Raw genomic sequence first — 57,542 nt, 5'->3', positions numbered from 1 at the left:
ATGGCTTTCGACGCGCTGGCCGGGCATGCCAGCAAACAGGAACGGCAGGAGATCTTGCGCCGCCACCGCACCAGCCTGCTGGGCATAGGCATCCTCACCGGCTATCTGGGCGCCGCGCCGAGCATCCTGTGGGCCTCGGGCGTGGTGTTTGCCGCTGCGTTCTTCGTCCTGGTGCCGCTGGCCATCTGGGGCTACACCCTGATCTTTGCGTTCTCGTCGCTCTGGTTCACGCACTATGGACTGGCGGCACTGCAAAGCCTGCGCGCCGAAGCGAACGACGCGACCCCGGCAGCATGACCCCGGCCTTCGGCCTGATCATCGTCGGCGATGAAATCCTCTCGGGCAAGCGCTCTGACCAGCACCTGCCGAAGGTGATCGAACTGCTGTCGGCCCGTGGCCTGTCGCTGGCCTATGCCAACTATGTCGGCGACCACCCGGAGCGCATCACGGCCTGCTTGCAGCGGGCCTTCGCCTCGGACGACATGGTGTTTTGCTGCGGCGGCATCGGCGCCACGCCCGACGACCATACACGGCAATGCGCGGCGCGTGCGCTGGACTGCGAACTGGTGCTGCACCCCGAGGCCGAGGCATCGATCCGCGAGCGCATGCAAGACATCGCGCGCGAGCAAGGGATGGCCCCGGACCCGGAGCGCCCCGACAACGTCCACCGGCTCAACATGGGGCGGTTTCCGGCGGGCGCCGCCATCATTCCCAACCCGTACAACAAGATTCCCGGATTCAGTTGCACCGGGGCCGGGGGCGCAATGGTGCACTTCGTGCCCGGCTTTCCGGTGATGGCCTGGCCGATGATCGAATGGGCGCTGGAGCAGCATTGCGCAGCGTTTTTCCACCGCAGCCCGCATACCGAGCAGTCGGTGATCGTCTTCGGAGCGCTCGAAGCTGCGCTGACGCCACTGATGGAACGCATCGAAAAAATGCACCCGGCGGTGCGGGTATTCAGTCTGCCCAGCGTCGATCATCCGCGATACGGGCGGCATATCGAATTGGGCGTCAAAGGGCCAAGCCCCTTGGTTCCCGCCGCCTGGCAGGACTTGAAAATCGGACTGCACGCATTTGGCGCAAACTGCGGCCCCGAATTGGTGCGCAGGCCGTGACGCCCGCAGGCCGGCGCCCAACTGCACCGCACAGGTGCTTTGCGGCAGGGGCCGCACCGGCCCGTCGTCCGGCCCGCTCATTCATGGTGCAGCGGCTGCACCCGGCTGGCACGCAAACTGCTTTTGTTCGGCCAGTTTTTTCAACAAGCGCTTTACCCTGGAGAACCTGATGGCCAAGACCGTTGCAGACGTGATGAAGATGGTGAAGGACAACGAAGTCAAGTTCGTCGACTTCCGTTTCACCGATACCCGAGGCAAGGAGCAGCATGTGACGGTGCCCGTGTCCCACTTCGATGAAGACAAGTTCAGCGCCGGCCACGCCTTCGACGGCTCGTCGGTGGCTGGCTGGAAGGGCATCGAAGCCTCGGACATGCAACTGATGCCCGACCCCCAGACCGCCAACCTCGACCCCTTCTATGAAGAAACCACGCTGTTCCTGCAATGCGACGTGATCGAGCCCGGTGACGGCAAGGCCTATGACCGCGACCCCCGCTCCATCGCCAAGCGCGCCGAAGCCTACCTGAAAGCCTCCGGCCTGGGCGATACCGCCTACTTCGGCCCCGAGCCGGAATTCTTCATCTTCGACGGCGTGCGCTGGGCGAACGAGCCTGGCAAGGTCATGTTCGAGATCGAAGAGTACGAAGCGCCCTGGAACTCCGGCGCCCGGCTCGAAGGCGGCAACCGTGGACACCGTCCCGGCGTCAAGGGCGGCTACTTTCCGGTGCCGCCGGTGGACAGCACGCAAGACATGCGCGCTGAAATGGCGCTGATCCTCGAAACCCTGGGCATTCCGGTCGAAGTGTTCCACCACGAAGTAGCCGGCGCCGGGCAAAACGAAATCGGCACCAAGTTCAGCACCCTGGTCCAGCGCGCCGACTGGACGCAGGTGCTCAAATACGTGGTCTGGAACGTCGCCAACGCCTACGGCAAGACCGCCACCTTCATGCCCAAGCCCTACGCCGGCGACAACGGCTCCGGCATGCATGTGCACCAGTCGATCTGGAAGGATGGCAAGAACCTGTTCTCCGGCGACGGCTATGCCGGCCTGTCGGACTTTGCGCTGTACTACATCGGCGGCATCATCCGGCATGCCCGTGCGCTGAACGCGATCACCAACCCCGGCACCAACTCGTACAAGCGCCTGGTGCCCGGCTTCGAAGCGCCGGTCAAACTGGCCTACTCGTCCCGCAACCGCTCGGCCTCGATCCGCATTCCTTACGTTGCCAACCCCAAAGGCCGGCGTATCGAAGCGCGCTTCCCCGACCCATCGGCCAACCCCTACCTGGCCTTCTCGGCCCTGATGATGGCCGGTCTCGACGGCGTGGAAAACAAGATCCACCCCGGCGAAGCCGCCAGCAAGGACCTGTACCACCTGCCGCCCGAAGAAGACAAACTGGTGCCGACCGTATGCCACAGCCTGGACCAGGCGCTGGACTACCTGGACAAGGACCGCGGCTTCCTGACCCAGGGCGGCGTGTTCACCGACTCCATGCTCGACGCCTACATCGAGCTCAAAATGGGCGAAGTCACGCGCTTTCGCATGGCGCCGCACCCGGTCGAATATGACATGTATTACTCGCTGTAACCGGCGATGGCGATATGCAAAGGCGGCGCAAGCCGCCTTTGCCGCCTGATTCCCCCATCCCGCAACACTGAGCCGTTGCCGGATTGGAGATGTGGGGGTGATTGATGGATACTCCCCCCTCTGCCCTGCATGCCAGCGCACGAGGAAACCGAATGGAAAAAACGCTCATCCCCCTGCTACTCGTCAGTGCCATGCTCCCCGCCGCGCTGGCGCAAGAGCGCATCTACCGCTGTGGCAGCGAATACACGAACAACGCCGCGCAGGCCAAGGAGCGCGGCTGCAAGCTGATGGAAGGGGGCAACGTCACGGTCGTGCAAGGCAGCCGGCCCGCATCGGGCGCTGCGCCCGCCGCTGGTGCAGCGCCCTCCCCTGCCACGCCCCGCACCGGCAGCAGCGACCAGAAGGCACGCGACGCCGACATGCGGGCCATCCTCGAATCCGAACTGCGCAAGGCCGAAGCGCGCCATGCCGAACTGCTCAAGGAATACAGCGACGGCAACCCCGAGCGCAACGCGATCGATCTGCGCAACCCGCAGCGCAGACAAGAGCGCTCGGACGAGCTCAAAGCCAGCGTGGCCCGCAGCGAAAGCGACATCGCCGGAATCAAGCGCGAGATCGCCCGTCTGCCCGCTGCGGCCGACTGATCGTGCCCCGGGTGTCATTCATTTCTCGATCATATTTCCCAATCATTCGTGGACGCGAAGGCAAAGCGCAGACAGTACGGATGTACGGCCAGCGACGCCGGCAAAGTGCATGGCTGATTCAGGAACGCAATGAGCCCCCTGCCCTCGCCCCCCCCCGATCCTCCCGGCGCCGGGCGCGTTCATTCGCTCGACCTGATATCCACCTTGGTGGCCGTGCTGCGCGGCGCCGATGGCACCGTGCAATTTGCCAACGCGGCCCTGGAGAACACGCTGGGCCTGTCGCGGCGCACGCTCGAAGGCGCGGACTTCGCCAGCTTTTTCACCGACCCTGCGCTGCTGCAAACCGCGCTGGCAGGCGCGCGGGGCAAGGACTTCAGCGCGCTGCGCTATGAGGCCAGCTTAAAGCGCCTGCACCAGGACCCGGTGCCGGTGCATGTCAGTGTGGCCGATGCCGAACAGGCGGGAGAAATTCTGGTCGAACTATGGCCGCTGGAGCAGCAAGCCCGGCAGGACCGTGAAGAACGGCTGCGCGATCAGGCCCAGGCCCACAAGGAATTGATCCGCAACCTGGCCCACGAGATCAAGAACCCGCTGGGCGGCATCCGTGGCGCCGCGCAGTTGCTCGAAATGGAACTGGAAAGCCGCGAACTCGCCGAATACGCCCAGGTCATCATCCACGAGGCCGACCGCCTGCAAAGCCTGGTCGACCGGCTACTGGCGCCGCACCGCCACCCCCATCTGGTCAGCGACGTGAACATCCACGAAGTCTGCGAGCGGGTGCGCGCGCTGGTGCTGCTCGAATACCCGCAGGGCCTGACGATCTTGCGTGACTACGACACATCGATCCCCGAGTTCCGTGGCGACCGCGCGCAGATCATCCAGGCCATGCTGAACATCGTGCAAAACGCAGCCCAGGCGCTGTGCGAGCGCATGCTGCAAGGGGTTGCCGAAATCACGCTGCGCACCCGCGTAGTCCGGCAAGTGACCTTTGGCCGCCAGCGCTATCGGCTGGCACTGGAATTGCATGTCATCGACAACGGACCGGGCGTTCCCGACGCCATCAAAGAGCGGATTTTCTACCCTCTGGTATCGGGTCGGGACGGCGGATCGGGGCTGGGGCTGACGTTGGCGCAAACCTTCGTGCAACAGCACCGCGGGTTGATCGAATGCGACAGCGTACCGGGTCGCACCGACTTCCGCATCCTGATCCCCTTGCCCTGAGGTCCCTGACACGCCGACACGCCATCACAGGCAGGTAAGAAAAACCATATGAAGCCGATCTGGATAGTAGATGACGACCCCTCGATCCGCTTCGTCCTTGAAAAGGCGCTGGCCCGCGAAAACCTGCCCACGCGCAGCTTCACACAGCCGCGCGAAGTGCTCGACGCGCTGACCGACCTCGACACCGGCGACTGCGGCCGGCAAGGCCCGCAGGTCCTGGTGAGCGACATCCGCATGCCCGGCGGCTCGGGCCTGCTGCTGCTGGAAAAAGTGCGCGAGCTGCAACCCGGTTTGCCGATCATCATCATGACCGCGTACTCCGACCTCGACAGCGCCGTTTCGGCCTTTCAGCGCGGCGCATTCGAGTACCTGCCCAAGCCCTTCGACCTGCCCAAGGCCGTCGCCCTGATCCGCCGCGCCGTGGAAGAAAGCCAGCGCGAAGAAGTCACCGAAGAGCGGCAAGGCGCAACGCCCGAAATACTGGGCCAGGCGCCGGCGATGCAGGACCTGTTCCGGGCCATCGGCCGGCTGAGCCAAAGCCAGGTCACCGTGCTGATCACCGGCGAATCCGGCTCGGGCAAAGAACTGGTGGCGCGCGCGCTGCACAAGCACTCGCCCTGCGCCGACGGCCCCTTCGTGGCCATCAACACCGCAGCCATCCCCAAAGACCTGCTCGAGTCCGAACTGTTCGGCCACGAACGCGGCGCCTTCACCGGCGCGCAAACCCAGCGGCGCGGCCGCTTCGAGCAGGCCGAGGGCGGCACCCTGTTCCTGGACGAAATCGGCGACATGCCGTTCGACCTGCAAACGCGCCTGTTGCGCGTACTATCGGACGGCCAGTTCTACCGCGTGGGCGGCCATGCGGCGCTCAAGGCGCATGTGCGGGTGATCGCCGCCACCCACCAAGACCTGGAAAAGCGCGTCAAGGCCGGCAGCTTCCGCGAAGACCTGTTCCACCGCCTGAACGTCATCCGCCTGCGCCTGCCCGCGCTGCGCGAGCGGCGTGAAGACGTGCCCATGCTCACGCGCCACTTCCTGCAACAAAGCGCCAGACAGTTGGGCGTGGAACCCAAACGCATCGCCGACTCGGCATTGGCGCGGCTGGAGCAATTCGCCTTCCCAGGCAATGTGCGCCAGTTGGAGAACATCTGCCACTGGCTCACCGTCATGGCGCCGGCCCAGGTGATCTCGCTGCAAGACCTGCCCCCGGAAGTGCTGGAGGCGCCTGCGCACCAAGCCGCGCACCACCCCCCCGCGCGGATGGAGCAGATCGGCCACGCCAGCGAGCCGGTGGCGGTGCCGGCAACTGCCATCTGCCCCCCCCCTGCCGAACCGCAGGAAGCACTGCCCCCGCCTGTGCCCGCCACTATGGCGGGCAACGCGCCGGCAATGCCGGCCTTTGCCGCCACCAGCCCCCAGCGGGAGAACGACGGCCATCGGGCCAGTTGGGAAGAAATACTGGAAATCGAGGCACAAAAGCTGCTCGCCGGCGGCCAATCGCAGCTGTGGGATGCGCTCACGCGGCGCTTCGAGTCCTGCCTGATCCGCACCGCGCTGCACACCACCCACGGCCGCCGCATGGAAGCCGCGCAGCGTCTGGGCATAGGACGCAACACCATCACGCGCAAAATCCAGGAACTGGGGCTGGACTCCCCGGATGAGGCATGAACGCCGCTGGCGCCTGAAATCTTGCGGCCCATCGCGCGCGAAGCCAGCGCCACGGCAGACCGCGATCGGGCGCCGTTCGGCCTGCGGAGCACCATGCCGCACCACGCATCAGGCCAGCGTCCGGATCAGCAGGTGCTCACCCCCCGTGGCCCCACGGTAGATTCGGGCTTGCATGCCGCAGCCGCGCCGCAACCACGCAGCCAATACCACACCACAGTGAGCCAATATCCCGGCGCTGCTTCACCCGCATGCGCTGTATCGCCGGGCAAATCCTGACCTGCGCGCCCAAACCCACAGCCCGGGCACCCTTGCTTTGACGGCGCAGTGATCGAGAAAAACAGACGGCAACGGCAGCCGTAACAGACAAATCCGCAAAGACCAGTAAGAAACCTTTTGGCTCAATCGTTACATAGTCGATACCTATGTAGTGCGAAGTGGCAGCTTGTCACTCGTATGATCAACTGCATGCCGCATCGACCGCCCCTCGCGAGCGCCTGCCAACCCACTGCCGGTAGCAACCTGCGCTTGTGGATCGAGGCCGGCATCAAAGTTTCCCGGGACTGCGCATGCAACCCACGGTGAACCCGGGCCGTGCTGCAGGCAGCATTTCTTCCGTGATGGAAAGCCCGTGGCCATTCCTCATACGCAACGACGCACCATGAAAATATCAGTCAACATCAAGACGAATCTGCTGTTGCTCATCCTCTGCAGCAGCATGAATCTGCCGGCAGAGCCTGTGCTCACGAATGCCAATGTATCAGCGCCGCAAAACGCAATACCGCCCAATATCGTCAGCTCCGCCAGCAAACCGATGGTGATGCTGACTGCATCCAAAAGCCACCAGTTTTTCGGTCCTGCCTACAACGATTTTGAGGATCTCGATGACGATGGTGTGATCGACACCACCTTCAAGCCGACTTTCAAGTATTACGGCTATTTCGATGCAAGCAAATGCTATGCTTACGAGACCAATGCCGGTGGCCGATTCGTTCCGGCAGCCATGGCCACCCAGGAGCCCGTCACTGTCGGCACTGCCACTACCACTACCACTGCCACCAGATACAAATGCTCAGCCAGCGCATCCCATTGGAGCGGCAATTTTCTCAATTGGGCCGCCATGACCCGGCTGGATATCGTCCGTAAAATGCTGTATGGCGGCTACAGGGATGTGGATGGCACTGCGGCGACGGTCCTGATGGGGGCCAAAATGGTGATGGATTCGCACTCGTTCGTCAAATATTACAATGGCACCGATATTCGCGATTACACGCCATTCAGCCAGGCAGCGCTCACCAAGACTACCGGGTCCAACAAGGATCAATATGCGGGTCTGAGTATTTGCCTGACCGGCACTGCCGGTGATTATAACGAAGCGCAGCCCGTCATGCGCTTGGTCAAGGGAAATTACCGTTTCTGGTCTACCGTGGAGTGGGAATCCTGCCGCTGGCGTGATGACACCGATTTTGATCCCAAAGGCTATGCGAAAGGTACTTTTGGCCCCAAGCTCTCGCGTTTTTACCACGATGAGGACAAGGGAGATGGAAAGATCGGAGACCGGCGGGTCTACCATGAAATAACCATTCCGTGGATAAAGGATAAGGATGATGGCGCCAGTTATTCCGGCATCGGCCCGCAACTGAACGTTCGGGTCAGGGTATGCGATCCTGCGCTGTTGGGTGAAGAACGCTGCCAGGCGTTTCCACCCGAGTCCACGACCCATTTCAAGCCCTATGGTTTGCTTCAGGAATTTGGCTACCCCAAAACTGCCACAGAAGCGGCCCGGGTGGAATTCGGGTTGATCAGCGGCAGCTATGATAATTATAATGACAATGGAAACAACCCTGACAAGCCTGACAAAATAGCAGGAGTGGCGGGGGCGCTGCGGAAAAACATGGGTGATCTGGGAGATGAGATCGACCGCAACACCGGTGTCTTTTGCCATAATAACCTTGGCACCCATAGCGCTGATTCCGGTTGCGCCGCAACGCCGCCTGCGTCAAATGTCGCTGCAGGCATCATCAGAACCTTCGACGCCATGGTTCTTTACAACTATTCGCGCGGTTTGCAAGGCTTTGTAAGTAATTCTACCTGGCTCAATCCTTTGGGTGAAATGCTCGTGCAAACATTGCAGTATTATGCTTACAACGGAACGACGCCCACGCCCAGCAACCCGGCAGTCACGGTGGCCGACCGCAGTGTCGGCATGCCGGTAGCCCCATGGATCAACCCGTTTGCCGATTCGAATGCACGCAGGGCCAAATACGGCAATGCCATTTGCCGTCCGTTAAATGTTTTGGCGATCTCTTCCGGCACCCTCAGTTATGATGAGCGAGCAGCCGATCCATTTGCCAGTTTGCCGGGGACCGGTAGCGGACTCGATTCTTTCGTCAACAAAATAGGCCAGGCCGAAGGCATTCATGGCACCGCTCGTTCCGTAGGTTCCGTGCCTGGCAATGATGATAAATCATGTTCCGCCAAAACAGTCCAACGGCTTTCAGATGTCAGGGGTATTTGCCCCGAGGCTCCGGCCCTGAAGGGAAGCTACCAGATTGCCGGGGCTGCGCTCTATGGCAATACCACGCGGATTCGTCCCCTGCCCAGCCCTCCTCCTGCAGGTTTCGACAAACTGGAAAATGCGTTGACGGTCAAGACGATGGCCGTGTCCCTCTCGGGCGGAGCGCCGCGCATCGATATTCCCGTCCCCACCCGTGCTTCGGGTGCCACCCATGACCCTTCTACCCCCCTCCCCCTCCTCAACCCCAGACGATATATAACCATCACACCGGAAAGTGTGAGCGACGGCGGCAAGGTCAACGCGCCCTTGTCCTTTGTATCGATCAGTTCCAGTCCGCGCCATGGCGCTTTCATCGTGGCCTGGAGCGACGTTCTTTTGGGTGCCGACTACGATATGGATATCGTTGGTTTCATCCGTTATGACCTGGTCTACAACCCGGACAACTCAGCTACGGGTTGGGATGTCAAGGTGACGACAGATATCGTCAATGTCTGTGGCGCTCTGGGGAATACGTTTGGCTTCAGTATCAGCGGAGTCAAAAGGAAAAATGCTGCCGGCAACCTCGTCGATGCCAGTGGCCGATATCTTACCCATCAACACGGAAGCCAGAATTCGGGGGAAGGCAATCCGATACTGGCCGGCATGCCACCGACATCCCAGTATCTGTGCGGTGATACAGATTATCGTGCCAAGACAGTCATCGGCAACACCCTCAGCTATGCAAATACGGTGTGCAACGTCACGGGCGATGGCAATACCGGCGATCCTGACATACCCACCGCCGAAAAGAATTGCACGGTAAAGAACGCTGATTTCTTGCATTCCGAAAAATTCCACATGGTTGGAGAATCGGATGCCCTCATCAAGGATCCACTCTGGTACGTTGGAAAATACGGCGCATTCAATTCCAGTGTGAAAAATGCCGATGGCACCTACGGCACCCCGTTGGCCATGCCCCCTACCCACAACAATGATAGCTGGGACAGAGTCAAAATGGACGGAAGCATTGGCCAGGATGGTATTCCTGACGGCTACTTTCTTGGACGCCGCCCGGAGTTGCTCGAAGCGTACCTGCGCAATGCGCTCAATGTGATGGCCAAAAACACCAATGCCGTGCCGGCCATTGCCGCGGCGCAAGTGTCGAGCGCGGAGTATAAATTCGTCGCGCGATTTGACAGCACGACCGTGACGGGTGAGTTGGAGGCTTACAAAATCGATTCCGCCACGGGTGAATTCAAAACCACACCGGAGTGGAAAGCGGGCGCCCTGCTCCAGACCCGAACCGATGTCGCCAATAGCAGACAAATCATTACCAACAACAGAAATAGCCCGTCGGCAGGCACCAAGTTCAGGTGGGACGAAGGATTGTCCCGATTTTACAAGGATCAAATGACGACGACACAGAGCAGGAACCGGTTGTCGGAAACGAATGCAATACTGGCGCTGAATTATATTCGCGGCGATCAATCAAATGAAAGCCTCAACGGGCTGCGCCAGCGTGTCGGCAGTCTGCTTGGCCCGGTGGTGAATGCGACCCCCTGGGTCCAGGGCCGCCCCGACTCTACCTTGGCCGGCCTCAGGTCGGATAAGGATTATGTCCATTTTTATAAAAGCTATAAAGACCGCGCCAAGCTGCTTTGGGTGGCTGCCAACGACGGTATGCTGCATGCGTTCAATCCCGACACCGGAGACGAGGTTTTTGCCTATGTGCCAGGCGCCTTGGCCAACCGGCTGACGGAGATACCGTTGCAGCGGGGTAGCAACGCTGCCGGGCGCACGAAATTGGCTGGAAAGGATTTTGTGATCGGCGCCGAAAATCACCCTCCGGGCGGCACGGTCTGGCCCTATGTCGACGGCAATCCTTTTTCTGCCGATGTCAAAGTGGGCCTCGCTACGCACACCTCTAAGTGCACCGCACCAGCAAACACCGCCTGGAAAACCTATGTATTCGGCACCTTGGGGCGCGGTGGCAAAGGTGTTTTTGCGCTGGATGCCACCTGTATTGCCGATTTGACCGAAGACAATGCGGCCAATGTATTCAAGTGGCAATTCACTGCGGACGATGACCCGGACCTGGGATATATCACCGGGGATGTGACGATTCACCCTACCTCGAACCAGGCCTCGCCGGTCGCCAAGATGAACAATGGCAAATATGCCCTGCTTTTGGGCAATGGCTACAAATCCGACTCGGGCAAGGCGGTGCTGTTCGTTCTTTTTGTCAATGGCCCCAATGCCCCCGATGTCCCCGGTGGTTTCGATAGAGTTCGCTGGACGCCGGGTGCTAACGAGGGTTACCTGAAAATCGTGGCGGATACCGGACCCAACAATGGCCTGTCCATGCCCCGCTGGGAAGATATCGATGGCGATGGCACGGCGGATGTGGCTTATGCGGGCGATCTCAAGGGCAATATCTGGAAATTTGATTTGTCGAACCCCACCAACCCGAGCCTGTGGCAGGTCGATCCCCAGAGCGGATCCATCGCCAGCGCACCGGGCAAGGCCAGCATTGGCAGTATCGTCAGCCCTCTGTACAATGCCGGCCTTCCGATTACGACGGCGCCACAGCTCATGCATATGGGCCAGGGCGGACTCATGGTCAATTTTGCGACCGGCAGTGCATTCGATGATGCGGATTTTCCCAAGCTCGGGGTGACGCAGCGGGTTTATGGCATTTGGGACCGGCGTAGCCTCGCTGGGGCACCGTCCTTCGCTCGGGTCAAGACCGTCGATACCAATACCTTGGTGCGCCGCGCATACACACGCAGCACGGAGGGCGTGGTCACCGTCGCTGCCGATACCCCGGCTTTGAATTGGTCCAACCACAATGGCTGGTATATGGATTTGCCAGATTCCGGCGAGGCGGTCCTGTCAGACCCGTCTCTGAGCGCGGGGGTCTTGTCGTTTGTGACGGTTCGTCCGAGGCAAGCAGTCGCCGGAGAATCTGCGCCTTGCTTTTCAAACCACCGCACGGCGCTTTATACCATCGATCCGATCTCGGGCAAGGCCGAGCGCAATATCCAAGGCAGCATCACGCTGAACAGCACGCAGGTGTTTGTCGCAGCCAGGGACATTAGCGATCAAAAGGTGCGTTCGGTGATTGACAGAACCAAAAAGGCTTTTGCCAGGCCGCCCTGTCCACCCGGGGAACCCGATTGCACTCCCAACACCCCCATTTGCCGCGCCGGGCAGCGCGCCAAGAGGATCATCGGCAGTGGTGCCGATACCATGCTGTGCCTGAGCACTACACCACGTCTGCAATGGCGGGAAATTCCGGGGTTGAGACCGGACGATTGAGAACGGACCCATGAAACCAACGGATGCAGCGCCGTTTTGCGCTGATGCAGTGGCCGATCGCGCTGCCGACCGGCTAGTGTCGCGTCACCGATCAGATGTCGTAGGCTGCGCGCAGCCATCGGAGCGCAACGCAAGGCGCATCGTGCGGCCAATACCGAGCGTATTGGCAAGCGATGCAACGCCGCGATGCGCTTCGATGGCCAGCGCAGACCGACAGATGATCGGTGACGCGACACTAGGCTATTGCGTCTGCCCTGGCCCCTATCCGTTGGCCATGCAATCGCCTGAAAGCACTGGCCGGGCGGTCATTGGCCCCAGGCCAAATGCTGCGCCGGCCATACTCCGTCCAACGGTCTGCGCGGCAGAACCACCCCGCGCACCACGGTCCCGGATCTTTTCGCGCAGCGGCCCGACATATGCATGGCATTCACGGCAACGCCGGCAGCCGCCGGTGGCCGTGGCCCGCGTCATTGCTGGAAGTTCAGCCGCAGCCCCGGCTCATGCCACTGCATGGCCCCCAGGCGTCCCTCGTGCGACAAGGTGACATAGGCCGTGCGCATGTCGGCGCCGCCAAAGCAGATGTTGGTCACTCCCAGATCCGGCATCGGGTGGCTTTGCACGCGCGCGCCCGTGGGGGCAATCTCGATGACGGCCCCGGCGTGCAAAGCGGCCACGCAGATATTGCCGCTGGCGCTCAGCGCCAGGCTATCGAACCGGGTATGGCCTCCGACGCCGGCGATCAGGGTTCCGCCCGCCGGTGAAGGCCAGGGGCGCTTGCGCACCTGGCCCGGCCCGGTGATCTCCCAGGCCCACAGGCGCGCGGTCTCCGTCTCTGCCACATACAGCGTCTTGCCGTCCGGCGACAGGCCGATGCCATTGGGCGTGAGCAGCGGCCCGATGACCTCGCGGATCTCGCTGCCATCGGCGCGCGCCCAGTACACGAAACCACGGTCCATGTCGCGCGCCCTGCGCTTGCCCAGATCGCTGAACCAGAATCCGCCGCTGGCGTCGAACACCAGGTCGTTCGGGCCTTTGAGCGGCTGCCCGCCGCATCGATCGTAGAGCCGCTCGACCCGGCCCGTGGCGAAGTCGAACACATCGATGCCGCCGCCGGCATAGTCGGGCGCCTGCAGGTGGGGCCGCAATGTGCCGCGCTCACGCACCCAGCCGAAGCCGCCGTTGTTGCACAGGTAGACCCGGCCGTCGGGGCCGATGGCGGCGCCATTGAATGCGCCCGGCGCATGGGCCAGTTCCTGCTTGCGCCCGTCAGGCTCGATGCGAACCAGGGTCGAACGCGCCAGTTCGACCAGCAGCACCGAGCCATCGGCCAGTGCGATCGGCCCTTCGGGAAATTCCAGTCCTGTCGCGATGATGTCCATGTCCTCGTCTCCGGTTTCGTTCGTCGGGATGTCGTGCGGCTCGTCGCAGCGCACGCCGCCGAGGATAATGCAGGCCATCGCCCACCGCCTGCCGTCATCCGTCGTCATCCGCCGTCACAAGGAGCGCCACGATATGCATCCACCGTTGCGCAGCCGTTTTTGGTCTGACCTGAGCAGCCAGGAGTTTTCCCGTCTCGACCGTGAGCGGCTGATTGCCGTGCTGCCGCTGGGCGCCATCGAGCAGCATGGGCCGCACCTGCCGATGTCCACCGACACCGCCACCATCGACGCCATGGTGCGCGCCAGTCTGGCGCATTTGCCCGATGCGCTGCCAGTGCTTTTTCTGCCCACCCTGGCCTACGGCAAGAGCAATGAGCATGCGCGCTATCCGGGCACGCTGACGCTTTCGGCAAGCACCTCGATCGCGCTGTGCAAAGAGATCGGCGCCTGTGTCGCCCGGGCCGGCGTGCGCAAGCTGGTGCTCTACAACAGCCATGGCGGCCAGATGAGCGTGATGGACATCGTGGCACGCGATTTGCGTCAAGAGCAGTCCATGATGGTGGTCGCTGCGAACTGGTTTACCTTGGGTCTGCCCGAGGGGTTGTTCGCTGCGCAGGAGCTTCGGCATGGCATCCACGCCGGCGCGCTGGAAAGCTCGGTGATGCTGCAGATCAGGCCCGGTGACGTGCACACCGGCGAGTTGCGCGATTTCGATTCGCTGGGCCAAACCCTGGCCGCGCAGGGCCAGTGGCTGGCCATCACCGGCGGCAACAAGCTCGGCTGGCAGATGCAAGACATCAACCCCGCAGGCGCTGCCGGCGATGCCACATGCGCCAGCGCCGAAAAGGGCGCGGCCGTGCTCGACCATGTGGGGCGCCGCTTGGCGGAGCTGTTGCACGAAGTCGATCGCTTCCCGCTCGAGCGGCTGGCCAACCTGCCGGCCTGGTCCTGAGCAGCGGGTTCAGACGGCCCATTCAAACCGCCCATTCAAACCGCGAATGCAGGAGGCTCACTTGGGCAACACACCGGCGATGGCGGCCATGGCCCATCCCGCGCCAGCGGCCACGGCCCGGCCGCTGGTCAGCCTGCGCCAGGTCGGCAAGCGTTTTGCCAATGGCACGCTGGCGTTGCAGGACATGACGCTGGACATCGGCGAGCATGACTTCATCAGCCTGCTGGGCCCCTCGGGCTGTGGCAAGAGCACGGCGCTGCGGCTGATGGCGGGCCTGGCCCGCAGCAGCGGCGGCACCATGCATTGGTCCGGCGCCGAGCAAACGCCCAGCGGGCGCGAACTGGGCTTTGTGTTCCAGGAGCCTACGCTGATGCCCTGGGCCAAGGTGTTCGACAATGTGCGGCTGCCGCTCAAGCTCGCCGGCATGCGCCGCGATGCGGCGGCGCCGGTGGTCCGGCAGGCGCTCGAAATGGTCGGCCTCTCGCGCTTTGCCGATGTGTACCCGCGCGAACTCTCCGGCGGCATGAAGATGCGCGTGTCGATCGCCCGCGCGCTGGTCACGCGCCCGCGCCTGCTGCTGATGGACGAGCCTTTTGCCGCGCTCGACGAGATGACGCGCATCAAGCTGAACAACGACCTGCTGGCGATCTGGCGCGAGCACCGTTTTTCGGTGGTGTTCGTCACGCACAGCGTCTACGAATCGGTGTACCTGTCGAACCGCATCGTGGTGATGGCGGCGCGCCCGGGCCGCGTAATCGACGAGTTGCATATCGACGAGCCTTATCCGCGCGGCGCCGACTGGCGCAGCGCGGCCCGCTACCACGCGCACTGCACGGCGGTGTCGCAATCCCTGCACGGAGCTTTGCATGGCCTGGGCATCGATCACTGAGCCGGCCGATCTGGCGGCTGCGGGGCCTGCCGGGGCCGCGCCGGGCGCGCATGAAGACCGGTTGCGCGCGCACCAGGAGCGGCAACGCCGGAGCGCAGCCATGCTGCGCCTGGTCGTGCCCGTGGTCATCGTGGCGTTGCTGCTGCTGCTGTGGGAATGGCTGGTGCGCGCCCACCGCATTCCGCACTACATCCTGCCCGCGCCGTCGCTGATCCTGCGCACGCTGTTTGAACATTGGGATTCGCTGTCGAGCGCGCTGTGGTTCACGGTCAGGCTCACGCTGCTGGCGCTGGCCGCCGCCATCGTCGGCGGCGTGCTGCTGGCGATTGCGTTCGCGTTGTTCAAGTGGGTGGAGATCGGCCTGTTCCCGATCGCGGTGATCCTGCAGGTGACGCCCATCATCGCCATCGCGCCGCTGATCCTGATCTATGTGCCGAACACCACGGCGGCCTTGCTGCTGTGCGCCTGGATCGTGGCCTTTTTTCCGATCCTGTCGAACACCGTGATCGGCCTGAAAAGCGCGGACCGCAATCTGCGCGACCTGTTCTGGCTCTACCGGGCCTCGCCGTGGCAGACCTTTCGCTACCTGCTCGCGCCGAGCGCGCTGCCGTACTTCATGGCGGGCCTGAAGATCGCCGGCGGCCTGAGCCTGATCGGCGCGGTGGTGGCCGAGTTCACCGCCGGCACGGCGGGCAAGGAAACGGGGCTGGCCTCGCGCATTCTCGAATCGAGCTTTCGCACCGAGATTCCGATGATGTTCGCGGCGCTGCTGCTGGTGTCGCTGCTGGGCATCGTGATCTTCGTCTTGTTCGCCGCGCTGTCGCGCCTGGTGCTCGGCCACTGGCATGAAAGCGAGATGCAGCATGAACGCTAAGCCCGGGGCCGTCGATTGGGACGCCGTGCGCGCCGATTTGCATGGCCTGCATCTGATCACCGCGCCGGGCCAGCGCAAGCAGTTGTCCAAAGATTTTTACTGGTACAGCCCGATCCTCAGCGCGCAACTCGATCACTGCGTGGCCGACCTCGTGGTCAAGGTCAGCACCGAGGACGATGTGCGCCAGGTGGCCGCCGTCGCCGCCCGGTGGCACTTGCCGCTGACCGTGCGCGCCGGCGGCACCGGCAACTATGGCCAGTGCGTGCCGCTCGAAGGCGGCATCGTCATGGACGTGACGCCAATGTGCCGCGTGCTCGACATACAGCCGGGGCGCATGCGCGTGGAGGCCGGCGCGCGCATGCACGACATCGAACTGGCCGCGCGCGAGACCGGGCAGGCGCTGCGCATGTGGCCCTCGACCTGGCAGGTGGCCTCGATCGGCGGCTTCATTGCCGGCGGTTTCGGCGGCATCGGCTCGTTTCGCCACGGCATCTTGCGCGACAGCGGCAACCTGCTGCGCGCGCGCATCATGACGCTGGAGCGCGCGCCGCGTGTCATCGAATTGCACGGCGACGAAATCCAGCAGGTGCACCATGCCTACGGTACCAACGGCGTGATCCTCGATGTCGAAGTGGCGCTCAGCCCGGCCGTCGAGTGGCTGCACTGCACGGCGCTCTTTCCGGGCTATCGCGGCGCGCTCGACTTCTGCATCGCCGCGCAGGCGCCGGCGCTGGACATCTTCCTGCTGTCCAGCGTCGAAGCGCGCTTTTCGCCCTGGTACCAGAGCCTGGGCGAGCGCTTTCCGGCCGACCGGCATGCGGTGTTCACGATGGTGGCGCCCGATTCGATGGCGCCATTTCGCGCGCTCGTCGCCGGGCATGGCGGCCGGATTTCGGTGGCCGGCACCGAGCCCGAACTGCGCGCCCAGGGTCTGCCGCCGGCCTACGAATGCGCGTTCAACCACACCACGCTGCAAGCGCTCAAGGCCGACCGCCGTTGGACTTACCTGCAAGTCGCCTACGCCGCGCCGTTCGAGCCGGCCGTGGTCGAGCGCCACCTGCGCCTGTTCGGCGGCGATGTGTTGCAGCACCAGGACTTTGCGCGCGTCGCCGGCCAATGCTGCGCCTTCGGCATCCTGCTGGTGCGCTGGAAGGGCCGGGAGCACCAGTACCAAGTGATGCGCGAAATCGAAGCGCAGGGCGGCTGCCGGATCTTCAACCCGCATGTCGTGACCATCGAGGACGGCGGCATGAAAACCATCGACGCGCAGCAAATCGAGTTCAAGCAACGCAGCGACCCGATGGGCTTGATGAACCCCGGCAAGACCCGGGGCTGGCGACCGGCGCTGGCCGCCCGGTGCTGAAAAAACGCCCGCCTGAGCGCCTGTCTGAACACCTGTCTGAACACCCACCCGAACGCCCGTTTTTACGCCCGGCATTTGACACAACTTCCACAGACTTCCACAGGAGCACGCCCCATGCATACCCCCGTTTTGCGCATCCGCCCGCTGGCCCTCGGCCTGGCGCTGACAGCCGCTGCCTTGGCCGCCTTGGCCATCTTCGCGGCCGGCGCCGCGCAGGCCCAGGAGAAAGTAGTGTTTGCCACCAACTGGAAGGCGGAGGCCGGCCATGGCGGCTTCTACCAGGCGCTGGCAGATGGCACCTACAAGAAGTACGGCCTGGATGTCGATATCCAGCAAGGCGGCCCGATGGTCAACAACCGCCCGATGCTGCCGGCCGGCAAGGTCGACTTCCTGATGGCCGGCAACCTGCTGCAATCGTTCGACAACGTGAAGAACGGCGTGCCCACCGTGGTGGTCGCGGCCTTCTTTCAGAAAGACCCGCAGGCCATGTTTGCGCACCCCGGCCAGGGCTATGACAGCCTCAAGGACATGGCCAAGGCGCCCGTGGCCTTCATCGGCAAAGACGGCCAGTTCAGCTTCTGGCAGTGGATGAAGTCCGAGCATGGCTTTACCGATGCGCAGCTCAAGCCCTACACCTTCAACGTCGCCCCCTTCCTGGCCGACAAGCGCTCGGTGCAGCAGGGCTACGCCATTTCCGAGCCGCTATCGATCAAGGAGCAGGCCGGCTTCGACCCGGTGGTGCAACTGCTGGCCGACAGCGGCTTTTCGACTTACTCCACCACCATCGAGACGCGCGCCGAACTGATCAAGAGCCGGCCCGAGACCGTGCGCAAGTTCATCGAAGCCTCGATCATCGGCTGGAACAACTACCTCTACGGCGACAACAAGGCCGCCAACGCGCTGATCGCCCGGATCAACCCCGACGCCTCGCCCGCTGCGCTGCAAGGCTCGATAGCGCTGATCAAAAAAATGGGCATCGTCGACAGTGGCGACTCGCTCACCCGCGGCATCGGCGCGATCGACGAGGCGCGCGTGAAGGACTTCTACGACAAGATGGTCAAGGCCGGCCTGTACAAGCCGGGCGAGGTCGATCTGGCCAAGGTCGTCACCACGCAGTTCGTCAACAAGGGCGTCGGCCTGGACCTGCGCAAGAAGTTCACCGGCCATTGATCCACCGGCCATTGAAATCGCAGGGCGCTGCCACGCATCGATTGATTGTTCCGTGGGTCGCGCGCGGCTTGCGCCGGGGTCAGATGCCGGCGCCTGGATTGCCATAAGGCTGCGCGCGGCCTTTGTTCCTTTGGGCTCTGACCCCGTATCGCCGACAGGCGAACCGGCCCTTTTCCATGAAAACGTTGATCGTCCATTGCCATCCGAACCCTGACAGCTTCAACCACGCGCTCTACCGCACCGCCCTGGAGGCGCTGCGGCCCCGGCACCCCGTCCGGGCCATCGACCTGTACGCCGAGGGGTTCGACCCGAGGCTGACACGCGAAGAGCGCATCGCCTACCTGGACCACCCCGAACTGATCCGCGAGCGCGTGCAAGCCCATGTCGAAGCGCTGCTCTGGGCCGAGCACCTGGTGTTCGTCTACCCCACCTGGCTCCATGGGCCGCCGGCCATGCTCAAGGGCTGGTTCGAGCGGGTGTGGCTGCCGGGCGTGGCGTTTTTGCCGGCGCAGCGCAAGGGCCGGCTGGTGCAGTCGGGGATGCGGCATATCCGGCGGCTCACCGTGGTCACCACCGGCGGCTCGCCGCGCTGGTTCGTGCTGGCCATCGGCGACCCGGGCCGGCGCCTGTTCACGCGCGCGCTGCGCGCGCTGTTCGCCTGGCGCTGCAAGGTGACCTGGCTGCAACTGCACGACATGAACGCAGTCACGGCGCATGACCGCAACCACTTCATCGAGCACGTTGCGCGCAAGCTGCAAAGCCTCTGACCAGCAAGCGCCCACACCATGAACCCGCAACGCAGGCTGACCGTGCGCGTCGCACGCATCTGGCGGCAGACGCCGCATATCCTGGCCTTCGAGCTGACCCACCCCTGGGGCCGGCCGCTGCCGGGCTACGAGGCCGGCGCGCATATCGATGTGCACATGCCCGGCGGCTTTTCGCGCCAGTATTCGTTGGCGCTGGCGCCGCCGGCAGCAGCGCCGGTCATGTCGTATCTGATCGGCGTCAAGCGCGAGGCCGCGAGCCGTGGCGGCTCGGCCTCGATGCACGAGCGTGTGCGCACGGGCGACCTGCTGGCCGTCAGCGCGCCGCGCAACACCTTCCCGCTGTGCCCGCAGGCCGCGCAGCACCTGCTGCTGGCCGGCGGCATCGGCATCACGCCGCTGCTGGCCATGGCGCAGGCGCTGGCGGCGCGCGGCGCAAACTTCAGGCTGTGCGTGTTTGCGCGCAGCCGGGAGCATCTGGCCTTTGCCGACGCGCTGCGCGCGCCGGCGCTGGCGCCACGGCTGCGCCTGCACCTGGACCAGGGCGAGGCCGCCGAACGCATCGACCTGCACGCGCTGCTGGCCGAGCGCGCGCCGGGCGCGCAGTTGTACCTGTGCGGCCCCGGCGGCTTCATGCAGGCGGTGCGCGACGCGGCCCGGCACTGGCCCGAGGACGCGCTGCACGCCGAATACTTCGCGGCACCGGCCGATGCCGACCAGAGCGCCGGCCAGCCCTTCACGCTGCGGCTCGCGCAGCGCGGCATCAGCGTGCCGGTGGCGGCCGACCAGAGCGCCGTCGATGCGCTGCGCCAGGTCGGCATCGACATCCCGGTGTCGTGCCAGCAGGGTCTGTGCGGCAGTTGCGTGGTTCCAGGCGATGGCGCAGGCGCCGAGCACCACGACTTTTGCCTCACGGCCAGCGAGCGCCAAACCAGGCTGGCCCTGTGCTGCGCACGCGCCAAGGGCCAGGAACTGGTGCTGCAACTGTGATGGCCTGATGCGCTTGGGCTTGCCCCTCCTTGCCCCAAAGGGGCAAGCCCGCGCCGTGGGTCTCATGCACATTGGCACGGCGGGGCAGCGCCAATGCGCCGGCATCAGACGGCGCGTTCGGGCAGGTACAGCGTGGCCTCGACCTCCAGCAGCACCTCGTCGCCCGGCAGCAGGCGCGCTACCTCCAGCACCGTGCTGACCGGCGGCGCGCCCGGATAGAACAGGCCGCGCACGCGGTTGTAGAAGGCGTAGTGCGGCAGGTGGCGAAAGTACTGCACCAGTTTCACCACATCGTCCATCGTGCCGCCATGCTCGACCGCGATCTGGCGGATGCGTTCGAGCACGAACCAGCTTTGGGCCACGATGGCGGCCTCGAACCTGTCGACCGACATCTGGCCGGTCACGTAGCCCACGCCTTGCAGCGCCGTGCGGGCGGCCTCGGGCAGGTCGTCGTAATCGGCCACTGCGCGGCGCCTGGACGGATCGACCGCCACCACGCCGCTCGTGAATACGAAGTCGCCCACACGCCTGGCGGCGGCGTAGTGGGCCATTGGCTTGCCCATGCTCATGGTGTTGGCTCCAGAATCTGCCCGGCGCGAATCACGCTGCGCCGGCGCCCGCGCGCACCGATCAGCTCATGCTCGGCGCTGGCCTCCAGCAGCACCAGGTCGGCGGGGCAGCCCGGGGCGATGCGGCCATCCCATGCCAGTCCAAGCGCCTTGGCCGGACTGATGGTGATGGCATCGAGCCATTCGATCGCGGGCGCCAGGTGCGCCAATTGCACGCCCAGGCCAAAAGTCTCCAGCAGGTCGTAGCTGCCGTAGGGGTAGAAAGCGTCCTGCACATTGTCCGTGGCCAGACTGGCGCGCAAGCCCCGTGCCGCCGCCTCGCGGATGCGCGTGATGCCACGCGGCACCGGCGTGCGCTCCCAGGCGCCTTGCAGATACAGATTGGTGGTCGGCAAGGCGACGATGTGGATGCCGGCCTGGGCGCACAGCACCAGCGTGGCATCGGCCACGGCCTCGTCCTGTAGCGCCAGCGAACAGCAATGGCCGCAGACCACGCCCTGCCGGAAATGGCGCGCGTGCACCAGCTCGGCAATGCTGCGCAGCCCGCAGGCGTCGGGGTCGAGCCCCTCGTCGACATGCAAGTCCAGCCCCAGCCCATGCTGCTGCGCCAGGTCGAACAAGCGGCCGAGCTTGCCGGCGATGCCGTGGTTGCGGTAGACGAAAGCGCCCAGCACGCCAGCGGCGCGCCTGACTTCGCGCGCAATGCGCGCGCCGGCGGCCAGGTCGGTGAACAGGTCCAGCGGCGTGAGGGAGACGAATTGCAGTTCGATGCGCCCGCGCCATTCGTCGCGCAGCGCCTCGAACAGCGCCAGCGCGGCCGGCGGCTCGGGCTGCACCCAGTCGATATGCGTGCGCAGCGCGCGCGTGCCCGACCGCCAGGCCTCGTGCAGCGCGCGCTCCATGCGCTGGCGCAGCGCCGCAGCGCTCCAGCCGGCGCGGTGTTGGTCCATCCGCTCGATGGCCGCAAACAGATTGCCCTGCGCCGCGCCCACCTCCTGCACCGTGTAGTTCTTGTCGATATGCGCATGCGCCTCGACCAGCGCGCTCAGCAGTATGCCGCGCGCCGGCGCCTGCACGGCGCTCGGCTCGATGGTTGCCACCTTGTCGCCGCGCAGCGTGATGTCGAACACCTGCGCAGCGCCCGCCGCGAAACCGCGCAGCGCGGCCGGGATATGCAGCCCGTGGAGCTTCATCGGGGTTTCATTCGGGCGTCGAGCCAGGCATCCACCGGGTATCCGCCGGCGCAGCGCAAGGGCGCCATGCCGCGGCCCGCGCCAGCAACGCACAACGCACACAGCGGGGTCATTGCCTTGGCCATTGGTGCGCCTGCGGGTTCTCGCGCAGGTAGCTGCGCAAGATGGCGTCAAAGCTCGGGTCGGCGCTCAGGCCCAAGGACTGAGCGCGCGCGGCGTGGATGCGGCTGGGCCAACTGGTAACGATCTTGGCGATCTGCGCATCGGGCTCCCAGTCGATCAGCGCGCTGGTGGCGCGGCCCGCGACATGTTCGAGCGCCTGCGCCATCTCGCGCACGGTGGTGGTGAGCGCGGGCAGGTTGACGGCGGTGCGCACGCGCCATTCGGCGGCGCTGGCGCTGGCCGCACGGATGATGCCGGCGACGGTGTTGCCGGGCGAGGCGAGCGCGACCGGCGTCTCGGGGGCCACCGGGCAGCGCGCGCGCTCGCCGGCCAAAGGCTCGCGCAACATGCCGCTGAGGAACCCCGAGGCCGCGCCGTTCGGACGGCCCGGCCGCACCGACACCGTCATCAGCCGCACACTGCGGCCCTGCACAAAGCCCTTGCGGCTGAAGTCGGCCACCAACTGCTCGCCGATGAACTTCTGGATGCCATAGCTGCTTTGCGGCGTCGGCAGCGTGCTGTCCTCGATCACTGCCGGCAGCGGTTGCTCGGGCGAGCCGCCAAAGACCGCGACCGAGCTGGAAAACACGAACACCGGCGCATGGCCCGCATGGCGGCAGGCTTGCAGCAACATGCGCGTGGCATTGAGGTTGCTGCGCATGCCGAGGTCGAAGTCGGCCTCGCACTCGCCGCTCACCGCTGCGGCCAGGTGGAACAAGGCGTCGGCGCGCGCCAGCGGCAGTGCACCGTTGTCCACCTGCTCGCACAGATCGCCCGGCACGAACTGCACGCGGGCGTCGGCTTGCAGGTCGGCCGGCGGCGGCACGCGGTCGGCCAACGTGATGCGCGCGATGGCCCGGGCCGGTGCTCCGGCCAGTGCCAGCGGGCCGCCGGCCAGCAGCGTGCGCGCCAGCCGCACGCCGAGAAAGCCGCAGCCGCCGGTGATGAGGATGTGCATGGGGTGCTCTCTTTTTCCGGGAAATGGTGCTGTTGTATCCGATTCATGGCGGCAGGCCATGGCCAAAGTCAAACAAATAGTCAAACAAATTCTTGCGCCGCTCGGGCCTGGCCACGGCAAAACCCGCAGCGCCGATGGCGACAATCAAGCGTTCGCCCGCAGGGGTTCGAGGGCTTCACACTGAGGGCTTCACACTGAAATTCTTGGGGCCAAGAATGCATGAAAATGCAACGAGGAATGTATTTCCCTTTGGCAGATGACGGCACCATCCCGGGCGCCGGTCCGACAGACTTTTCCTGGAGGCTTGGATTCGATGAGTGATCCCGCGCAAAAATCCATGGGTGGCATCCCCCCGATCGCCGACGCGCCAGCCTTGTGCCAATTGGGCGTCGCCGAACTGCGCTCGCTGTACCGTCGCGGCGAGCTTTCTCCGGTGCAGGTGACCCGGGAAGTCTTGCAGCATGTCGACCGCGTGCAGGAACGGTTCAACGCCTTCAGCTTCACGGACCATGAAAGGGCCTTGGACATGGCCAGGGCATCCGAAGCCCGTTGGCGCAAGGGTTCGCCGGCCTCGCCTGTCGATGGCGTGCCGACCACCATCAAAGATTTGCTCTGGGTTGCCGGCAGCGTCGTCCGCTATGGCAGCCTGGGCACGGACGCCAAGCCCTGTGCGGAGGATGCGCCAAGTGTCGCCCGGCTGCGCGCGGGTGGCGCCATTTTCGTGGGCATCACCACCTCACCGGAACTGGGCTGGAAGGCGGTGACCGATAGCAACGCCTTTGGCATCACGCGCAATCCCTGGGCGCCGGCAATGACATGCGGAGGCTCGTCGGGCGGCGCCGCCGTGGCGGCGGCCACCGGAGCGGGCGTCTTGCACCTGGGCACCGATGGGGGCGGCTCGATCCGCATCCCGGCCTCGTTTTGCGGCATCGTCGGACTCAAGCCGACCTTTGGAACCGTCCCGGCCTACCCTGCCAGCGCGTTTGGCACGGTGGCGCATATCGGTCCCATGGCCCGCAGCGTCGACGATGCGGCCGCCATGCTGCGCGCCATGTCGGGCCGCGATCTGAGGGACTGGGCACAGGGCTGGATGCACGCTGCGCCACAGCCATTGCATGACGGTGAACTGGCCAAGGCGCGCATAGGCTATTGGACGACCCCGCCTTCAGGCGCGCTGTGCCCCGAAGTCGGGGCGGCGGTGGAGTTTGCGGTCAGCCAGTTGCGTGCTGCCGGGGCCCGCGTGGAGCGCGTCGACCTGCCCGGCAAAGACTTGCATCGCATGTTCCAGGCGCATTGGTTTGCGAGCGCGGCCCATCGCTTGGCGGGCATTTCTGCCGCCGAGCAATCCGGCATGGACGCAGGCTTGCGGCAAGTCGCCAGCGCTGGCGCCCGGATCTCCGCGCCCGACCTGGTGGCGCAGCAGATAGGGCGGGCCCATTTCGCTGCGGCCATGGACCGGCTGCTCACCGAGTTTGATTTTCTGGTGTCGCCGGCAGCATCCATCCTGCCCTTCAGCGCCGGCCTGGAGGTTCCGCAAGGCAGCGGCCTGTCGCGCTGGACCGAGTGGGCAGGGTTCAGCTACCCGATCAATTTGAGCCAGCAGCCGGCCTGCGTGCTGCCCTGCGCGCGGCGACCCATGGACGCTCCGGCCCACGCCCTGCCGATCGGACTGCAAATCATCGGCGCACGCGGCGCCGACTACCGCGTTCTGTCCATCGCCCGGGAAATCGAGCGCTTGGGCCTTGAACAGCTTTTCGCCCAATCACATTCCCGAGAGGTTCCCCGATGATCCATCGACGTTCCGTTCCGGGTTCGACATTGGCAGCCGGCCAGCGCCATGCCGGTGGTGTCGATGCCCAAGGGCTTGCTCGGGCGTTTGCAAGACCCGGGAGACGGGGCCAGCCACCGGCGCGCTGACAAAGCCGCCCTGGCACAGACCGCTGGCACATACATTGCGGCGGCATGCCCCGGCCCCGGCCATCGGGCCTGTTTCCATTTCACTTTGAATCGAGATCGATATGACAAAAGACCCTCGCCCCGGTGCCGATCAGCATGATGTTCGCCACATGCTGTACCCCTTTGCCAACCCGTCGCACCTGTCGAGACATCCCCCCTTGGTGATCGAGCGCGGCGCAGGCGTTTACGTCTATGACGGCAACGGCAAGCGCTACCTGGATGGGCAGGGCGGCCTGTGGAATGTCAATGTCGGCCATGGCCGCGAGGAGATCAAAGAGGCGATTCGCGCGCAGTTGGATCGCATCAGTTTCTACTCGATCTTTGGCGGCACCAGCAACCGGCCGGCGATCGAGTTGGCGGATGTCCTGTGCCGCTGGACGGCCCAAGAGGGGATGGCACGGGTCTTCTTTTCGTCTGGGGGTTCGGAAGCCAACGAGGCCGCCTACAAACTGGCGCGCCAGTACTGGCGTCAAGTCGGCCAGCCCATGCGGCACAAGATCATCTCGCTCAAGCGGGCCTACCATGGGGTCACCCTGGGCGCCTTGTCGGCCAATGGCATCACGCCCTACCGCGCGCCGTTCGAGCCTTTGCTGGCAGGCTTCATCCAGGTTGAAACGCCCCATGTCTACCGCAACCCCTTCACCACGGACCCGCAGGCGCTGGGGCGATTGTGTGCGCAGTTGCTGGAGCGCGAAATCGAGTTCCAGGGCCCCGACTCCGTCGCCGCCTTCGTTGCCGAACCGGTCCAGGGAGCCGGCGGCGTGATCGTGCCGCCGGCCAACTTCTGGCCACTGGTGCGCGAAGTCTGCGATCGCCATCGGGTGCTGCTGATTGCCGACGAAGTGGTGACCGGTTTTGGCCGCATCGGCTCGGAAATGGGCAGTCGGCTCTGGGGTGTGAAGCCCGACATGATGGTGTTTGCCAAAGGCATCAACAGCGGCTACATCCCCCTGGGGGCCACGATGGCCAATGCCCGTGTGTGCGACGCCTTCGTGACCACAGACGAGGCATTGTTCAGCAGCAACGCCTTCCTTCATGGCAACACCTACGCAGGGCATCCGCTGGCTTGCGTCGCAGCCATCGCGAATCTGGAGATCATCGAAAAGGAAAAGCTGCACCTGAACGCAGGCAAGGTGGGTGCCTATTTGATGGAACGCCTGCAGTCCATCCAGGACAAGCACCGCTACATCGGCGATGTGCGCGGCCAGGGCCTGATGATTGGCGTCGAGTTGGTCGCAGACAAGAAGACCCGGGCGCCGTTGGACTTGTCCCTGAATGTCGGCGCACGCATCTCGGACGCCTGCCGGGAGGCGGGTGTTTTGCTGCGCAACCTGGCCGACACCTTCATCATTTCACCTCCCTTGACCTTTACCCATGCCAACGCTGATGAAATGGTGGATGCGATCGACGACGCGATGAGCCAACTCGACTGAGAGTCTGAGAGTTTTTCGATTTTCAGAAGGTGGACGGCTGCCCTACGCCAGCCATGGCGGCGGGTTCGCGGCGCGAGTGAGGTAGCCACAGTGCGGCGGGTACGTTGGCTTTGAGCGTTGCAGGTCGCTCACCATGGCCTTGCGGCGCATTGATCCTGGCGCGCAGGGCCCTCAAGTCAGCGCTGCCGCACCTGCGCACGCACCTGTGCCCCAGCCGATGAGCTGCGGCGCCAGCGCCACCGTCCTCATCAGGTTGTGTGCCAGGGCATACCACCAGGCAATGCACTTGACCTTGGCCAGTCCGCGCACGGGCATGCGCAGCAGGCCGCGGTTGCGCGCCTGCGCGTTCACGCATTCGGCCGTGGCCGCCCGATCCTTGTAGATCTCGCGGGCCTCATCGGTGCTCATGCGCTGGCGCCACTGCGCCACGGCTGTGCTGTCGCCGGCCTTGGGTTGGAACTGGCTGCCCGGTGCGGGCGGCTGCTGCTCGTCGTCCTGGCCTTGGCTCTTTCCCTTGGGTGCCCTGGCTTGGGGCACCGGCGCATAGACCTCGGTCTTGTCGGCCACCGCGTCCAGTTGGCCGTGCGCTGGCAAGCCGCCGTCGACCAGCCATTGTTCGGCCGCCTTGCCCACGCGCTGGTGCACTTGTTGGACCATGGGCGCCAACTGGGCCATGTCGCTGCCGGCGGTGACGGTGTCCACGCCCACGATCACCTGGCTGGCGCAGTCGGTGGCCAGTTGCACGTTGTAGGCCGGGCGCCAGCCGCCGTCGGCCATCTTCATGTTGCTGGCATCGGCATCTGTCGTGCTGGCACGCGCCTTGTCGATCGGCTGGCCATTGCGCTGCTTGATTGCCTCCAACTCGGGCAGCCGCGCCAGTGCCGCGGCCAGTTGCTGCTCGCGCAGCTCGGCTGCCCGCAGCCTGGCCGCCTGTGCCCGTCGCTCGGCCTGCCCCGGGTTCTCGCGGGCTTGCTCCTTGAGCGAGTGCACCATCTCGGTGGCCTTGGCATGGTGCTCCTTGAGCGTGCCCTTGCGCCGAAACGAGGCCGCCCCGGCGCTGGCGCGTACCCGCATGCCGTCTTGCGCCACACGCACCAGCCGGATCACCCCGACGGCAGCCAGCGCGGCCACGTTGTGGCTGAGCAGGCGGTCCATCAGCGCCTCGTTGCCCACCCGAAAGTCATTGAGCGCGTGGTAGTTCACCGACACACCACCACAGATCCAGCGGTACGCGTCGTGGCTTTGGCTCAACCGGGCGACCTCGCGCCCGCTGCCGACGCCATCCAGCGTGGCGTACAGCCACAGCGAGAACAGGATGCGTGGATCAATGGCCCGGCGCCCAGGCGCCGAACCTCGGGCCCGGATGGCATCGAACAGCACGCTCAGATCCTGCTGCTCCACGTAGCGCCACACCAGTCGGGCCCGATGGTCTGCAGGCAGCAGCGAATCCAGGTCGGATGCGCGCAGCTCCACTTGCAAACGGTTGGGCTCCTGCACGCGTGCCGGGGCACTGGCTGGCGGTGCGCTACAAGGGTGCATTGGCGCGCCAGCACTCGCTGCTGGCACATCCATGCCTTCGAACATGGCCTGATCCTGGGGCATCGCGGAGCGCTGGCTTGACGTCATACCTTGCCCAAGCCAGTCTCGGGCCACTTCCCAACGGTCAGCGGGGAAAAACTCTCAAGCTCTGAGGCGCGGAACTTCAAGCCGGGCCTGCATCCCGGTGGTGGACGGACGCCGGTTTGATTCCGTCTTTGTCAATTGAATAGCTGTCGCATCCCGGACGATCATATGGCCTCTTGTGAAACAGATGCGGGTGCTGCTGATGCCACTCTTTCATGGCCTGCATAGGCGTCTTGCTGCCCAGCGCTGACTGCGGCAGTTGGTGGTTGTACAAGGCCACATAGCGCGCAAGGTCTGCTCCATGTCCTCGCGGCTGTCGAACCTGTGGGTCTTCAGGACATCCGCTATGCGACCATTGAACCTCTCGACCATGCCGTTGGTTCTCGGCGTCCTGGGCTTGGTCAGCCGATGCAAGAGTGGCATCAGCAGCACCCGCATCTGTTTCACAAGAGGCCATATGATCGTCCGGGATGCGACAACTACATAACGCGGGTCTTGCTTGGGCGAATTCTTGGAGTACAGGCCATTGCGCAAAATCCACGGCAGGTTGTCGCGGTGGACAATGCGCCAGATCAGCGCCTTTTCCGGGTTGAGATTGGAATAGCGGGCCGTGTTCATGCCGCCAGTCGCTCTCTAAATTCTTCACGCTTGCTCCACGCAATCGGCACGATGTCGTAGCTGCGCAAGGCATCCGGCACAGCATCGCCAATCTGCCGGTCACGGTCGTTCAGGATGGCGAATGCTTGCGAATCCGAAGGACGCACTTCTTTGGTGTCCAGCCACGCGAAAGCAGTGCTTTGGGCGGTATCCTTGTTCGGGTTGTTGATGACGCGAAGAATTCGCTCCGGCGCACGCTTGGACTTTGGCACCACGAAATCAAACTGGTGGTTGTAGTGGCTGCGCCCGACGAAGTTCACGCGCAAGGTGTAGCGCACGTCGGCATCGTCCAGCCACAGAGCCACATCCTCGAAGAAGAAGCTCTCGACGTTGGCGCGCGCCACGTAGAACAGGTCGTTGACCGCGAGAATGGCTTGCAACAAGCTGTGTTTGCGCAGTGGAAAATTCTCCTCGGTCGCCTTGGTCTCCAAGGCGCCGAAAGTAGTCTGTTGTACGCCGAAGCCGTTGAGCGCCGTCGCCAACAATGCTTTGCGGCGCGGCGTATCGATCTCGCACCCGGACTGGGCCAGATCGGCCAGCGTGTAGCCGTCGTCGGTCAGCACCCATTCGCCGTCCTGCCGCTTCAGGTAAATCTGGATGCAATCATTGTGTCGATCCAGATACGGCGTGGTGATTTCCACCCAGTCGTTGATCTCCCGCCAGTTGGTCTTGGCCTTAAGCCAGTCGTAATAGCGGCTGATCAGACCATCGGTCGTGCTCATGCGAACAGCCCTCGCACGATATTCGGATTCTCAACCACGCCGCAGTACCTCATGAAATCGTGCAGCACTTGCCACGCATCAGCCGGATTGCTCAGGATGCCATCGGGAACCGCAAACGCCCACTTGTCGCCGTAGCCTTCGCGGTACAGATGCAAGTGCGGTACGCCCACTTCGCTGCCATCCGGATTGCGATGAGGTGCGGCGAAATCAAGACGCGCCAGCACGACAACCTTCCGGGCACGGGTCTGATAGCCTGTGGTCAGCGCAATACGCTTGCGGTTGATGTCCAGTGAGAACTTCTCGCGCTCGTCACGCGATACCAACGGCACCTCGATACGCCCGCCGAAGCCGAGAAAGTGGAAAGTGTCCGCCGACGCAGGAACCTTCTCCATGCGCAGCAAGGTATCGGCATCGGATTGTGTGAGAGCGTCGTCGGCCATGAGCGGAACCCCTAAATCCATCCAGCCGAGAGCGCCTCGGCCTGCTGCAGCACGGTCTGCACCGCCGCATCCTGCAAATCCGGCGGATAACCGTATTTGCGCAGAATGCGCTTGACCAGCACCCGCATCCGGGCGCGCGCCGAATCGCGATGCGCCCAATCCACGGACACGTTCCCTTTCAGGCTGCCCAGCAATTCGTGGGCAATGACCTTGAGCTTGTCGTCGCCCATTGCCTGCACCGCACTTTCGTTTTCGGCCAGCGCGTCGTAGAAGGCGATTTCCTCATCGGACAGGCCCGCTTCTTCGCCACGCTGCCGCGCCGCGCGGATGTCCTTCGCCAACTGAATCAGTTCCTGCAACACTTCGGCGGTGGTGATGGCATTGGCGTGGTAGCGCGCCACGGCATCTTCCAGCCGCTCCGAGAACGCGCGTGTCTGCACGATGTTGGCCTTGCTGCGCGAGCGGATGCCGTCGTTGATGAGCTTGCGCAAGGCTTCCAGCGCAAGGTTCTTCTTCTGCATCTGCTGCACTTCGGCGAGGAACTCGTCGGACAGGATGGAGAGGTCCGGGCTTTGGATGCCCGCCGCCTTGAGGATGTCCACGATCTCGGTCGAAATCACTGCGCGGCTGACGATCTGCTGGATAGCGAAGTCGCGCTCCTGCGAGGTGACGCCCGAGCCTGTCGCCGACTTCACCAGCGCCGCACGGATGGCCTGGAAGAAGCCAATCTCCTCGCGGATGCCGCGCGCCTCGTCCGAAGCCGACGCCAGCGAGTACGCCTTCGACAAGGCCAGCACCGCATCCTGATAGCGGCGCTGGGCGTTCTTCTTGCCTTCATCCGTGGTTTCCGCAGCCGTCCATTGCTGCTGCTTGTCGAGTATCCACTCGATGGCACCAGCCATCATCGCCAGCCGCTGCTGCGGCGTGCCGTTCAAGGCGGTGGCGTAGTCGAAGCCGTGGTACATGTCGCGCACTACTTCGTACTTCTCCTGCATCACCGCCACGGCCTGCGCTTCGTCCACACCGGTGTTGGCTCGGTCACCCGCCGAATACTGCGCCAGCGCGGATTTCAGGCTTTGCGCGATGCCGATGTAGTCCACGATCAACCCAGCAGGCTTGTCGAGGAACACGCGGTTCACGCGCGCGATGGCCTGCATCAGCCCGTGACCCTGCATCGGTTTATCGACATACATCGTGTGCATGCACGGCGCGTCAAAGCCGGTCAGCCACATATCACGCACGATGACCAGTTTCAGCGGGTCTTTCGCGTCACGCGCACGCTTGGCCAGCAGATCGCGCCGCGCCTTGTTGCCGATGTGCTGCTGCCAAGCGGGTGGGTCGCTGGCCGCACCGGTCATCACGATTTTCACCGCGCCTGCGGCATCGTCCGTGCTGTGCCAGTCCGGGCGCAGCTTGATGATTTCATCGTATAGCGCTACGGCGATACGGCGGCTCATGCACACCACCATGGCCTTGCCGTCCAGCGCGGTCAGCCTGTCCTCGAAATGCGCCACCAAATCCTGCGCCACCAGCGCGAGGCGTTTGTCACTGCCGACCAGTTTTTCGACCGTTGCCCATTTCGCCTTCAGCTTTTCCTGCTCGGTGACGGCCTCGTCCTCGGTCAACGCCTCGACTTCGGCGTTGAGCTTGGGCTTTTCGTCCTCGTCGAGTTCGATGCGCGCCAGCCTCGATTCGTAGTAGATCGGCACGGTCGCGCCGTCTTCCACCGCGCGGCTGATGTCGTACACGTCGATGTAGTTGCCGAACACCGCCAGGGTGTTCACGTCCGTCGCCTCGATGGGCGTGCCCGTAAAGCCGATGAACGAGGCATTGGGCAGCGCATCGCGCAGGTATTTGGCGAAGCCGTAGCTCACCTCGCCAGTCTTGGCATCCACCTTCGCGCGGAAACCGTATTGCGAACGGTGTGCTTCGTCGGCGATGACGACCACATTGCGCCGCGTGGTCAGCGGCTCGGCTACCTCGCCAAACTTCTGCAAGGTAGTGAAGATCACGCCGCCGGAAGCGCGCGCCAGCAGTTGTTGCAAATGCTCGCGGCCTTCGGCCTGCACCGGTTTCTGCCGGATCAGGTCGCGGCACATCGAGAAGGTGGAGAACAACTGGTCGTCCAGATCGTTGCGGTCGGTCAGCACGACGAGCGTCGGGTTCTCCATCGCCGGGTGCTGCACCAGCCGCCCGGCGTAAAAGGCCATCAGCAGGCTTTTGCCGGAGCCTTGCGTGTGCCAGATCACGCCCGCGCGCCGGTCGCCACGGGCTTGCATCGCCACGCTGGGCAGGCCATACGAGGCCGGTTCCTCGCGCACGCCCTGCCATTGGCTTGATGCGCGAATGGTGGATTCGACGGCACGATTGACCGCGTGGAACTGGTGATAGCCCGCCACGATCTTCGTAAGACCCGAGCCGGTCTCGCCGAATACGGTGAAATACCGTAGCAGGTCGAGGAAGCGTTGCGGCGCGAACACGCCCTCGATCAGCGTTGCCAACTCCGGCGAACCCTTGGGCGCAATCGCGCTGCCATCCGTGGTGCGCCACGGCATGAAGCGTTCCAGATCGGCGGACAGCGACCCCACGCGCGCGGCAATGCCGTCCGAAGTGACCAGCAGCGCATTGGTGTGAAACAGCGCCGGAATCTGCTGCTTGTAAGTCTGCAACTGGTTGAACGCGCCCGCCAGATGCGCGCCCGCGCTGCCCGGCGCTTTGAGTTCGATGACCGCCAGCGGCAGGCCGTTGACGAACAGCACCACATCCGGCCTGCGGTTGACTTGGCCGTTGATGACCACGAACTGCTGCACGGCCAACCAGTCGTTGTTTTCCGGTGTATCGAAATCCAGCAACCGAACCTTGCCCGCCGTCAGTACACCATCGTCGCCGTAGTATTCAACGTCCACGCCCTCGGTCAGCAGGGTGTGGATGCGACGATTTTCTTCCAGCAGGGCGGGGAATTCCGATTGAGTCAGTTTGCGAATGGCATCTGCCCGCGCTTCCGGCGGCAAAGCGGGATTGAGCCGCAGCACAGCGGTTTCCAGCCGCTTATGCAGCACGACGACATCGTGGCTTTCGCGTTCCGGCGCGTTGCCGTCCGGACCAATGACATCGTCGGATGCGATGGAGTAGCCTAGTCTGCGCAACTGCGTCAGCAGGGCTTGCTCAATGTCGGCTTCGGCCAAAAACGCCATCAGGCTTCTCCTTGCTCTTCGTCTCGCTCCGCTGCCGGAACAGGCGCGCCACGCGCGGCGTTCAGGGCTTCGATGTAGGCGTCCCGGTCAAGTTGGTAGAGCAAACGGCTGACGGGGACGTTGAGAGAAAGGTAATCGCTGCCGGGCAGTAGAACCCGAAGCTCGGGGTTGCCATCGTCGTCCGTCACCAATTCCAAGCCGACATTGGCATCAATCAGTTGATTGAACGCCTCGAACCGTTCCCACGGCTCACGCGAAGTGATCGGATCGCGCTGCGCCTCCAGATAGGCTTGATGCAGAAATGTCACCAGCGCATCCGCCGACAAAACTGCCGAGCGCCGATGATGGACGGACAGCTTGGCGAGGAATCCGTCCCGTCCGTGGCTGACCGGGCCGGATTCGTTCCGCAGGTCGCCCAGAGCCGTTGTCAGCTTGTGGTGCTGCGACACCAGCTTGAGGAATTTGGTGTTCTGGTTTTCGCCCAGTTTGAGCACGCGCACCGCCGCACTGACCCATGCGCTAAAACTCGGCGTCGCTTCCGTCAGCCTGACGGGCTGGGCGGGCGAATCCAGTTCATCCACGATGATGCGGCAGAACACTTCGACGATGGACTTCGCACAGTCGATGCACGCATCGTTGTCCTGCTCCAAGGTGCGCTCCAGCGCCTCGAAGGTCTGCTGCAACATCGGCGCGTCGCGCCAATGCACGCAGGCTTCGCGGATGCCGGGGCACCAGTCCAGGCTCATTGCGCCACCCGAAGTTGGCCGGAGATAAGGCGCGGCAGAAGCGCGTCGCGCAGGGCGGCGAGGATGGCAGCTTGCTGTCCGTTGATGCGGATGCGTTCGAGCAGCGGGTTCGCAATTTCGGCAAACCCGGCGATAACTTCATCGGGCGGCAGGCAAGTCGTGACCTGCTTGAAGCTGTCACGTGTGATGGTGTCGAACACCGCACCGTGGGCGATGCGTTGCAGATGCTCGACGAAGCGCAGCGTTGAGAAATAGACGAAGGCTTCGCCGCTTTGCTGCCTGGGACGCAGCGCGTAGCACGACTGATTCATCGCCATCGGCACGCCGGTCATCGCCACCTTTCCCACTGTGCCACGTGCCGAAATGATGGTGGTCATTTCCGGCAGCAGCTTGGCCGAGCAGTTTTGCAAGCCGAGCGCGGTGATTTTCTTTTCGGTATCCAGCACGAACACTTGGCCACTGCCGGGTGCGTCCACAACGGAAAACCACGGCACATCGCCGCTCCAGTAGTCAGCGATGGAGGTTTTCGGTGTGCCGCCACCGAGGATTTCGATGGCCTCGTCAAAGGAGCCAATCCGCCACCCCTTCGGAATCAAGCCCAGTTCCGATTCCCGCATATCCGTGGCGGAAACGCCGTCAAAGTCCACGAACCAAGACTTGAATAGCGCGGCAGCGATGGCTTCCAGCGTGGCGTTGGTCTGGCGTAGATTGTCGATGCGGTCGTCGAGTGAGCCGAGTGTTTCGGCAATGGCGCGTTGTTCTTCGAGCGGCGGGAGCTTGAACGAAAAGCTCTCGATTCGTGACGGCGATGTGTGCTTGACCGTTGTGCCTGATGCAGAACCGACAACCCATGCGCGGTATTCGTGTGTTCGCATCAGGTAGTGCAGCCAATCTTTGCAAGCGCGCTGCTTGTCCGTGACTTGCAGCAAGCCGATTCGCTGGTTGTGCCAGTAAGTCACGCCGGGTACGCTTGGAACCTTTGCCGCATAACCAAGCGTGTCGGATGCCTTGCTCAAGTCCGTCATCGTGACGACAACTTCACCTTCCGTCAGCGCATAGTCATCAGGTAGCGGCCCGGCGTAATACTTAGGCTTGCCAATCTGGAAGCCGCCGCCGATCGCAAAGTTTCCGGGCGTGACCAAGACATTCGGCGTCACTTCATCCGTGAAAAACTCGCCCTTGAAAGCGAAGCCGTGCTTTATCTTGGCAACATCGCCAATCGTCGCAGTCGCCCACTCAGACGCCATAACCAAGCGCCCCCAGTTTCTCGCAGATGACGGCATCCAGTTCCGCGCCGCGCTTCGTCTTTTCAAACAACTGCGTGGTCAGCCGCTGCATCTTGTCTGCGAATGCCTCGCCGTCATCTTCTTGCGCTTCCGCGCCGACGTAGCGTCCCGGCGTGAGAACGTGATCGTGCTTACGGATCGCGTCGAGCGTGGCAGATTTGCAGAAGCCCGGAATATCCGAATATTCGCCCGCGTCGGCTTCGCCGCGCCATGCGTGGTAGGTGGCGGCGATCCTGCCAATTTCCTCGTTGGTCAGTTCGCGCCGCGTGCGATCCACCAGCACGCCCATCTTGCGCGCGTCGATGAACAGCACTTCACCGCGCCGGTCGCGCAGCTTGGTTTTCTTCACCAGCCCATTGCTGCGGTCTTTCGACAGAATCCACAGGCAGGCCGGAATCTGCGTGGAATAGAACAACTGGCCAGGCAGCGCGACCATGCAGTCCACGACGTTCGCCTCGATCATCGCCTTGCGGATGTCGCCTTCGCCGCTCTGCTGCGAACTCATCGAACCGTTTGCCAACACCACGCCCGCAAAGCCGTGCGGGCTGAGGTGGTGAAAAATGTGCTGCAACCACGCATAGTTGGCATTGCCTGCGGGCGGTGCGCCGAAAGCCCAGCGCACGTCCTCGCGCAGGCGTCCCCCGCCCCAGTCGGAAATGTTGAACGGCGGGTTGGCGAGGATGAAATCGGCCTTGAGGTCGCGCAGTTCGTCCTTGTGGAAACTGCCTTCGTTGTTCCACTTGATGTCGCTGTCAATGCCGCGCACGGCCAAGTTCATCTTCGCCAGGCGCCACGTCGTGTAGTTGCTTTCCTGCCCGTAGATGGCGATGTCGCCGATGCGCCCGCCGTGTTCGGCGACGAATTTCTCGCTTTGCACGAACATGCCGCCGCTGCCGCAGCAGGGGTCATAGACGCGCCCGGTGTAGGGTTCCAGCATTTCCACCAGCGTGCGCACCACGGAGCGCGGCGTGTAGAACTCGCCGCCGCGCTTGCCTTCCGCGCCGGCGAACTGGCCGAGGAAGTATTCATAGACGCGGCCCAGCACGTCCTTGGACTTGTCGTTGCCTTCGTTCAGCGCGATGCCGGAAATCAGGTCGATCAACTCGCCCAGCATCACCTTGTTGAGTGCCGGGCGGGCGTAGTCCTTGGGTAGCACGCCTTTCAGGGATTCGTTGTCCCTCTCGATGGCGCGCATCGCATCGTCGATCAGTGTGCCGATGCTGCTCTGCTTGGCATTGGCTTGCAGATGCGACCAGCGTGCTTCCCTGGGTACCCAGAAGATGTTGTCGGCGAGGTATTCGTCCTTGTCCTCGGCGGCAGCGGCGTCTTCGGCCAGCAGTTGCGCGTGGCGCGCCTCGAAAGCATCGGAGATGTACTTCAGGAAGATCAGGCCCAGCGCGACGTGCTTGTAGTCGCTGGGTTCCATGTTGCCGCGCAGTTTGTCGGCGGTCTTGAACAGTTCCGCTTCGAAGCCCAGGTTGCCGCCGTTGTTGTCGTTCTGTGCCATCGTGTTTTGTCCTATTCGCGTGCCGGGTCGTTCAGCACTACCAGAAATTCGGTTGCCAACGCCACCGGCTCCACGCCGTACCCGTCGCGCTTGAGCTTGACCAGACCATAGCCTTCCATCATCCGCAGTGAGCGCGACAGGTTGGGCACGCGCCGCCCAGTCAGCTCGGCCAGCGCCGTCAGCGACTTGGGCCGCCGGTCGCGGATCAAGCGCAGCAGTGCCCGGTTGTTCTCGGACAGCACCGCCGCCAGCGTGGGCATCGAGGGAAACCAGACGGACGGCTGCCCATGCCCAGCGGCAGGACGGCTCCGATCTTCGGGACGGCGGATGCCGACAATGCAACGCTTCATCTTCGATGGACTGGCGAAAGAAGGATGACTATCAGTTTATCAGGCTGGCATACAGGAAGGGGCCGTCTGGAGCATCAGTTTCTGCTTGGCTTCCTCGCCGAACAGCGTGTTCATCGTGCTCCCAATCACCCATCCTTGAAGGAGCACGCCATGAGCAGCATTTCCCTGACCCCGGCCCAGCACGCCATCCTCGCCCACGCCATCGGCCACACCGAAGGCCGGGTCGAATGGTTCCCCGAGCACATCAAGGGCTGCGCACGCCAGAAGGTGCTAGATGACCTCGCCAAACGCGAACTCATCCGGCAGGTGCGCAAGCGCAGTGGTTGGTCGCCGCCGGAGGCTACGACGCCCTCGGCGTCCCACGCCCCGGCGTCAGCAAGACGCGCATCGGCAAGTTCGAGGCCAAACTCGACCAGATCATCGCCAACGCCGAAGGCGCGCCGCCCGCGCCGAATGACGCGAAACTGAAGGCCGCCGTCACCGCCGCCGAAGCAACGTGGGCCAAGCCGCGCTCGCGGGCGGATAGCAAGCAAGCCGATCCAGCGCCCCGAAGGCGCGACCGTCCGGCAAATTCTCGAGGCCACCGGCTGGCAGGCGCATACGGTGCGCGATGCGCTTACCTTTATGAAAAGTGTCAGATATGAAATGGTGGATGCGATCGACGACGCGATGAGCCAACTCGACTGAGGCGCCGGGCTTCAAGCCTCGGTCTCGCCCCGGGCCTCGGCCTGCATTTCGCTGGTGCGCTTGTCCACCGCTTCGCGCAAGGCTTTGCCGGGTTTGAAGTGCGGCACACGCTTTTGCGGAATCGCGACCGCTTCGCCGCTGCGGGGGTTGCGGCCCATGCGGGGCGGGTGGTGACTGACCGAGAAGCTGCCAAAGCCCCGGATCTCGATGCGGTGCCCCCGCACCAGGGCCTGGCCCACGGCGTCGAGAATGGCCTTGACGGCGGATTCGGCATCATGGCGCGTCAGATGCGTCAAGCGCGCAGCCAGTTCTTCGACGAGGTCCGAGCGGGTCATGGAATCTTGGGGCATGGCTCTTTGTGAAAGAAGCGCGGGCGCACGAGGCGCCCGCCGGATGCGCGCCTGGCGGCTTACTTGTCCTGGTTGTTGTCCAGCTTGGCACGCAGCAAGGCGCCCAGACTGGTCGTGCCGGCGCTTTCGCGGCTCGATTGTTGCGACAGGTTCTGCATTGCCTCTTGCTGGTCCACCATGTCCTTTTGCTTGATCGACAACTGGATGTTGCGCGTCTTGCGGTCGATGTTGACCACCACGGCCGTGACTTCGTCGCCTTCCTTGAGCACGTTGCGGGCGTCTTCCACGCGGTCGCGGGAGATTTCCGATGCGCGCAGGTAGCCGATGATGTCCTGGCCGATCTCGATTTCTGCGCCACGGGCATCCACGGTCTTGACTTTGCCGGTCACCGTCTGGCCCTTGTCGTTGACGGTCACGAAGGTCGTGAAGGGGTCGCCGTCGAGTTGCTTGATGCCCAGCGAGATGCGCTCACGGTCTACATCCACGGCCAGCACGATGGCCTGCACTTCCTGGCCCTTCTTGTAGTTGCGGACTGCGGCTTCACCGGGTTCGCTCCACGACAGGTCGGACAGGTGCACCAGGCCGTCGATGCCGGCGGCCAGGCCCACGAACACGCCAAAGTCGGTGATCGATTTGACGGGGCCCTTGACGCGGTCGCCGCGCTTGGTGTTTTGGGCGAATTCCTGCCATGGGTTGGCCTTGCACTGCTTCATGCCCAGGCTGATGCGGCGCTTGTCTTCGTCGATTTCCAGGACCATGACTTCGGCTTCGTCGCCCAGCGTCACCAGTTTGGCCGGAGCGATGTTCTTGTTGGTCCAGTCCATTTCGGAGACATGCACCAAGCCTTCGATGCCGGGTTCGAGCTCGACGAAGGCGCCGTAGTCGGCAATGTTCGTGACCTTGCCGAACAGGCGCGTGCCTTGGGGGTAGCGGCGGCTCACGCCCAGCCAGGGGTCGTCGCCCATTTGCTTGAGGCCCAGCGAGACGCGGTTCTTTTCGGTGTCGAACTTGAGGATTTTGGCCGTGATGTCCTGACCGGCCGTCACCACTTCGGAGGGGTGACGCACGCGGCGCCAGGCCATGTCGGTGATGTGCAGCAGACCGTCGATGCCGCCCAAGTCGACGAACGCGCCGTATTCGGTGATGTTCTTGACCACGCCCTGGACGATGGAGCCTTCCTTGAGGGTTTCCATCAGCTTGGCGCGCTCTTCGCCCATCGAGGCTTCGACCACCGCGCGGCGGCTGAGCACCACGTTGTTGCGCTTGCGGTCGAGCTTGATGACCTTGAATTCCATGGTCTTGTTTTCATACGGCGTCAGATCCTTGATCGGACGGGTATCGATCAGCGAGCCGGGCAGGAAGGCGCGGATGCCGTTGACCAGCACGGTCAGGCCGCCCTTGACCTTGCCACTGGTCGTGCCAGTGACGAATTCGCCCGATTCCAGTGCCTTTTCCAGGCTCATCCAGGAGGCCAGGCGCTTGGCGGTGTCGCGCGACAGGATGGTGTCGCCGTAGCCGTTTTCGATCGAGCCAATGGCCACCGACACGAAGTCGCCCACTTGGACTTCGACCTCGCCCTTGTCGTTCTTGAACTCGTCCAGCGGCACGTAGGCTTCGGACTTGAGGCCGGCGTTGACCACGACGAAGTTGTGTTCCACGCGCATGACTTCGGCGGTGATGACTTCGCCCGGACGCATTTCCGTGCGTTGCAGGGATTCTTCAAACAGGGCGGCAAAAGATTCGGACATGTGTTTCCTTGCCACAAACAGGATTCCAGCCACACCATTGCGACTGTTTTTATAGCTGCTTGCGGTGGTTTTTTTGCGGATCGACCGCAGGTCGGGTGAATGATCCACACAGCGCTATGCGCGACTGCGTGGGACTGTTGCGCGGGGCCTTGCGGCCCCGCATGGTTTCAGCCCGGCGCGGTCACGGCGCCGGGCTGTCGCCCTGGCGCAGAAACGGCACCAAACTGCTTCTCTTGCCACCAAGCCAACACCAAGGCGACGGTTTGATCCATCGTCTGGCAGGAGTTGTCCAGCAGCAGAGCGTCCTGCGCGGGCTTGAGCGGCGCGACGCTGCGCGTGCCATCGCGCGCATCGCGCTCTTGCAAGTCTGCGCAAAGATCCGCGATGTTAGCTGAAAAACCCTTTGAAATCAACTGCTTATAACGGCGCTCCGCACGGCAGGCGAGGCTTGCCGTCAGGTAGACCTTCAGCGCTGCGGCCGGGAAGATCACCGTGCCCATGTCGCGGCCATCGGCCACCAGCCCGGGCAGGCGCCGAAAGCTGTGTTGCAGCGCGACCAGGGCCGCGCGCACGGCGGGCAGGGCCGATACGCGGGAGGCGTTCATGCCGACCTCTTCGCTGCGGATGGCCTCGGTCAAGTCATCGCTGCCCAGCAACACCCGGTCGCTTTCGAAGCGCACGGGCAGCGTTCGGGCCAGCGCGGCGATGCGCTCTTCGTGCCCGGCGTCGATCCGCAGACCCGACCGCAGCGCGACCAGCGCGGTGATGCGGTAGAGCGCGCCCGAGTCCAGGAAGCGGTAGCCCAGTTGCCGGGCCAGCGCGGCGGCCAGCGTTCCTTTGCCCGAGGCCGTGGGGCCGTCGATGCAGATCACCGGAATGCGCTCGGCCGCCAGTTGCGCGACCGAGAACAGGGCCTCGAAGTAGTCCGGGAAGGTCTTGGCCACGCATTTCGGATCCTGAATGCGGATCGGCAAGCCGGCGGGGTTGAAGGCCGCCAGTGCGAAGCACATGGCCACGCGGTGGTCGTCATGGGTGTCGATGCTGGCGGCTTTCCAGTCCTCGGTCCGTGGCGGTGGGGTGATGCGGATGAAGTCTGCGCCTTCCTCGACGCTGGCGCCGAGTTGGCGCAGCCCGGCGGCCATGGCGGCGATGCGGTCGGTCTCCTTCACGCGCCAACTGGCGATGTTGCGCAAGCGGCTGCTGCCCTGGGCGTACAGCGCCATCACGGCCAGGGTCATCGCGGCGTCCGGGATGTGGTTGCAGTCGATGTCGATGGCCTTGAGCGGCCATCCCTGTCCGGGCGCTCCGCGCTGGACATGCAGCCAATGGGGGCCGCCGGTCACCACGGCGCCCATCGCCCGGGCGGCTTCGACGAAGCGGATGTCGCCCTGTATCGAATCCAGGCCCAGACCGGCAATCCTGATGCCCTGGGCGCCGTTCGGGCCACCGGCGCCAGAGGCAATGGCGCCCAGCGCGATGAAATAGCTGGCCGATGAGGCGTCTGCCTCGACATGGATGCTGCCCGGCGACTGGTAGCGGCTGCCTGCGGCAATCGTGAACCGCTGCCAGCCCTGGCGCTCGACCACGATGCCGAAGCGGGCCAGCAGTTCCAGGGTGATTGCGATATAGGGCTTGGAGATCAACTCGCCCAAGACTTCGATCACGATGCTTTGTCTGCCGGCCGCCAGCGGCAACGCCATCAGCAAGGCGGTCAAAAACTGGCTGGAGACATCGCCACGAACGCGGATCGGTTCGGCCAACGCCAGGGGCGGGACGCCCGGGACCAGGGCCGGAACATCCGGGGCCGGGGCACATGCGGCATGTGCGATGCGCAGCGGCGGGTAGCCGTCGTTGCCGAGGTAGTCGATCCGGCAACCGAGTTGGCGCAGCGCATCGACCAGATCACCGATCGGGCGCTGGTGCATGCGCGCCACGCCCGAGAGCTCGAACTCGCCGCCGAGCAGAGCCAGCGCTGCCGTCAGCGGGCGCATCGCGGTGCCGGCATTGCCCAGAAAGAGTTTGGCCGGTGCGCGCGGGGCGCGGCCGCCCAGGCCCGTGATGTGCACGCTGCTGCCCGCTTCATCGACGGCGCAGCCGATCTGGCGCAATGCGTCGAGCATCACGCGGGTGTCGTCGGACGCCAGCAGTTGATGCACGGTGGTGGTGCCGTTGCTGAGCGCGGCCAGCAGCAGCACCCGGTTGGAAATGCTCTTGGAGCCGGGCAACCGGACCTCGCCGGCTGCCGCATCCAATGCGGGAAGGTCAATGAAGGCGGTGCTGTACATGGCGCGGTGGTCTGCGGGCTACGGGGGGCTACGGGTCTACGGGGGAGGAGCGCAGCTTGGCCGTTTTCTGTGCGCCCATGCGCCAGTGGGCGCGGGCTTCGCTGGCCAGGGTCAGCAGGTCTTCCAGAGACTGGGCATGGCCTTTTTCCATGGCCTGCTCGATATCGTGCAGCGCCTGCCGGAACCGTCTCGACTGGACGATCAGTTCATGCCGGTTGGACAGCAATATGTCGCGCCACATCTTGGGGTCGCTGGCCGCGATGCGGGTGAAGTCGCGAAAGCCGGGGCCGGCGAGCGACAGGAAATCGTCGCCATGGTCTTGCCCGATGATGCTGTTCATCATGGCAAAAGCCAGCACATGGGGCAGGTGGCTGACAGCGGCGAAGGCGCCATCATGCGCCTGCGGCGACAGTCGGGTCACACGGCAGCCGAGCGCCTGCCAGAGGTGGGTGGCGCGTTCCACTTGGTCAGTGTGGGTGAGTTCGGTCGGGGTCAATATGATCTGGCGTCCGTTGTAGAGATCGGCATCGGCATGCTCGACGCCCGAGACCTCGCTGCCCGCGATCGGATGCGCCGGCACGAACGAGCCGACCTGGTCGCGCAGCGCGCGTTGCGCAGACTGCACCACGTCGGCCTTGGTCGAGCCGACATCCATGATCAGCATCTGCGGCGTGACCAGATGCTTGATGGCTTTGAGCGTGGCCTCGGTAGCGGCCACCGGCACGGCCACCAGCACGATGTCGGCGCCCGAGACCGCCATCAAGGCCGACGGCGCCTCGACATCGATGACCCCCAGCCGGCGGGCGCGGTCGGTGGTCGAGGGCGACTTGCTGTAGCCCACCACGCGCTTGACCAGGCCGGTCTTTTTCATGGCCAGCGCGAACGAGCCGCCCATGAGCCCGCAGCCTATCAGTCCCAATTGTTCGAACATGGCGACGGCTCCTCAGGTGGACACCGGGTAGGCACCCAGAACCTTGTAGAACGCGCACAGGCTGCGCAGTTCTTCCAGCGCCCGCGCCACAGGGGGCTGTGCGGGATGGCCGTCGAGGTCGATGTAGAAGTAATACTCCCACTGGCCGGTGCGGGCCGGGCGGGATTCGAAGCGCGTCATCGACACGCCATGGGTCTTGAGCGGCACCAGCAGATCATGCACCGCGCCGGGCCGGTTCGGCACCGACACCACCAGGCTGGTGCAATCCTTGCCCGAGGGCGGCGGCGTCGGCAGCGTGTGCGGCAGGCAGATGATGGCAAAGCGCGTGCGGTTGTAGGCATCGTCCTGAATCGCGTGGGCCACGATGTGCAGGCCAAATTGCGTCGCCGCCCGCTCGCTCGACAAGGCGGCCCAGGCCGGGTCGGTGGTGGCCAGGCGGGCACCTTCGGCATTGCTCGATACCGGGCGGCGCTCGGCATGCGGCAGGTGCCTGGACAGCCAGGCCTGGCATTGCGCCAGCGCCTGCGGGTGGGCCAGCACGGCATGGATGCCATCGAGCGAATGGCTGGTGCGCAGCAGGTTGTGGCGCACCAGCAGGCTGACTTCGCCCACCACATGCGTGGGGGTGTGCAGGAACAGATCGAGCGAGCGTGTGACCACGCCTTCGGTGGAGTTCTCCACCCCCACCACGCCGTATTGGGCGCTGCCGGCGGCCGTGGCGTGGAAGACTTCATCGAAGTTGGCGCAGTACATCAGGTCGGCGGCGCCGCCAAAAAAACCGATCGCCGCCTGCTCGCAGAAGGTGCCTTGCGGCCCCAGCACGGCCACGCGCTGCGGCGATTCCAGCGCCAGGCAGGCCGACATGATTTCGCGCCAGATGGCGGCCACATGCGGGCTTTTGAGCGGACCGGGGTTGGTGGTCTGTATTTTTTCTATCACCTGCGCCACACGGTCGGGGCGAAAAAAGGGCGTGCCTTCGCGCTTTTTGACCTCGCCCACCCGCTCGGCCACCAAGGCCCTTTGGTTCAGCAGCGCGAGCAGTTGCTGGTCGATATGGTCGATCTGCACGCGCAGGCTGGACAGGTCGGGTGAGGCTTGCGGATGGTTCATGGATGGTGGCGGCAATGGAGGCTGTGCGTGGCAAGGGAGGCTGCGCGGGCGCTTGCAACCACTGGCAACGAGCTCTCAGGCCCGCTTTTGCTCAAATTCTCGCATGTAGTCCACCAGCGCCTGCACGCCAGCCAGCGGCATGGCGTTGTAGATGCTCGCGCGCATGCCTCCCACCGACTTGTGGCCCTTGAGCTGCAACAGACCCCGTTCGCGGGCCCCGGCCAGAAAATCGTCGTTGCGACTCTCGTCGCGCAGGAAGAACGGCACATTCATCCGCGAGCGGCAGTGGGGCACCACTTTGTTCAGGTACAGCCCGGAGTTGTCGATCGCGTCGTAGAGCAGTTGGGCTTTGGCGATATGGCGTTGCTCCATCGCGGCGATGCCGCTGAACGGCCCTTCCCGCTGGCGCCCCAGCCACTCGAAGGTCAGACCCGCGATGTAGATCCCCCAGGTCGGGGGGGTGTTGTACATCGACTGATGCTCGGCCACCGTCCGGTAGTCGAAGGCGCTGGGACAGGCCGGCAGGGCGTGGCCGAGCAGGTCTTCGCGCACGACCACCAGCGTCAGGCCCGCAGGGCCCAGGTTCTTTTGCGCGCCGCCAAAGGCCAGGCCAACGCGCGACCAGTCGACAGGGCGCGAGGCGACATGCGAGGAGAAGTCGATCACCAACGGGGCATCGCTGCCCAGCGCCTGCAGATCCGGCAATTGCTGGAACTCGACGCCGTTGATGGTCTCGTTGCTGCAAAGATGCAGGTAGCTCGCCCCCCGGCTCAGGGTCCAGGTCGCGGGGTCGGGCAGGCTGGTAAAGCCGGTGTCTTCACTGGAGGCCACGACGTTGACTTGCGCTGCGTATTTGCGCGCCTCTTGCTGCGACTTCTGGCTCCAACTGCCCGTGACCACGAAATCGACCGTCCCGGCACGCGACAGGTTCAGCGGCACGATGGCGTTTTCCGCCAGACCACCGCCCTGCATGAACAAGATCTTGAACTGCGCCGGCACCGCCAGCAACTCGCGCAGCTTGGCCTGCGCCTGCTCGCAGATCGAGCGGAACTCCTTGCCGCGGTGGCTCATCTCCATCACGCCCATGCCACAGCCATGCCAGTCGAGCATCTCGGCAGCAGCTTGCTCCAGAACTTCGGCGGGAATCGCAGCCGGGCCGGCAGAAAAGTTGTAAGGGCGTTTCATGGATGGTGCATAAAAGGCGGCGGGCGCTTGTTTCATGAGCTCGTTGCGCTTCACATTTGATAGCGTATACGGCGCGAAGATGGCATCGATGGCATCCCGGAGGGTCAGGCATCGGGCGCGCCGTCGTCCGCGCTGCCTTCGGCATTGGCGGGTGCATCGATGGGTGCATCGGCCACGTTGGCATCGTTTTCGACGATGCGCTGCAGGCCGCTGAGCTTGGCGCCTTCGTCCAGTGCGATCAGCGTCACCCCCTGCGTGGCGCGGCCGAGTTCGCGGATTTCCGAGACCCGGGTGCGCACCAGAACCCCCTTGTCGGTGATCAGCATGATCTCGTCATCGGCGTGCACCAGGGTGGCGGCCACCACCTTGCCGTTGCGCCCGCTTTGCTGGATCGCAATCATGCCCTTGGTGCCGCGACCATGGCGGGTGTATTCGACGATGCCGGTACGCTTGCCATAGCCGTTTTCGGTGGCGGTCAGCACGCTCTGCGTTTCGTCTTCGGCCACCAGCATCGCGATCACGCTCTGCCCTTCTTCCAGCAGCATGCCGCGCACGCCGCGCGCCTGACGGCTCAGCGGACGCACATCGTTCTCATCGAAGCGCACGGCCTTGCCGCCATCGCTGAACAGCATCACATCATGCTGGCCGTCGGTCAGCGCGGCGCCGATCAGGTAATCGCCATCATCGAGATGGCCGGCAATGATGCCGCCCTTGCGCGGGTTGCTGAATTCGTCGAGCGCCGTCTTCTTGACCGTGCCCATGCTGGTGGCCATGAACACATAGCGGTCTGCCGGAAAGCTGCGCATGGCGCCCGTCAGGGGCAGCACCACGTTGATCTTCTCGCCGTCCTGTAGCGGAAACATGTTCACGATCGGGCGGCCGCGCGAGCCGCGCGAGCCTGCCGGCACCTCCCAGACCTTGAGCCAGTACAGGCGGCCACGGTTGGAAAAGCACAGGATGTAGTCGTGCGTATTGGCGATGAAGAGTTGGTCGATCCAATCGTCTTCCTTGGTGGCCGTGGCCTGCTTGCCGCGCCCGCCGCGCTTTTGGGCGCGGTATTCGCCCAGCGGCTGGCTCTTGATGTAGCCCGTGTGGCTGAGCGTGACCACCATGTCGGTAGGCGTGATCAGGTCCTCGGTGCACAGGTCTTGCGCACTGTGCTCGATGATGCTGCGGCGCGCGCTCAGCTTGTGCTGGCCGAACTCCTGCCTGATCGCGGCCAGTTCCTGGCCAATGATGATGGACACGCGCTCGGGCTTGGCCAGAATGTCCAGCAGATCGTCGACGACATCCATCGCGTCCTTGTACTCGGCCACGATCTTGTCTTGCTCCAGGCCGGTCAGACGCTGCAGGCGCATCTGCAGGATTTCCTGGGCCTGCGTGTCCGACAGGCGGTAGCGGCCGTCCCGACCCATGCCCAACTCCTGGTCCAGGCCCTCGGGGCGGTAGTCGTCGGCATTGACCTGCGCGCCATCGGCACGGGTGCGGGTGAGCATCTCGCGCACCAGTTGGCTGTCCCAGGACTGCGCCATCAGTCCGGCCTTGGCCACCGGCGGGGTGGGGGCGTTGCGGATGATGGCAATGAAGTCGTCGATGTTGGCCAGCGCCACGGCCAAGCCTTCGAGCACATGGCCCCGCTCGCGCGCCTTGCGCAGCTCGAACACCGTGCGGCGCGTCACCACTTCGCGGCGGTGCTGCAAAAAGACACTGACCAGATCCTTGAGATTGCACAGGCGGGGCTGACCATCGATCAGCGCCACCATATTCATGCCGAAGGTGTCCTGCAACTGCGTCTGCTTGTACAGATTGTTCAGCACCACCTCGGGGACTTCGCCACGCTTGAGCTCGATCACCAGACGCATGCCCGACTTGTCGGACTCGTCCTGGATATGGCTGATGCCGTCGAGTTTTTTCTCATGCACCAGTTCCGCCATGCGCTCTTGCAGCGTCTTCTTGTTGACCTGGTAGGGCAACTCGTCGACGATGATCGCCTGGCGCTGGCCGCGGTCGATGTCCTCGAAATGGCACTTGGCACGCATCACCACCTTGCCGCGGCCGGTACGGTAGCCATCCTTGACGCCATTGATGCCGTAGATGATGCCGGCCGTGGGGAAATCGGGCGCCGGGATGATCTCCATCAACTCGTCGATCGACGCATCCGGGTGGTGCAGCAGGTGCAGACAGGCGTCCACCACCTCATTGAGGTTATGCGGCGGGATGTTGGTGGCCATGCCCACGGCGATACCCGCCGAGCCATTGACCAGCAAATTGGGCAGTTTGCTGGGCAGGACCAGCGGCTCTTTTTCGTTACCGTCGTAGTTCGGGCCGAAATCGACGGTCTCCTTGTCGATGTCGGCCAACATCTCGTGGGCAATCTTGGCCAAACGGATTTCGGTGTAACGCATGGCCGCAGCGTTGTCGCCGTCGACGGAGCCGAAATTGCCCTGGCCATCGATCAGCATGTGGCGCAGGGAAAAACTCTGCGCCATGCGCACGATGGTGTCGTAGATCGCAGTATCGCCGTGAGGATGGTACTTACCCATCACGTCACCGACGGCGCGGGCCGATTTTCTGTACGGGCGGTTCCAATCGTTGTGCAACTCATGCATCGAAAAAAGCACCCGGCGATGCACCGGCTTCAAACCATCGCGCGCATCGGGCAAGGCCCGGCCCACAATCACGCTCATCGCGTAATCGAGGTAACTGCGCCGCATCTCCTCTTCGAGGCTGATCGGCAGGGTTTCTTTGGCAAACTGGGTCATGGGCACGTCATCGGGACGGTGGGGGCGGCAAAAGAGAGCCATTCTAGGGGCAAGACCATGTAGCGGCCATGCAACAAATGGAAGCAATCCAGGTTTCGTCCTCCCTGCCCTGCGCCGGCGTCACAACTGTGCTCTGCGGCCTTATGGCACAATCGCTCAAACGCTTGGAGTGGTGGTCACCCCGGGCGACTTTATTCGCAGCACAGGCTGCGGCTTTTATCCCCCAAGAGGAGAACCATGAAGAAGCTGAACAAAGTGGCAATGTTGTTTGCCTCCGCTACGCTTGCCGCCGCCGCTGGCGCCCAATCCGCCGACAACTGGAGAGACGCTTCCGGCCAACTGGCTTGGAAGAACGGCAGCAACGAACACTGCTGGCGCAACGCCAACTGGACACCTGCAACCGCCTCTGCCGGCTGCGACAGTGCGATCGCCACCACTGCCGCTGCTGCTGCTGCCGCAGCGACCCCCGCTACGACTGCTGCGGCAGCGGCGGCTGCAGCCGCGCAAAAAGCCGCGCCGGCGTCTGCGGCTTCTTCCTCCTCGTCTCCTGCTGCTGCCGGCCAAACCCCCGCGACAGCTTCCGCCTCGACCCCTGCCCCTGCTGTGGCGACCAAGGTCACCTACGCCACCGACGCATTCTTCGACTTCGACAAATCAGTGATCAAGCCGGAAGGCAAGGCCAAGCTCGACGACTTGGTTTCCAAAGTCAAGGACATCAACCTGGAAGTGATCATTGCGGTCGGCCATACCGACTCCGTGGGCACTGACGCCTACAACCAGAGGCTGTCGGTACGCCGGGCCGAAGCCGTGAAGGCTTACCTGGTGTCCAAAGGCATCGAAAAGAACCGCGTGTACACCGAAGGCAAGGGTGAAAAGCAACCCGTGGCCGACAACAAGACGTCCGAAGGCCGTGCGAAAAACCGCCGCGTGGAAATCGAAGTCGTCGGCACCCGCGCCTCCAAGTAATCCCCTCAACGATCCTTGAATGGCTAAAAAGCCCTGGCGACGGGGCTTTTTTTATGGACAATCACCGGCATGAGTGAACCCGTCAATGCAGACCCGGCCGAGTTGGCCAAATTCTCGGAACTTGCCCATCGCTGGTGGGACCCGGACGGCGAATTTCGTCCACTGCACCAAATCAACCCCCTGCGGCTCGACTGGATCGATGGCTTGTGCGAACTGTCCGGCAAGCGGGTGCTCGATGTAGGCTGCGGTGGCGGGATATTGACAGACGCGATGGCCCGCAAGGGAGCGGATGTGCTGGGCATCGACTTGGCATCCAAGTCCTTGTGTGTGGCGCAACTACACGCACTGGATGCCGGGACAAAAAATGTCCAGTACCGGGAACTCAGTGCCGAAGCGCTGGCCCAAGAGCAGCCAGCAAGTTTTGACGCAGTGACCTGCATGGAAATGCTGGAACATGTGCCGGAGCCTGCATCCGTAGTGCACGCCTGCTCCGCGTTGGTCAAACCGGGCGGCTGGGTCTTCTTCTCCACCCTCAACCGCAATGCCAAGGCATTCATGCAGGCCATCGTGGCCGCAGAGTATGTACTCAACCTGCTGCCTCGCGGGACGCACGAATACGCCAAGATGATCCGCCCCAGTGAACTGGCCGCCAGTTGCCGCAGCGCAGGACTGCATGTACAGCATGCCAAAGGGCTTGCATACAACCCGCTGACACAGCGTTACCGGCTCAGCGCGGATACCGGCGTGAACTACCTGTTGGCAACGCGGCGCATCGCCTGAAAGCGCCCCATGTTTCACCACATCCGCGCAGTCCTGTTTGATCTGGATGGAACGCTGATCGACAGCGCCCCTGATCTGGGCGCTGCTGCCGACAAAATGCGCACCGATCGCGGCCTGCCCCCCTTGCCGTTGGCGCAATATCGGCCCATGGCCGGGGCAGGCGCCCGTGGCATGTTGGGCGAAGCCTTTGGCATCAACCCCGACCATCCCGGGTTTGCCGCCTTGCGTGAAGAGTTTTTCGTGAACTACGGCGCATGCTTGACGCAGCGCACAACCATCTTTGCGCAAGTGCCGGAACTGATCGACCAGTTGTTGTGCCGCAACATGGCCTGGGGTGTCGTCACCAACAAAATGGCCCGCTTCACCGAACCGTTGACCCGGACCATCCCGCTGTTCGTCACGGCGGCGGCGATCATCAGTGGCGACACCACGCCCCATGCCAAGCCACACCCCGCGCCCTTGCTGGAAGCGGCAGCGCGCTTGAAGCTGTCGCCCGAACAATGCATTTACGTGGGTGACGATGAGCGCGACATCGCTGCCGGCCTCGCGGCCGGGATGGGCACGGTCGCGGCGACTTACGGCTACCTGGGCGCCAACACCGCCGTGCAGAACTGGGGAGCACATGCCGCAATTAAATTTCCCTCCGAGCTCTTGCAATTGCTCGCGTCAGTGTAGAATACGGCTCTTGGGGCTGCCCTGGTTTCGACGTGGGTTCGGAACCGGCGTGGTGCATGTCGAGCTTGGGTCACGCTCGTAAATCTCGATTCGAAAAACTAACTGCAAACGACGAACGTTTCGCACTCGCTGCTTAATTGCCAGCGAGCCTTGCAACAGTCGGCCGATGGGCTGGGCAAGGGGGTTCTGAGCAATCAGCGCCTCCCGGCTGCAAGGATAATGACATGGGCTGGTCCTGATCCGGGTACCTTGGGTCAGGGCAAGAAAATAGGGTGCTGGCGGCCAGTGTAGCGTGCGACTGCGCGACAATGGTGGCGAGACTCAAATCAGACCGCTAAACATGTAGATCTGCCCGGTAAAGGCTTACGGACGCGGGTTCAATTCCCGCCAGCTCCACCATAATGTGAAATCCCAACCCTTATCCGGTTGGGATTTTTTTTGCCCGTTCCCCCTGTGTTGGCGCGGTTTCGCGCCTCGGCCTCTTGAGCACGCCCCTCCGGAAGTCGCCGTTCCAGGCGCGCTTTCCGCCGTTTTTCTCTCTCTGTTCGACCGCCACCCGCCGCATGTGCCTCGACTGATGCGCAACGGAAGCTCCGTTCTCAGTGATCTGGCGGTGGCTTTTCTGGTGGACGCGTCATCGGCGCGAGGCCTCGAAGTCGGCACCGTCGTGTCGCTGTCCAGCCACCGGCTTGCCGCGGTGGCGTTCGCCGTCGAGCAGCACCCGGTGCTGTACGTGCAGGAAACCCGGCGCTGCCTCCGGCGTCTCGGCGAGCAATTTCGTGAACGGGCCGGCTTCGCCCTCCACGAGGCCGACCACGTCGTCGTGGAGAGCTTTCGCCCGAAGGCGTTTGCCTTGATGGCGGACGAGCTGGGCATCGATCCCGCGCGGCTGCGCCGCGATGCGAGGTCCGCGTTCGGACATGCTGGGGCGGCCGATCCACTGCTGACGCTCGAAGCCATGAGCGGGCAGGGGTTGCTGCATCAGGGCCAGTCGGTGGTAATGATCAATTCGGTGGCGTGGGCCTGGTCTGCCACCGAGTTGCGGGCCGCATGAAATCGCACCTCAAGGTCTCCAGCCAGGTCCCAGGACTCCGATGAAAAACAGCGTGCCGATGACGAGCCCTCCGAGCCACACCACGTCGCGAAAGCCGGCTTCGTGGCGTGACACGCCATCCTCAATCGGCGACCGATGGTGTCGGTCCACCGAGAGCAGCAGGCAGATCCCTGCCAGGGGCGCAGCTGGAGGGGCCCTGAGTAACAGGCCGACGAACCCTGCGGGGTCGAACGCCGCCGCAAAGAGGGCCGCGGCACTGCCGCCGGCATAGGCGGCGAACAGCGTATTCGCCTGCCCGAAGGGATTGCTGCGGCGGAACCATCGGATACCCTGGATCGTGGCAAGCAGCCCTGCGGCCATGAGGAGGTACGGGCCCATCGGTAGGCTCTGCGCGATGAGACTCCAGTCTCCGTGATCGGTGAGGCCTGAGTAAAGGAGGTAGCCAGTGAACCAGTAGAGGTTCCACGCGGCCTCAAGCCAGCAAAACCCCGACGCGAAGCGGGACACCGGCCTGCGATAAGACTTGGCCCACGATGCCAGGGCGGCGAAAGCGACGAAGGCGATGGCATTGGCTACTGGCCCGGCAACATCGATCAGCGCACCGCGCCGCGAGCAAGAAAGGTAGCTCGACGTCACCAGCTCGATGTCGCCGCCTGCCAGCAAGCAGCCTAACCCATGTCCGACACCTTCGTGAAGCAGCGCAGCTAGCGCATAGCTGGCCGCGCCGAGCAATGCCCATTTGATGATGGAATTGGAGGTTGTGCGGCACAGTGATGTCGTCATAGTGTCAGGCGGCTTGAACGCTTGGCGATCCACACCAGCAGCGCCAGGGAGGCGATCGCGACACCGAGCAAGGCCTGCGACGACAGCAGCCCTGGCAGCTGGACCAGCAGCACCGCGGCCATCGGCAGCAGGAGATTGTCGAGGCCATGGGTGCACAGCGACTCCAGCACCGTGAGCACCACGGCTCCCGACATCAAGGCCAGAACCGCAGTGGCGGGCGCTTCCAGGCCGGCATCGGGCAGGATTATCCAGCCGAGGATGAGCGTCACGGCGAAGAAGGCGAGGTTGCCTTCGACCGACTTCTGCCCGGCCCCCCTGTGCACGCCATACTGCATGCGCCCCATGTGCACGCCGACCAACGCCGCCGCCGCATCAGCGAGCGTGAGGGTCAGCGCGCCGAAGAACCAGGCCGGTGTCGTGCCACCCGCGACCCACAGCGACAGCAATAGGCCCAGCGGCAGCAGCATCTCGCCGTGGGTCTGCCGGCTGTCGCGGCGGCTCATCGTGAGATGCCTCAGAGTCTGTGCGTCTTTCAGCCTCTTGCTGAAGACGAGCCACGCCACCATCGCGCTGCACATCATCGTGACGGCCAGGCTCGAGCCGATGCTCCAGCCGATAGCCGTGATGGCACCACCGGCCAGCAGATGCTGGAGTTTGCGCCGGAGCTCGGGCGGCAAACCAAAAAGGATGCCTGCCAGCGCGAACAGCACGTGGGCCCCGTATAGCGCCACGGCGCCACAGAGCACGACCCAAGTCGCGCGCAAGACGGCTGATTCGGGCAGCAGGATCAGCCCGCCGGCCATAGCGATCAAGGCTGCACCGAGCAAGCGCGCCGCGGTGGCTGCATGAGGCTTCAGCGCGCGCCAGGCAACGAGGGAGAGCCTGTGTGCCATGTTGACTCCTCGGGGTACGAATTGCGCGTGGTGTCGTCGGGCCCTTCGAGAGCGGCCAGGTCCGACGGCTGGTCGACGTCTTGCACCACACCAGGCGTCTCGACGAAAAGTGCTCGTCCGGCTGCCTTGGCTTTCAGCAGTGTTAGACCCATGGCAATCAGGGAGGTGTTCCAGTCAATGTTGCACCGCCGGCTGAAACCCAACGGGTACCCAGGTGTTCCACGGTAGACCGGCCTGGCCGACATGATGCGAGGGTCTTCCAGGGCCTGCGCCACAAGGGTGATCACGTCCGAGCCGATGTTGGGCATATCCGCTGGCAGCACCAGCCAGCCCGTGGCTTGCTTCGTTGCATGCATGCCCGCAGCGATGGAAGTGCCGATGCCTCTGGCGGCGAGGGGATTCTGGACAATCTCGCCTTCGCGCGTGAGCTGGTCTGCCAGATCGACCAGCGGCTGCGGCGCGGTGCTGTCGAGTACCAGCCGCATCGGCAGGCCAGTGACCCGTACGTGGGTGACGACATGGGCCAGAAGCGGACGGCCCCGCAACGGTGCGAGTAACTTCGTCCCCGCGGCATTGAAGCGTGTGCCCTTACCGGCACCGAGCAATAGACGACGGGGCCCGCGCCGAGTGCTTGCTCGTTCATGGGCGGTCCAGGTGTTCGGTGGCGGCCGGGCACCCGATGCGCCCGGTACCGGAAGCCGCCGCCTTTGCATAGGCCAGCCGGTCCATGAATTGGTTCATCTTCCGCCGTATCACCCAGCCGCTGGCGGCATAGACGGCAAACGTCAATAGGAGGGTCAGTGAGGGATGGAAGAACAATCCGATGAACATCAGCGCCACGATGGCGATCAGCGTTCGTCGCTTCGGCGTCGTTGAAGCGGCACCACCACCGTTCGTCTTAAAGCTTGGGAACGGCAGCTTCGTCACCATTAGCCATGCCGCTAAGCCCGCTATCAGGCAGATGACCCCACCGGACAACGGCCCAGACGCATGCCCAGCCTGGTCGCTGCGCTGAAGCACCAGGATCACCGAGGCCACAAGCCCGGCCGCTACAGGAGTGGGCAAGCCGGTGAAAAACCGTTGAGGTGCCTGAGTGGTCTTGGCGTTGAAGCGTGCAAGTCGAAGTGCTGCGCAAGCGATGAAAAGTATTGCTGTCGGGACATGCAGCATCCATGCAGTCGAAGCAGCGTGGTGCAGCACCAGTAGCGCAGGGAGCGCACCAAAGGCCACTACGTCGACCAGACTGTCTAGCTGGGCGCCGAGCGCATTCGGGCGATTGGACATGCGGGCGATCCGCCCATCCATAACATCAAGCACAATGCAACCAATGACGGACCAGGTCGGCCACACCGCCGAGGGCAGCTTCCACATCGCCACAAGTGCAATCGCTAGTGATGTCAGGGTAACGGCATTGGGCGGCACTAATGCCTGTCGCAGCAGCGACGAAGTCCTTGAATCTGACACTACTGTTCTCCGGCATGTTGTTCACGTGAGGTGTCTTGTGCGAATTCCAATGCTTACTTTGCGAGGTGTTACATTGTAGCCTGTTCGGTTTGCAGCCAGGATCAAAATTGGTGGAGATGGGGAGCCAGTATTCGCGAGCCCTCACCATTAGCCGAGCGTGCGCGCTCATGACTGCGTCGGTTTTGGGCCTGTAGTCGTTGCCATTTGGGCGAGCGGTTTGATCTGAGCGTATATGGAAGTAGTTTATGAACAAGATTTTGGTCGCTGCAATCACTTTGACGCTGGCGATGCCTATGCATGCGCAAATGACCCCAGTCGGCAATTGGAAGACCGTCGACGATCGCTCTCAAAAGCCTCGATCTGTCGTGAAGATTTCGGAGACTGCAGAAACGCTCACGGGTGTAATCCTGGAGCGGTTGGATGATGGGGCTAAACCCATCCGATTGCACACATCTCACAGCGCCTGGATTTCCCTGGCGTAGTCCAGTCCGGCAGCGAAGTCGGCCACGCGCTGCATGCCGATCCATAGAGCATTTTTGATTTAAGTAGAAACATATCCAGAAGATGAAAAGTAGTTGGACAATTCCTGTGGTGTAAAACAATCAAGCAGGTGCCCGATGGTATTCCAAAGTCCATCGACAGTACGCTGTTCAGCTTGCCTGAGCAGGGCTTTCAGTTTGGAAAAGAATTTTTCGATAGGGTTCAAATCTGGTGAGTAAGGCGGAAGATAACGCAATGTTGCACCAACCCCCTCAATGGCCTCACGCACACCAGAGACTTTATGGCTGGACAAATTATCAGCGATCACGATATCACCAGGGTGCAGCGTAGGACACAGAAATTGCTGTATATAGGCCAGGAATGCTTCGCCATCCATAGGGCCATCCAAGACCATTGGGGCGGTCACGGCGTTTACCCGCAAGCCGGCAATGAAGGTGGTGATTTTCCGGTGACCATGTGGAACACTGGCTATGCAACGCTGTCCCTTCGGCGAACGGCCTCGTGTGCGGGTCATGTTGGTGGATGTGCCCGTCTCATCAAGGAACACAAGCTTTGTTGCGTCAAGTGCTGGCTGGCTTTCCTTCCATGCAACCCGATCCGCTTGCACATCCTTACGCTCTTGCTCGCTGGCGTGCAGAGTTTTTTTTAAAGCTCAAACCCCATTTATTCAGTTGGTGCCATAGGGCTGGGGCTTTGATCGTTATCCCATGCTCGGCCAGCCGTTCGCACATCTCGCGCAGTGTCAAATCCGCTCTGTCTTTAATCCATTCCCGCAACATAGGCTCCACTGGAGCAAGGCAAGATTTCCGATGCCCGCCAATCTGGAAACTATGTCGAATACCTTCTTCAAGACGCGTCTTGACTTGGTACACCCATACTCGACTGACTTCAAAACGCTTGGCAATATCGGTAGGACGATCTCCTTGTTCTATCGCCTTCAGCACCCTATCTCGCAAATCCTGCGAATACGCTTGCATTGCATACTCCTTCAGAAAAAAGACGCCGCATCATATCATGAATTGTTTGGTTTTAAGTCAAATATGCTCTAACGTCTTCACGCCGGGCTCGCCATCGCACTTGCGCCCCAGAAAGCCGCCCAGCGTGGCAACCATCCGGATGACGGTGTTCAGGCGCGGCGCCTGCTTGGGGATGGGCTTTTTGAGCAGGAAGTGCACGCCGCGCCATTCGTCGGGCTCGAAGAACAGTTCGGCGGGTAGATCCGGGCCATTGCGCCCCAGGCGCATCAAGCGCGCGATGCGCCAGGCTATCACCAGGTACAGGGCGATGGCGCGCTCGAGCCGCTCGATGCGGCTCAATTGCAGTGCCTCGATCCGGCAGCCGTTCTTGACGACGTGAAAGAACAGTTCGATCTCCCAGCGGGCGCGGTACCACTCGATCAACTGCGTGGCTGCCTGCAAGTCGCCGGCTGGGCGGTTGCTCAGCAAGCGCCATTCGATGGGTTTGACGCCGCTCGGCGGGTGTTCTTCGCGAGCGATCACACAGGTCACGGTGACGCCCTGGGCCAGCCGCACCGACTTGGCCCACACCGTCTGGTGCACCCGCCGGGCGCGCTGGCCGCGCGGCGCGTGGGTGAAGACGATCTGGCCCAGAGGGTGGCCGCTTGTCACTGTGGCCCACAGCTTGCCGTCTTCGGGCAGAACCCGGTTGTGCTTGGCGCGCACCAGCCAGTCGGCCGGATGGCCCAATTCGGCAGCGCGGCGCATCAGCGCCAGCAGGTCGCTTTCGCGGTCGGCCACATAGACCAGCCGGGTTCCAGGCAGGCTGGCCGCCTGCTCGGCGATGCGCTCGTAGCCTTCGATCCAGCGCGTGCTCTCCAGCACCTCATCGCTCGCAGCCTGCCCCTTCTTGGCCGAACGCGCCCACATCCACGCATCGATCACGCCCAGCGGTTCGCGATCGGGCGTGATCGCGTAGGTCGGATGCAGGTACATCCCGCGCTGCGCGTCGTAGCTCAGCCGGCCCAGCCCGGCAATGCCCTGGCCGTTGAAGTCCAGCTCCGTCGTGTCCTGCAGGCACAGCACCACCGGGTGCTCGGCCATGCGCTGGGCGCTGGCCTGCCAGTGCGGCTTGAGGATGTCCTGCCAGTCAATGTCCTCGTGCGCAAAGAAGCGGTAGGCACCGCGGG

General features: G+C 63.6%; 46 protein-coding genes, 1 other RNA gene and 3 pseudogenes (2 of these 50 running past the window's edge). 23 read left to right on the top strand and 27 right to left on the bottom strand.

Annotated elements, in window-relative coordinates; translation table 11 throughout:
- The 7 genes from VEIS_RS15330 to VEIS_RS15300 form a co-directional block, all read left to right on the top strand.
- Positions 1–297: the 3' portion of an EI24 domain-containing protein gene (locus tag VEIS_RS15330; protein ID WP_011810880.1), read on the top strand. 519 nt of this gene lie to the left of the window's left edge; 297 of the gene's 816 nt are visible here — the last part of the coding sequence; its start codon lies beyond the left edge, outside the window; it ends in the stop codon at positions 295–297.
- Positions 294–1,115: a competence/damage-inducible protein A gene (locus VEIS_RS15325; protein WP_011810879.1), complete on the top strand. Its 822-nt coding sequence runs from the start codon at positions 294–296 to the stop codon at positions 1,113–1,115. The genes VEIS_RS15330 and VEIS_RS15325 overlap by 4 nt, the downstream gene beginning before the upstream one ends.
- Before the next feature lie 169 nt (positions 1,116–1,284).
- Entirely contained in the window at positions 1,285–2,700 is a 1,416-nt protein-coding gene (gene glnA / locus VEIS_RS15320) for a type I glutamate--ammonia ligase (protein WP_011810878.1), read from the top strand.
- Positions 2,701–2,852: 152 nt separating this feature from the next.
- The gene (locus VEIS_RS15315; protein ID WP_041950082.1) at positions 2,853–3,344 is read left to right on the top strand and encodes a hypothetical protein; all 492 of its coding nucleotides are present in this window, start codon (positions 2,853–2,855) and stop codon (positions 3,342–3,344) included.
- A gap of 129 nt (positions 3,345–3,473) precedes the next feature.
- A complete protein-coding gene (glnL, locus tag VEIS_RS15310) occupies positions 3,474–4,565 on the top strand; it encodes a nitrogen regulation protein NR(II) (protein WP_011810876.1) in 1,092 nt (363 codons plus the stop codon).
- 48 nt (positions 4,566–4,613) lie between these two features.
- Entirely contained in the window at positions 4,614–6,233 is a 1,620-nt protein-coding gene (gene ntrC, locus VEIS_RS15305) for a nitrogen regulation protein NR(I) (RefSeq protein ID WP_011810875.1), read from the top strand.
- A 658-nt stretch (positions 6,234–6,891) separates the two neighbouring features.
- The gene (locus VEIS_RS15300; protein ID WP_011810873.1) at positions 6,892–12,045 is read left to right on the top strand and encodes a pilus assembly protein; all 5,154 of its coding nucleotides are present in this window, start codon (positions 6,892–6,894) and stop codon (positions 12,043–12,045) included.
- A 467-nt stretch (positions 12,046–12,512) separates the two neighbouring features.
- On the opposite strand, the gene VEIS_RS15295 is transcribed toward VEIS_RS15300, so the two are convergent.
- Entirely contained in the window at positions 12,513–13,424 is a 912-nt protein-coding gene (locus VEIS_RS15295; protein WP_011810872.1) for an SMP-30/gluconolactonase/LRE family protein, read from the bottom strand.
- A gap of 133 nt (positions 13,425–13,557) precedes the next feature.
- Here VEIS_RS15295 and VEIS_RS15290 point away from each other — a divergent pair, with 133 nt between their 5' ends.
- The 7 genes from VEIS_RS15290 (at position 13,558) to VEIS_RS15260 (ending at position 20,426) form a co-directional block, all read left to right on the top strand.
- The gene (locus tag VEIS_RS15290) at positions 13,558–14,376 is read left to right on the top strand and encodes a creatininase family protein (protein WP_011810871.1); all 819 of its coding nucleotides are present in this window, start codon (positions 13,558–13,560) and stop codon (positions 14,374–14,376) included.
- Between the two features lie 88 nt (positions 14,377–14,464).
- A complete protein-coding gene (locus VEIS_RS15285; protein WP_011810870.1) occupies positions 14,465–15,265 on the top strand; it encodes an ABC transporter ATP-binding protein in 801 nt (266 codons plus the stop codon).
- Positions 15,243–16,139, top strand: coding sequence for an ABC transporter permease (locus VEIS_RS15280; protein WP_011810869.1), 897 nt, complete (start codon positions 15,243–15,245; stop codon positions 16,137–16,139). The genes VEIS_RS15285 and VEIS_RS15280 overlap by 23 nt, the downstream gene beginning before the upstream one ends.
- Positions 16,129–17,502 carry an FAD-binding oxidoreductase gene (locus VEIS_RS15275; protein ID WP_041950081.1) on the top strand — a complete coding sequence of 458 codons (1,374 nt, stop codon included), beginning with the start codon at positions 16,129–16,131 and terminating at the stop codon, positions 17,500–17,502. The genes VEIS_RS15280 and VEIS_RS15275 overlap by 11 nt, the downstream gene beginning before the upstream one ends.
- Positions 17,503–17,616: 114 nt before the next feature.
- Complete coding sequence (locus tag VEIS_RS15270) at positions 17,617–18,672, top strand: ABC transporter substrate-binding protein (RefSeq protein ID WP_011810867.1); 1,056 nt, start codon at positions 17,617–17,619, stop codon at positions 18,670–18,672.
- A 176-nt stretch (positions 18,673–18,848) separates the two neighbouring features.
- The gene (locus tag VEIS_RS15265; protein WP_011810866.1) at positions 18,849–19,439 is read left to right on the top strand and encodes an NAD(P)H-dependent oxidoreductase; all 591 of its coding nucleotides are present in this window, start codon (positions 18,849–18,851) and stop codon (positions 19,437–19,439) included.
- 18 nt (positions 19,440–19,457) lie between these two features.
- Positions 19,458–20,426: a PDR/VanB family oxidoreductase gene (locus VEIS_RS15260; protein ID WP_011810865.1), complete on the top strand. Its 969-nt coding sequence runs from the start codon at positions 19,458–19,460 to the stop codon at positions 20,424–20,426.
- 104 nt (positions 20,427–20,530) lie between these two features.
- On the opposite strand, the gene VEIS_RS15255 is transcribed toward VEIS_RS15260, so the two are convergent.
- The 3 genes from VEIS_RS15255 to denD all read right to left on the bottom strand — a co-directional run bounded on the left by VEIS_RS15255 (position 20,531) and on the right by denD (position 23,308).
- On the bottom strand, positions 20,531–20,995 hold the full coding sequence (locus VEIS_RS15255; RefSeq protein WP_011810864.1) for a RidA family protein: 465 nt from the start codon (positions 20,993–20,995) through the stop codon (positions 20,531–20,533).
- Positions 20,992–22,188 carry an amidohydrolase family protein gene (locus tag VEIS_RS15250; protein WP_011810863.1) on the bottom strand — a complete coding sequence of 399 codons (1,197 nt, stop codon included), beginning with the start codon at positions 22,186–22,188 and terminating at the stop codon, positions 20,992–20,994. The genes VEIS_RS15255 and VEIS_RS15250 overlap by 4 nt, the downstream gene beginning before the upstream one ends.
- Positions 22,189–22,297: 109 nt before the next feature.
- The gene (gene denD, locus VEIS_RS15245) at positions 22,298–23,308 is read right to left on the bottom strand and encodes a D-erythronate dehydrogenase (RefSeq protein ID WP_041950080.1); all 1,011 of its coding nucleotides are present in this window, start codon (positions 23,306–23,308) and stop codon (positions 22,298–22,300) included.
- Between the two features lie 313 nt (positions 23,309–23,621).
- Between denD and VEIS_RS15240 the strand changes: the two genes are divergently transcribed.
- Complete coding sequence (locus VEIS_RS15240; protein WP_011810861.1) at positions 23,622–25,097, top strand: amidase; 1,476 nt, start codon at positions 23,622–23,624, stop codon at positions 25,095–25,097.
- Between the two features lie 229 nt (positions 25,098–25,326).
- Entirely contained in the window at positions 25,327–26,697 is a 1,371-nt protein-coding gene (locus tag VEIS_RS15235) for an aspartate aminotransferase family protein (RefSeq protein ID WP_011810860.1), read from the top strand.
- Positions 26,698–26,868: 171 nt separating this feature from the next.
- Here VEIS_RS15235 and VEIS_RS15230 read toward each other — a convergent pair whose 3' ends face one another.
- The 10 genes and pseudogenes from VEIS_RS15230 to VEIS_RS15190 all read right to left on the bottom strand — a co-directional run bounded on the left by VEIS_RS15230 (position 26,869) and on the right by VEIS_RS15190 (position 37,222).
- Positions 26,869–28,281 carry an IS1182-like element ISVei6 family transposase gene (locus VEIS_RS15230; RefSeq protein WP_011810859.1) on the bottom strand — a complete coding sequence of 471 codons (1,413 nt, stop codon included), beginning with the start codon at positions 28,279–28,281 and terminating at the stop codon, positions 26,869–26,871.
- 118 nt (positions 28,282–28,399) lie between these two features.
- Positions 28,400–28,731 (bottom strand): annotated as a pseudogene (locus tag VEIS_RS28860) (integrase core domain-containing protein); the annotation flags it as partial.
- Between the two features lie 99 nt (positions 28,732–28,830).
- A pseudogene (locus tag VEIS_RS28850) lies at positions 28,831–28,938 on the bottom strand (hypothetical protein); the annotation flags it as partial.
- Positions 28,935–29,699: a DUF1829 domain-containing protein gene (locus VEIS_RS15220; RefSeq protein WP_011810857.1), complete on the bottom strand. Its 765-nt coding sequence runs from the start codon at positions 29,697–29,699 to the stop codon at positions 28,935–28,937. The pseudogene VEIS_RS28850 and the gene VEIS_RS15220, both read right to left, overlap by 4 nt.
- Positions 29,696–30,139: a DUF6978 family protein gene (locus tag VEIS_RS15215; RefSeq protein ID WP_011810856.1), complete on the bottom strand. Its 444-nt coding sequence runs from the start codon at positions 30,137–30,139 to the stop codon at positions 29,696–29,698. Before VEIS_RS15215 ends, VEIS_RS15220 begins: the two co-directional genes overlap by 4 nt.
- 11 nt (positions 30,140–30,150) lie before the next feature.
- Positions 30,151–33,333, bottom strand: coding sequence for a type I restriction endonuclease subunit R (locus VEIS_RS15210; RefSeq protein ID WP_011810855.1), 3,183 nt, complete (start codon positions 33,331–33,333; stop codon positions 30,151–30,153).
- Positions 33,333–34,079 (bottom strand): abortive infection family protein, encoded by a 747-nt coding sequence (locus VEIS_RS15205; RefSeq protein ID WP_011810854.1) that lies wholly within the window; start codon positions 34,077–34,079, stop codon positions 33,333–33,335. Before VEIS_RS15205 ends, VEIS_RS15210 begins: the two co-directional genes overlap by 1 nt.
- Complete coding sequence (locus tag VEIS_RS15200) at positions 34,076–35,326, bottom strand: restriction endonuclease subunit S (protein ID WP_011810853.1); 1,251 nt, start codon at positions 35,324–35,326, stop codon at positions 34,076–34,078. The genes VEIS_RS15205 and VEIS_RS15200 overlap by 4 nt, the downstream gene beginning before the upstream one ends.
- Positions 35,316–36,872 (bottom strand): class I SAM-dependent DNA methyltransferase, encoded by a 1,557-nt coding sequence (locus VEIS_RS15195; protein ID WP_011810852.1) that lies wholly within the window; start codon positions 36,870–36,872, stop codon positions 35,316–35,318. Before VEIS_RS15195 ends, VEIS_RS15200 begins: the two co-directional genes overlap by 11 nt.
- Positions 36,873–36,883: 11 nt before the next feature.
- Positions 36,884–37,222 carry an HVO_A0114 family putative DNA-binding protein gene (locus tag VEIS_RS15190; RefSeq protein WP_011810851.1) on the bottom strand — a complete coding sequence of 113 codons (339 nt, stop codon included), beginning with the start codon at positions 37,220–37,222 and terminating at the stop codon, positions 36,884–36,886.
- A 150-nt stretch (positions 37,223–37,372) separates the two neighbouring features.
- Between VEIS_RS15190 and VEIS_RS26515 the strand changes: the two are divergent.
- Positions 37,373–37,909 (top strand): annotated as a pseudogene (locus VEIS_RS26515) (DUF3489 domain-containing protein).
- An 11-nt stretch (positions 37,910–37,920) separates the two neighbouring features.
- On the opposite strand, the gene VEIS_RS15180 reads toward VEIS_RS26515, so the two are convergent.
- The 7 genes from VEIS_RS15180 to gyrA all read right to left on the bottom strand — a co-directional run bounded on the left by VEIS_RS15180 (position 37,921) and on the right by gyrA (position 48,280).
- Positions 37,921–38,304: an integration host factor subunit beta gene (locus tag VEIS_RS15180; protein ID WP_265259903.1), complete on the bottom strand. Its 384-nt coding sequence runs from the start codon at positions 38,302–38,304 to the stop codon at positions 37,921–37,923.
- 14 nt (positions 38,305–38,318) lie between these two features.
- The gene (rpsA, locus tag VEIS_RS15175; RefSeq protein WP_011810848.1) at positions 38,319–40,007 is read right to left on the bottom strand and encodes a 30S ribosomal protein S1; all 1,689 of its coding nucleotides are present in this window, start codon (positions 40,005–40,007) and stop codon (positions 38,319–38,321) included.
- A gap of 167 nt (positions 40,008–40,174) precedes the next feature.
- Positions 40,175–42,292, bottom strand: coding sequence for a bifunctional 3-phosphoshikimate 1-carboxyvinyltransferase/cytidylate kinase (locus VEIS_RS15170; protein WP_011810847.1), 2,118 nt, complete (start codon positions 42,290–42,292; stop codon positions 40,175–40,177).
- Between the two features lie 28 nt (positions 42,293–42,320).
- On the bottom strand, positions 42,321–43,223 hold the full coding sequence (locus VEIS_RS15165) for a prephenate dehydrogenase (protein ID WP_011810846.1): 903 nt from the start codon (positions 43,221–43,223) through the stop codon (positions 42,321–42,323).
- A gap of 12 nt (positions 43,224–43,235) precedes the next feature.
- Positions 43,236–44,333, bottom strand: coding sequence for a prephenate dehydratase (gene pheA, locus VEIS_RS15160; protein ID WP_011810845.1), 1,098 nt, complete (start codon positions 44,331–44,333; stop codon positions 43,236–43,238).
- Between the two features lie 75 nt (positions 44,334–44,408).
- Entirely contained in the window at positions 44,409–45,518 is a 1,110-nt protein-coding gene (serC, locus tag VEIS_RS15155; protein WP_041950909.1) for a 3-phosphoserine/phosphohydroxythreonine transaminase, read from the bottom strand.
- 104 nt (positions 45,519–45,622) lie between these two features.
- Positions 45,623–48,280 carry a DNA gyrase subunit A gene (gene gyrA, locus VEIS_RS15150; RefSeq protein WP_041950079.1) on the bottom strand — a complete coding sequence of 886 codons (2,658 nt, stop codon included), beginning with the start codon at positions 48,278–48,280 and terminating at the stop codon, positions 45,623–45,625.
- A 237-nt stretch (positions 48,281–48,517) separates the two neighbouring features.
- Here gyrA and ompA point away from each other — a divergent pair, with 237 nt between their 5' ends.
- The 5 genes from ompA (at position 48,518) to VEIS_RS15130 (ending at position 51,755) form a co-directional block, all read left to right on the top strand.
- Positions 48,518–49,246 carry an outer membrane protein OmpA gene (ompA, locus tag VEIS_RS15145; RefSeq protein WP_011810842.1) on the top strand — a complete coding sequence of 243 codons (729 nt, stop codon included), beginning with the start codon at positions 48,518–48,520 and terminating at the stop codon, positions 49,244–49,246.
- A 69-nt stretch (positions 49,247–49,315) separates the two neighbouring features.
- Complete coding sequence (ubiG, locus tag VEIS_RS15140) at positions 49,316–50,026, top strand: bifunctional 2-polyprenyl-6-hydroxyphenol methylase/3-demethylubiquinol 3-O-methyltransferase UbiG (protein ID WP_011810841.1); 711 nt, start codon at positions 49,316–49,318, stop codon at positions 50,024–50,026.
- Between the two features lie 9 nt (positions 50,027–50,035).
- A complete protein-coding gene (locus tag VEIS_RS15135) occupies positions 50,036–50,701 on the top strand; it encodes an HAD-IA family hydrolase (protein ID WP_011810840.1) in 666 nt (221 codons plus the stop codon).
- 12 nt (positions 50,702–50,713) lie between these two features.
- Positions 50,714–51,100, top strand: a transfer-messenger RNA (tmRNA) gene (gene ssrA / locus VEIS_RS26510).
- Between the two features lie 178 nt (positions 51,101–51,278).
- Positions 51,279–51,755: a 3-oxoacyl-[acyl-carrier-protein] synthase III C-terminal domain-containing protein gene (locus VEIS_RS15130; protein WP_041950078.1), complete on the top strand. Its 477-nt coding sequence runs from the start codon at positions 51,279–51,281 to the stop codon at positions 51,753–51,755.
- Between the two features lie 9 nt (positions 51,756–51,764).
- Here the strand turns inward: VEIS_RS15130 and VEIS_RS15125 are convergent, their stop codons facing one another.
- From VEIS_RS15125 to VEIS_RS24855, 4 genes are read right to left on the bottom strand one after another with little or no spacing between them, the layout of a single operon-like run.
- The gene (locus VEIS_RS15125; RefSeq protein ID WP_011810838.1) at positions 51,765–52,538 is read right to left on the bottom strand and encodes a hypothetical protein; all 774 of its coding nucleotides are present in this window, start codon (positions 52,536–52,538) and stop codon (positions 51,765–51,767) included.
- A complete protein-coding gene (locus VEIS_RS15120; RefSeq protein ID WP_011810837.1) occupies positions 52,535–53,431 on the bottom strand; it encodes a diacylglycerol/polyprenol kinase family protein in 897 nt (298 codons plus the stop codon). The genes VEIS_RS15125 and VEIS_RS15120 overlap by 4 nt, the downstream gene beginning before the upstream one ends.
- A complete protein-coding gene (locus VEIS_RS15115; RefSeq protein WP_198137870.1) occupies positions 53,392–54,036 on the bottom strand; it encodes a nucleotidyltransferase family protein in 645 nt (214 codons plus the stop codon). Before VEIS_RS15115 ends, VEIS_RS15120 begins: the two co-directional genes overlap by 40 nt.
- Before the next feature lie 34 nt (positions 54,037–54,070).
- Positions 54,071–54,853: a CDP-alcohol phosphatidyltransferase family protein gene (locus VEIS_RS24855; RefSeq protein WP_265259673.1), complete on the bottom strand. Its 783-nt coding sequence runs from the start codon at positions 54,851–54,853 to the stop codon at positions 54,071–54,073.
- A 287-nt stretch (positions 54,854–55,140) separates the two neighbouring features.
- On the opposite strand from VEIS_RS24855, the gene VEIS_RS15105 reads away from it, so the two are divergent.
- Entirely contained in the window at positions 55,141–55,377 is a 237-nt protein-coding gene (locus VEIS_RS15105) for a DUF2147 domain-containing protein (protein WP_011810835.1), read from the top strand.
- A 59-nt stretch (positions 55,378–55,436) separates the two neighbouring features.
- Here the strand turns inward: VEIS_RS15105 and VEIS_RS31665 are convergent.
- Together VEIS_RS31665 and VEIS_RS15100 are read right to left on the bottom strand one after the other, a co-directional pair.
- Positions 55,437–56,373 (bottom strand): IS630 family transposase gene (locus VEIS_RS31665; protein ID WP_407831813.1). Its coding sequence is split into 2 segments (ribosomal slippage): positions 55,437–56,045 and positions 56,047–56,373, totalling 936 coding nucleotides; the frame shifts between segments, so codons are not numbered across the junction.
- Between the two features lie 57 nt (positions 56,374–56,430).
- A protein-coding gene (locus tag VEIS_RS15100) for an IS4 family transposase (RefSeq protein WP_011810834.1) crosses the window boundary here: on the bottom strand, positions 56,431–57,542 show its 3' portion. Its footprint extends 148 nt past the window's final position; the window shows 1,112 of its 1,260 coding nt (coding positions 149–1,260); its start codon lies off the right edge, out of view; its stop codon occupies positions 56,431–56,433.

Origin of the sequence: Verminephrobacter eiseniae EF01-2 (genome assembly GCF_000015565.1) — a bacterium.
Lineage (GTDB): Bacteria > Pseudomonadota > Gammaproteobacteria > Burkholderiales > Burkholderiaceae_C > Acidovorax > Acidovorax eiseniae.
This window is presented reverse-complemented; position numbering and strand designations above follow the sequence as displayed.

Excerpts from the sequence above, each read along its gene's own strand:
- VEIS_RS15200 (WP_011810853.1), bottom strand. The coding sequence starts at position 35,326 with ATGGCGTCTGAGTGGGCGACTGCGACGATTGGCGATGTTGCCAAGATA.
- VEIS_RS15220 (WP_011810857.1), bottom strand. The coding sequence starts at position 29,699 with ATGAGCACGACCGATGGTCTGATCAGCCGCTATTACGACTGGCTTAAG.
- ntrC (WP_011810875.1), top strand. The coding sequence starts at position 4,614 with ATGAAGCCGATCTGGATAGTAGATGACGACCCCTCGATCCGCTTCGTC.
- VEIS_RS15190 (WP_011810851.1), bottom strand. The coding sequence starts at position 37,222 with ATGAAGCGTTGCATTGTCGGCATCCGCCGTCCCGAAGATCGGAGCCGT.
- VEIS_RS15265 (WP_011810866.1), top strand. The coding sequence starts at position 18,849 with ATGAAAACGTTGATCGTCCATTGCCATCCGAACCCTGACAGCTTCAAC.
- VEIS_RS15270 (WP_011810867.1), top strand. The coding sequence starts at position 17,617 with ATGCATACCCCCGTTTTGCGCATCCGCCCGCTGGCCCTCGGCCTGGCG.
- pheA (WP_011810845.1), bottom strand. The coding sequence starts at position 44,333 with ATGAACCATCCGCAAGCCTCACCCGACCTGTCCAGCCTGCGCGTGCAG.
- VEIS_RS15230 (WP_011810859.1), bottom strand. The coding sequence starts at position 28,281 with ATGTTCGAAGGCATGGATGTGCCAGCAGCGAGTGCTGGCGCGCCAATG.
- VEIS_RS15165 (WP_011810846.1), bottom strand. The coding sequence starts at position 43,223 with ATGTTCGAACAATTGGGACTGATAGGCTGCGGGCTCATGGGCGGCTCG.
- VEIS_RS15255 (WP_011810864.1), bottom strand. The coding sequence starts at position 20,995 with ATGAGCATGGGCAAGCCAATGGCCCACTACGCCGCCGCCAGGCGTGTG.
- VEIS_RS15250 (WP_011810863.1), bottom strand. The coding sequence starts at position 22,188 with ATGAAGCTCCACGGGCTGCATATCCCGGCCGCGCTGCGCGGTTTCGCG.
- VEIS_RS15235 (WP_011810860.1), top strand. The coding sequence starts at position 25,327 with ATGACAAAAGACCCTCGCCCCGGTGCCGATCAGCATGATGTTCGCCAC.
- serC (WP_041950909.1), bottom strand. The coding sequence starts at position 45,518 with ATGAAACGCCCTTACAACTTTTCTGCCGGCCCGGCTGCGATTCCCGCC.
- VEIS_RS15210 (WP_011810855.1), bottom strand. The coding sequence starts at position 33,333 with ATGGCGTTTTTGGCCGAAGCCGACATTGAGCAAGCCCTGCTGACGCAG.
- ompA (WP_011810842.1), top strand. The coding sequence starts at position 48,518 with ATGAAGAAGCTGAACAAAGTGGCAATGTTGTTTGCCTCCGCTACGCTT.
- VEIS_RS15325 (WP_011810879.1), top strand. The coding sequence starts at position 294 with ATGACCCCGGCCTTCGGCCTGATCATCGTCGGCGATGAAATCCTCTCG.
- VEIS_RS15300 (WP_011810873.1), top strand. The coding sequence starts at position 6,892 with ATGAAAATATCAGTCAACATCAAGACGAATCTGCTGTTGCTCATCCTC.
- VEIS_RS15195 (WP_011810852.1), bottom strand. The coding sequence starts at position 36,872 with ATGGCACAGAACGACAACAACGGCGGCAACCTGGGCTTCGAAGCGGAA.
- VEIS_RS15315 (WP_041950082.1), top strand. The coding sequence starts at position 2,853 with ATGGAAAAAACGCTCATCCCCCTGCTACTCGTCAGTGCCATGCTCCCC.
- VEIS_RS15135 (WP_011810840.1), top strand. The coding sequence starts at position 50,036 with ATGTTTCACCACATCCGCGCAGTCCTGTTTGATCTGGATGGAACGCTG.
- VEIS_RS15295 (WP_011810872.1), bottom strand. The coding sequence starts at position 13,424 with ATGGACATCATCGCGACAGGACTGGAATTTCCCGAAGGGCCGATCGCA.
- VEIS_RS15260 (WP_011810865.1), top strand. The coding sequence starts at position 19,458 with ATGAACCCGCAACGCAGGCTGACCGTGCGCGTCGCACGCATCTGGCGG.
- VEIS_RS15105 (WP_011810835.1), top strand. The coding sequence starts at position 55,141 with ATGAACAAGATTTTGGTCGCTGCAATCACTTTGACGCTGGCGATGCCT.
- ubiG (WP_011810841.1), top strand. The coding sequence starts at position 49,316 with ATGAGTGAACCCGTCAATGCAGACCCGGCCGAGTTGGCCAAATTCTCG.
- VEIS_RS15290 (WP_011810871.1), top strand. The coding sequence starts at position 13,558 with ATGCATCCACCGTTGCGCAGCCGTTTTTGGTCTGACCTGAGCAGCCAG.
- glnA (WP_011810878.1), top strand. The coding sequence starts at position 1,285 with ATGGCCAAGACCGTTGCAGACGTGATGAAGATGGTGAAGGACAACGAA.
- VEIS_RS15170 (WP_011810847.1), bottom strand. The coding sequence starts at position 42,292 with ATGTACAGCACCGCCTTCATTGACCTTCCCGCATTGGATGCGGCAGCC.
- VEIS_RS15240 (WP_011810861.1), top strand. The coding sequence starts at position 23,622 with ATGAGTGATCCCGCGCAAAAATCCATGGGTGGCATCCCCCCGATCGCC.
- VEIS_RS15120 (WP_011810837.1), bottom strand. The coding sequence starts at position 53,431 with ATGGCACACAGGCTCTCCCTCGTTGCCTGGCGCGCGCTGAAGCCTCAT.
- rpsA (WP_011810848.1), bottom strand. The coding sequence starts at position 40,007 with ATGTCCGAATCTTTTGCCGCCCTGTTTGAAGAATCCCTGCAACGCACG.
- denD (WP_041950080.1), bottom strand. The coding sequence starts at position 23,308 with ATGCACATCCTCATCACCGGCGGCTGCGGCTTTCTCGGCGTGCGGCTG.
- VEIS_RS15205 (WP_011810854.1), bottom strand. The coding sequence starts at position 34,079 with ATGAGCCTGGACTGGTGCCCCGGCATCCGCGAAGCCTGCGTGCATTGG.
- VEIS_RS15130 (WP_041950078.1), top strand. The coding sequence starts at position 51,279 with ATGCGCAACGGAAGCTCCGTTCTCAGTGATCTGGCGGTGGCTTTTCTG.
- VEIS_RS15215 (WP_011810856.1), bottom strand. The coding sequence starts at position 30,139 with ATGGCCGACGACGCTCTCACACAATCCGATGCCGATACCTTGCTGCGC.
- gyrA (WP_041950079.1), bottom strand. The coding sequence starts at position 48,280 with ATGACCCAGTTTGCCAAAGAAACCCTGCCGATCAGCCTCGAAGAGGAG.
- VEIS_RS15125 (WP_011810838.1), bottom strand. The coding sequence starts at position 52,538 with ATGACGACATCACTGTGCCGCACAACCTCCAATTCCATCATCAAATGG.
- VEIS_RS15285 (WP_011810870.1), top strand. The coding sequence starts at position 14,465 with ATGGCCCATCCCGCGCCAGCGGCCACGGCCCGGCCGCTGGTCAGCCTG.
- VEIS_RS15275 (WP_041950081.1), top strand. The coding sequence starts at position 16,129 with ATGAACGCTAAGCCCGGGGCCGTCGATTGGGACGCCGTGCGCGCCGAT.
- VEIS_RS15280 (WP_011810869.1), top strand. The coding sequence starts at position 15,243 with ATGGCCTGGGCATCGATCACTGAGCCGGCCGATCTGGCGGCTGCGGGG.
- glnL (WP_011810876.1), top strand. The coding sequence starts at position 3,474 with ATGAGCCCCCTGCCCTCGCCCCCCCCCGATCCTCCCGGCGCCGGGCGC.